The sequence below is a fragment of the Arthrobacter sp. P4_H3 genome, assembly GCF_056400885.1.
This window is the reverse complement of sequence record NZ_JBFUKK010000029.1, coordinates 1-43457: the sequence shown is the minus strand read 5'-3', so window position 1 is coordinate 43457 and position 43457 is coordinate 1. Positions and strand designations below refer to the sequence as shown.

At 64.7% G+C, this 43457-nt stretch carries 35 protein-coding genes and 5 pseudogenes; 21 read left to right on the top strand and 19 right to left on the bottom strand.

Annotation, left to right across the window (positions count from 1 at the left end; all coding sequences use genetic code 11):
- A partial coding sequence (locus AC1DRE_RS23470) for a tautomerase family protein (protein WP_476986883.1) occupies nucleotides 1–205 on the bottom strand: 205 nt, incomplete at its 3' end.
- A 356-nt stretch (nucleotides 206–561) separates the two neighbouring features.
- Nucleotides 562–1164, bottom strand: coding sequence for a TetR family transcriptional regulator (locus AC1DRE_RS23465; RefSeq protein ID WP_476986882.1), 603 nt, complete (start codon nucleotides 1162–1164; stop codon nucleotides 562–564).
- 83 nt (nucleotides 1165–1247) lie between these two features.
- Between AC1DRE_RS23465 and AC1DRE_RS23460 the strand changes: the two genes are divergently transcribed.
- Nucleotides 1248–2027, top strand: a complete 780-nt coding sequence (locus AC1DRE_RS23460; protein WP_476986886.1) for an SDR family NAD(P)-dependent oxidoreductase — start codon at nucleotides 1248–1250, stop codon at nucleotides 2025–2027.
- A gap of 90 nt (nucleotides 2028–2117) precedes the next feature.
- Nucleotides 2118–2231, top strand: a pseudogene (locus AC1DRE_RS23455) (ATP-binding cassette domain-containing protein); the annotation flags it as partial.
- Between the two features lie 70 nt (nucleotides 2232–2301).
- Here the strand turns inward: AC1DRE_RS23455 and AC1DRE_RS23450 are convergent.
- Both AC1DRE_RS23450 and AC1DRE_RS23445 read right to left on the bottom strand, forming a co-directional pair.
- Entirely contained in the window at nucleotides 2302–3060 is a 759-nt protein-coding gene (locus AC1DRE_RS23450) for an SDR family NAD(P)-dependent oxidoreductase (protein ID WP_476986881.1), read from the bottom strand.
- Entirely contained in the window at nucleotides 3057–4460 is a 1404-nt protein-coding gene (locus tag AC1DRE_RS23445; protein ID WP_476986880.1) for a DUF6421 family protein, read from the bottom strand. Before AC1DRE_RS23445 ends, AC1DRE_RS23450 begins: the two co-directional genes overlap by 4 nt.
- 647 nt (nucleotides 4461–5107) lie before the next feature.
- Here AC1DRE_RS23445 and AC1DRE_RS23440 point away from each other — a divergent pair.
- Complete coding sequence (locus tag AC1DRE_RS23440) at nucleotides 5108–6664, top strand: amino acid permease (RefSeq protein WP_476986879.1); 1557 nt, start codon at nucleotides 5108–5110, stop codon at nucleotides 6662–6664.
- 171 nt (nucleotides 6665–6835) lie between these two features.
- Nucleotides 6836–7797 (top strand): annotated as a pseudogene (locus tag AC1DRE_RS23435) (ABC transporter ATP-binding protein); the annotation flags it as partial.
- On the opposite strand, the gene AC1DRE_RS23430 reads toward AC1DRE_RS23435, so the two are convergent.
- The 3 genes and pseudogenes from AC1DRE_RS23430 to AC1DRE_RS23420 all read right to left on the bottom strand — a co-directional run.
- Complete coding sequence (locus AC1DRE_RS23430) at nucleotides 7794–8432, bottom strand: hypothetical protein (RefSeq protein ID WP_476986878.1); 639 nt, start codon at nucleotides 8430–8432, stop codon at nucleotides 7794–7796. The pseudogene AC1DRE_RS23435 and the gene AC1DRE_RS23430 sit on opposite strands and share 4 nt — an antisense overlap.
- Nucleotides 8429–9613 carry an AAA family ATPase gene (locus tag AC1DRE_RS23425; protein WP_476986885.1) on the bottom strand — a complete coding sequence of 395 codons (1185 nt, stop codon included), beginning with the start codon at nucleotides 9611–9613 and terminating at the stop codon, nucleotides 8429–8431. The genes AC1DRE_RS23430 and AC1DRE_RS23425 overlap by 4 nt, the downstream gene beginning before the upstream one ends.
- Nucleotides 9614–9622: 9 nt before the next feature.
- Nucleotides 9623–9862 (bottom strand): annotated as a pseudogene (locus tag AC1DRE_RS23420) (AAA family ATPase); the annotation flags it as partial.
- Between the two features lie 327 nt (nucleotides 9863–10189).
- Between AC1DRE_RS23420 and AC1DRE_RS23415 the strand changes: the two are divergent.
- Nucleotides 10190–10294: pseudogene (locus AC1DRE_RS23415) on the top strand (ABC transporter ATP-binding protein); the annotation flags it as partial.
- Nucleotides 10295–10800: 506 nt separating this feature from the next.
- Here the strand turns inward: AC1DRE_RS23415 and AC1DRE_RS23410 are convergent.
- The gene (locus AC1DRE_RS23410) at nucleotides 10801–11169 is read right to left on the bottom strand and encodes a hypothetical protein (RefSeq protein ID WP_476986877.1); all 369 of its coding nucleotides are present in this window, start codon (nucleotides 11167–11169) and stop codon (nucleotides 10801–10803) included.
- The gene (locus AC1DRE_RS23405; RefSeq protein ID WP_476986876.1) at nucleotides 11153–11665 is read right to left on the bottom strand and encodes a hypothetical protein; all 513 of its coding nucleotides are present in this window, start codon (nucleotides 11663–11665) and stop codon (nucleotides 11153–11155) included. The genes AC1DRE_RS23410 and AC1DRE_RS23405 overlap by 17 nt, the downstream gene beginning before the upstream one ends.
- A 787-nt stretch (nucleotides 11666–12452) precedes the next feature.
- On the opposite strand from AC1DRE_RS23405, the gene metH reads away from it, so the two are divergent.
- Both metH and AC1DRE_RS23395 read left to right on the top strand, forming a co-directional pair.
- A complete protein-coding gene (gene metH, locus AC1DRE_RS23400; RefSeq protein WP_476986875.1) occupies nucleotides 12453–16103 on the top strand; it encodes a methionine synthase in 3651 nt (1216 codons plus the stop codon).
- A 44-nt stretch (nucleotides 16104–16147) separates the two neighbouring features.
- Nucleotides 16148–16300: an LPXTG cell wall anchor domain-containing protein gene (locus AC1DRE_RS23395; protein ID WP_476986874.1), complete on the top strand. Its 153-nt coding sequence runs from the start codon at nucleotides 16148–16150 to the stop codon at nucleotides 16298–16300.
- Here the strand turns inward: AC1DRE_RS23395 and AC1DRE_RS23390 are convergent.
- The 6 genes from AC1DRE_RS23390 to AC1DRE_RS23365 form a co-directional block, all read right to left on the bottom strand.
- Nucleotides 16290–19169, bottom strand: coding sequence for an ATP-binding cassette domain-containing protein (locus tag AC1DRE_RS23390; protein WP_476986873.1), 2880 nt, complete (start codon nucleotides 19167–19169; stop codon nucleotides 16290–16292). The genes AC1DRE_RS23395 and AC1DRE_RS23390 overlap by 11 nt on opposite strands.
- Complete coding sequence (locus AC1DRE_RS23385; protein ID WP_476986872.1) at nucleotides 19166–19723, bottom strand: hypothetical protein; 558 nt, start codon at nucleotides 19721–19723, stop codon at nucleotides 19166–19168. The genes AC1DRE_RS23390 and AC1DRE_RS23385 overlap by 4 nt, the downstream gene beginning before the upstream one ends.
- Before the next feature lie 144 nt (nucleotides 19724–19867).
- Complete coding sequence (locus AC1DRE_RS23380; protein ID WP_476986884.1) at nucleotides 19868–21433, bottom strand: APC family permease; 1566 nt, start codon at nucleotides 21431–21433, stop codon at nucleotides 19868–19870.
- Between the two features lie 148 nt (nucleotides 21434–21581).
- Nucleotides 21582–23222, bottom strand: a complete 1641-nt coding sequence (locus AC1DRE_RS23375) for a GMC family oxidoreductase (RefSeq protein WP_476986871.1) — start codon at nucleotides 23220–23222, stop codon at nucleotides 21582–21584.
- Nucleotides 23223–24761: an aldehyde dehydrogenase family protein gene (locus tag AC1DRE_RS23370; RefSeq protein ID WP_476986870.1), complete on the bottom strand. Its 1539-nt coding sequence runs from the start codon at nucleotides 24759–24761 to the stop codon at nucleotides 23223–23225.
- Between the two features lie 99 nt (nucleotides 24762–24860).
- Nucleotides 24861–25487, bottom strand: coding sequence for a TetR/AcrR family transcriptional regulator (locus AC1DRE_RS23365; RefSeq protein ID WP_476986869.1), 627 nt, complete (start codon nucleotides 25485–25487; stop codon nucleotides 24861–24863).
- A gap of 147 nt (nucleotides 25488–25634) precedes the next feature.
- On the opposite strand from AC1DRE_RS23365, the gene AC1DRE_RS23360 reads away from it, so the two are divergent.
- A complete protein-coding gene (locus AC1DRE_RS23360; protein ID WP_476986868.1) occupies nucleotides 25635–26300 on the top strand; it encodes a GntR family transcriptional regulator in 666 nt (221 codons plus the stop codon).
- Nucleotides 26297–27481, top strand: coding sequence for an MFS transporter (locus tag AC1DRE_RS23355; RefSeq protein WP_476986867.1), 1185 nt, complete (start codon nucleotides 26297–26299; stop codon nucleotides 27479–27481). The genes AC1DRE_RS23360 and AC1DRE_RS23355 overlap by 4 nt, the downstream gene beginning before the upstream one ends.
- A 36-nt stretch (nucleotides 27482–27517) precedes the next feature.
- On the opposite strand, the gene AC1DRE_RS23350 is transcribed toward AC1DRE_RS23355, so the two are convergent.
- Nucleotides 27518–28441 carry a LysR family transcriptional regulator gene (locus AC1DRE_RS23350; protein ID WP_476986866.1) on the bottom strand — a complete coding sequence of 308 codons (924 nt, stop codon included), beginning with the start codon at nucleotides 28439–28441 and terminating at the stop codon, nucleotides 27518–27520.
- Nucleotides 28442–28622: 181 nt separating this feature from the next.
- On the opposite strand from AC1DRE_RS23350, the gene AC1DRE_RS23345 reads away from it, so the two are divergent.
- A complete protein-coding gene (locus AC1DRE_RS23345; protein ID WP_476986865.1) occupies nucleotides 28623–29063 on the top strand; it encodes a CBU_0592 family membrane protein in 441 nt (146 codons plus the stop codon).
- A 43-nt stretch (nucleotides 29064–29106) separates the two neighbouring features.
- Here the strand turns inward: AC1DRE_RS23345 and AC1DRE_RS23340 are convergent, their stop codons facing one another.
- Together AC1DRE_RS23340 and AC1DRE_RS23335 are read right to left on the bottom strand one after the other, a co-directional pair.
- Nucleotides 29107–29808 (bottom strand): SCO1664 family protein, encoded by a 702-nt coding sequence (locus tag AC1DRE_RS23340; RefSeq protein WP_476986864.1) that lies wholly within the window; start codon nucleotides 29806–29808, stop codon nucleotides 29107–29109.
- A gap of 13 nt (nucleotides 29809–29821) precedes the next feature.
- The gene (locus tag AC1DRE_RS23335) at nucleotides 29822–30505 is read right to left on the bottom strand and encodes an MSMEG_4193 family putative phosphomutase (RefSeq protein ID WP_476986863.1); all 684 of its coding nucleotides are present in this window, start codon (nucleotides 30503–30505) and stop codon (nucleotides 29822–29824) included.
- 109 nt (nucleotides 30506–30614) lie between these two features.
- Between AC1DRE_RS23335 and AC1DRE_RS23330 the strand changes: the two genes are divergently transcribed.
- The 9 genes from AC1DRE_RS23330 (at nucleotide 30615) to AC1DRE_RS23290 (ending at nucleotide 41216) form a co-directional block, all read left to right on the top strand.
- Nucleotides 30615–32003 carry a sigma 54-interacting transcriptional regulator gene (locus AC1DRE_RS23330; protein ID WP_476986862.1) on the top strand — a complete coding sequence of 463 codons (1389 nt, stop codon included), beginning with the start codon at nucleotides 30615–30617 and terminating at the stop codon, nucleotides 32001–32003.
- Between the two features lie 31 nt (nucleotides 32004–32034).
- Nucleotides 32035–34038, top strand: coding sequence for a vWA domain-containing protein (locus AC1DRE_RS23325; RefSeq protein ID WP_476986861.1), 2004 nt, complete (start codon nucleotides 32035–32037; stop codon nucleotides 34036–34038).
- A gap of 66 nt (nucleotides 34039–34104) precedes the next feature.
- Nucleotides 34105–34413 carry a hypothetical protein gene (locus AC1DRE_RS23320; RefSeq protein WP_476986860.1) on the top strand — a complete coding sequence of 103 codons (309 nt, stop codon included), beginning with the start codon at nucleotides 34105–34107 and terminating at the stop codon, nucleotides 34411–34413.
- 167 nt (nucleotides 34414–34580) lie between these two features.
- Nucleotides 34581–36017, top strand: a complete 1437-nt coding sequence (locus tag AC1DRE_RS23315; RefSeq protein WP_476986859.1) for a glycoside hydrolase — start codon at nucleotides 34581–34583, stop codon at nucleotides 36015–36017.
- Nucleotides 36018–36060: 43 nt separating this feature from the next.
- Entirely contained in the window at nucleotides 36061–37395 is a 1335-nt protein-coding gene (locus tag AC1DRE_RS23310) for an ABC transporter substrate-binding protein (RefSeq protein WP_476986858.1), read from the top strand.
- 43 nt (nucleotides 37396–37438) lie between these two features.
- The gene (locus AC1DRE_RS23305) at nucleotides 37439–38320 is read left to right on the top strand and encodes a carbohydrate ABC transporter permease (protein WP_307050836.1); all 882 of its coding nucleotides are present in this window, start codon (nucleotides 37439–37441) and stop codon (nucleotides 38318–38320) included.
- On the top strand, nucleotides 38317–39222 hold the full coding sequence (locus tag AC1DRE_RS23300; protein ID WP_476986857.1) for a carbohydrate ABC transporter permease: 906 nt from the start codon (nucleotides 38317–38319) through the stop codon (nucleotides 39220–39222). Before AC1DRE_RS23305 ends, AC1DRE_RS23300 begins: the two co-directional genes overlap by 4 nt.
- 38 nt (nucleotides 39223–39260) lie before the next feature.
- Nucleotides 39261–40340: a LacI family DNA-binding transcriptional regulator gene (locus AC1DRE_RS23295; RefSeq protein WP_476986856.1), complete on the top strand. Its 1080-nt coding sequence runs from the start codon at nucleotides 39261–39263 to the stop codon at nucleotides 40338–40340.
- 132 nt (nucleotides 40341–40472) lie between these two features.
- Nucleotides 40473–41216, top strand: coding sequence for a GOLPH3/VPS74 family protein (locus AC1DRE_RS23290; protein WP_476986855.1), 744 nt, complete (start codon nucleotides 40473–40475; stop codon nucleotides 41214–41216).
- 56 nt (nucleotides 41217–41272) lie between these two features.
- Here AC1DRE_RS23290 and AC1DRE_RS23285 read toward each other — a convergent pair whose 3' ends face one another.
- Complete coding sequence (locus tag AC1DRE_RS23285) at nucleotides 41273–42121, bottom strand: HAD-IIB family hydrolase (protein WP_476986854.1); 849 nt, start codon at nucleotides 42119–42121, stop codon at nucleotides 41273–41275.
- A gap of 163 nt (nucleotides 42122–42284) precedes the next feature.
- Between AC1DRE_RS23285 and AC1DRE_RS23280 the strand changes: the two genes are divergently transcribed.
- The gene (locus tag AC1DRE_RS23280) at nucleotides 42285–43169 is read left to right on the top strand and encodes an aminoglycoside phosphotransferase family protein (RefSeq protein WP_476986853.1); all 885 of its coding nucleotides are present in this window, start codon (nucleotides 42285–42287) and stop codon (nucleotides 43167–43169) included.
- Nucleotides 43170–43224: 55 nt separating this feature from the next.
- Nucleotides 43225–43457: pseudogene (locus tag AC1DRE_RS23275) on the top strand (HNH endonuclease signature motif containing protein); the annotation flags it as partial.

Below are 43457 nucleotides of genomic sequence, written 5' to 3'. Positions count from 1 at the left end.
GGATGAAGACGGCGTCTTCGGACCGGTAGATACCGAGGTAGTCGGGGTCGGCGATGACTTCGCCGCGGGGGTGCTGGGTGACGACCTGGAAGCGGTCCTCCGGAACACCCAGGTGAATGATCATCTGGTCGTAGACGACGTCTGCGATCGTGCGGCGGTACTCCGGTGACTTGCCTTCGGTGAGGTCGATGCGAGCGAGTGGCATGGTCTTTCTCCCTGTGTTTGTTTTGACGAAACAGAACTGGATGGATGGCTGTGCTTGTCCTGCTGAAAATAACTCTACCAGCGATTAGACCGGTCGTCTAGTGATTTCTTTGCAAATATCTATTCCGGGTGATTAATCGCCGGAAACGAAGACGCCTTCTCGGCCGCCTCGTGGCGTTCCGGGGAGCGCGCCTTGTCGGGCTAGGCAACCAACTTGTGCAGGGCCTGCGAGGATGTTGCTGGAAGCCTCGGGGAGCCCCCTCCGGGCGCCAGCTTGTCATAACGTCCAATATCGCCCGTCGTAGAGTTTCTGACTGCGGCCCCAGTCGAAGCGATTGCGCCGATTAGCAATCCCTGTCACTCCGGTACCCGCAGCACCCCAACAGCAGCCACCAAATACGGCACCGGATCAGGATCCGTCTCGGCGGCCCACCGCATCCAGGCCTCGAATGTCGCGCCCATAAACGCGGCGCAGAGATACCCCGCAACATCCTCAGCAACCCCTGCTGAAACCAAATACGCCCGCGCCCGCTCGCGCTGCGGCGCCAAGGACTCGTAGCTTCGGCTCGCCAACTCGGGGTGTTCGGCGATCAGCCGCAGCCGGCCCCGCGTCACCGCCAGGTCAGGAATCGCGGAAACCCCGGCGACAGCCGCCTCGCGCAGCCCCGCCAGCACGTCGCCGTCGGCCCCGCCCTCGACGCGAGCTGATTCCAGAACCAGGCCCGACGCCTCGACCACCGGCTCCATCCCGCCCCAGACAAGCTCGGCCTTGTTCGAGAAGTAGCGGTACAGGCTCTTGCGCCCGATCCCCGCCTCGCGCGCGATGTCCTCCATGGAGGTTTGCTCGTAGCCGCGCTCGGCGAAAAGGCGCAGCGCAATGGCGGCCACGGCGTCGGGATCAATCGTCACCGGGCGCCCGGTGGAGCGCGGAACGGCGGTCGTCAAAGCATCCGAAGGCATCCCACCAGTATTCACCCTTACATAATGACACAGAGTGTCATAAGGTGGATCGCATCACCCTCAGCAACGTCTGGAAGGACATCATGGGCAACGAAGCTTCATGGCAGGAAACCACGACCAACGGCCGCTTCGCCGGCAAGACAGTCATCGTCACCGGCGCCGCCTCGGGCATCGGCCAGGCCACCGCGCTGCGCATCGCCAAGGAAGGTGGCCGCGTCATCGCCGCCGACATCAGCAAGGAACGCCTGGACGACCTGGTGGCCGAGAACGCCGGACTTGACCTGGTCCCCGTGGCCGGCGACATCTCCACCGAAGAGACCGTGGTCGCGGTAGTCGCGGCCGCCGGCGGGCGCATCGACGCCCTGGCGAACGTCGCCGGCATCATGGACAACTTCGCGCCCATCCACGAAGTGGAAGATGAGCTCTGGGACCGCGTCTTCCGGATCAACGTCACCGCCCTGATGCGACTTACCCGCGCAGTGGTGCCGCTGATGCTCGAAGCCGGAACCGGTTCCGTGGTCAACGTTGCCTCCGAGGCCGGCCTGCGCGGTTCCGCCGCCGGCGCCGCCTACACCGCGTCCAAGCACGCCGTCGTCGGCCTGACCAAGAACTCGGCCGTGATGTACGGGCCCAGGGGCCTGCGCTTCAACGCAGTGGCCCCCGGCCCCACCATCACCAACATCGTGGCCAACTGGGGATCGCAGCTCGCGGCCGAACGCCTCGGCCCGCTGATGCAGGCCACCGTTCCCACGCCCGCCACCGCGGCGCAGCTCGCCGCGTCCATCACCTTCCTGCTCAGCGACGACGGCACCAACATCAACGGCGCCATCCTCGCGTCCGACGGCGGCTGGTCGGCACTGTAGGGGACCGGCATCAAACGTAAACGGACGACGGCGGGAGGTCCCGCCGTCGTCCGCTCACTGTCGCTGCGTACAGCGGATGCTCGCGTCGAAGTGGCTCCCACCGGGGCCGGCAAGACCACGCTGGTGAACCTGATGATGCGGTTTTACGAGATTGATGCCGGGCGGATATCGCTCGACGGCGTGGATCTCACCTCGGTAGCCCGGTATGCCGGGTCGTGCAGGCGTCCCGCCAGTCCCTGCGCGGGACGCCTGCTTTGGTATCAAGGCAGACGCTTTATGCCGGTGCGCTGACGGGGTGGCCGGCCGTGAGGGGCAAGCGCCGCCCGTTGATCTGTTCTGCCTCCAGGTGGAAGATCCGCTGTGCAGCGTCGGCAAGGACACTCACATCGGTGAAGCCCGGAAATTTCCGTTCCGGCTGGGCTGCGCGCATCCGGTCATCGACCAGGGCCTTCACGACGAAGACCAGGGCGGCTGAATGTTGGGCGGAGAGGGGGCTTTCATTTCCTCCCTGCACCTGCCGGAATCCGTCCGCCACGGCCAGGGTCCATGCCTCGGCGGCGGACTTGACGGCGGCATAGGCGGCGCCGTCCGCTGTCGGCGAGGAAGCGGACTGCGCGGAAACAACGGCCAGACGACCCACGGGGGAGGCAGCCAAGTCATCGTAAAACGCGCGGCTGGTGTTCCTCAGGGTGGTGAGGACACTGGTGTGCAGGAAGTCCCAGTCTTCATCCGTCTGGCCCTTAAGGCCTGTGCCGCCTCGCCACCCTCCTACAAGATGGATAAGGCCGTCCACGGGACCCAGATCGGTCCGGACAGACGCCGCCAAGTCCTCAACGGCTTGCAGGTCCGCGAGGTTGCAGACATAGCCCGTAACGTTGTCGTACGCTACCGAGAGCTCCTGCACTCGGTCCTCAAGAATGTCCACGGCGGCTACGCGTGCCCCTGCTTGCGAGAGGGTGCGGACTACTGCGACGCCGGCTGCGCTTGTCGAACCGGCGACGACGACCGTACGCCCGGAGAGGTCCTGGCTCATGCGCCCGCCTCGCACTCAGCCTTGACAGGGCTCTTACCAGTGATTCCTGCAGTTGAGTCAATAACAGGGCGCATCTTCTTCTCCAGTGCTTCGTAGAACATCGACAGGGGGAATTCGTCATCAAGGATCTGGTCCGTCAGATCCCGGGGCGGGCCGTCGAGCCGAAGGGCCTCCGGTCCCTTGGCCCACGCGGAGGCGGGGTGGGGGGTGAGGGTTTCCGAGACGAGCTCGTAGGCAGCCAGCCAGTGTGCGGTCTTCGGCCGGTCGATTGAACGCCAGTAGAGTTCCTCGATGCGGAGACCCAGCTCGACGACCACGCCGGCGACGTCCTTCCAGTCGATGCTCAACTTTCCATCGGTCCAGTGCAGGACCCGGTGCTGGTGCATCCATGCGAACAGCAATTGGCCGCCCACGGCGTCGTAGTTACGGACCCGGTTCCCGGTAATCGCAAAGCGGAAGATGCGGTCGAAGATCACGGCGTACTGGACCAGCTTGGCGTGCTTGCGGGCGTCCTCGGCGGCCGTTTCGTCCCGCTCGATGAGGACTGATTCGCGGAAGGCGGTCAGGTCGCAGCGGAGCTCTTCCAGGGAGTACAGGAAATACGGCATCCGCTGCTTGATCATGAAGGGGTCAAAGGGCAGGTCACCGCGCATATGGGTCCGGTCATGGATCAGATCCCACATCACGAAGGTCTTCTCCGTGAGGTGCTGGTCGTCGATGAATTCCGCGGCGTCAGCCGGCAGGTCCAGGGAAGTGATGTCGGCAGCAGCTTTTAGGACGCGACGGAACCGGGCAGCTTCGCGGTCCGCGAAAATGCCTCCCCAAGTGAAGGAGGGGGTGCTCCGGACCGCTACGCTCTCGGGGAAGAGAACTGCGGAGTTCGTGTCATAGCCGGGCGTGAAATCGACGAAGCTGATGGGGACGAACAGCTTGTTGGAGTAGTTTGCGGCCTCCAGTTCAGCCACGAATGAAGGCCAAATGACCTCGATGAGGACGGCCTCGAAGTAGCGGTTGGTGCTGCCGTTCTGCGTGTACATGGGGAACACAACCAGGTGCGGTAGCCCGTCGATGCGCCACTGCTCGGGGTGGAAGGCTACCAATGAGTCGAGGAAATCCGGTACGACGAAGCCCTCGGACGCCCACCGCTGGAAGTCCTGCACGAGCAGTTCAAGGTAGTCCCTGTCGTGGTGGAAGTGGGGGCACAGATCGTTGATTGAGTCAGTAATGATGCCGACATTTTGGCGGGCCTGGTCATGGTCAGCGGGTTCCGGAACGGAACCGTCCTGCACTTGAACCTGCTGCAGCCCGATGACGGCTGCCTTCAGAGCCTGCCATGCGGGGAGCGCCTTGACGTCGTCCGCCCGGGTGGTTATCACTTCCGGGTTTGCGATTGCAGACATGCTCGTTCCTTCCGTTGAGGGGATTCCTGAAGAAGCTAGCAGTGCATAAGCATCCGTGAAGGATTCTTGGCTCATGAATAAGAAATTCTTTTGCTCGGTGCCGCTCTTCATCGCGATGCCTGCGTTTGACCTTAGGGTCGGGCGTCTTTAGGGCATCCCAGAAGCGGCGCATCATCATGGATAACCAGCGGTATCGGACGATCCGAGGTTCAGTTCCTGCCACTCGTGCCATCACTGGCATCGCCTACTCGCCCGCCTGTTGACGCGCCATAGCAGATCATCAGAGCTGCTTAGTCACCGGGCAGCATCAGACCATAAACTCTTATGCTCAGATCGGATAACCCATGCCTATGCGTAAGGACTTCACCGTCGGACGTGCAACATTCGCCACGCCAAATGTGGCTTCCCTTGCGTGTGTTAGCTTGATCACCATCCTTCCCGGCCCGAGGGCTTCGGAAGGCCCAAATTCACCGCAGCTACCTTTTCGGAGGCACCATGGGACTTGGCTCCCACACACAAATTAGTGATCGGGCTATTGCGATGGCCTATCTGTTCGACACGGCAGTCGCTGAAGCCTGCACCGGTCGAGCCGCTATTGGCACCGGGAACCCGACCCGGCCAGCAACGATGTCCCAGGGTGGTGCTGCATGACACCACCGAGCGGAACTCTCACAGAAATCAAGCCCAACGGAACAGAGGGGTCTTCCGTTGCGATAGCGGCAGATCACGCTTCCGGCGAATCAACCAACGAACTCAAGCGCGGGCTAAACCACCGCCACCTGCAGATGATCGCCATCGGCGGTGCGATCGGTACCGGGCTGTTTGTGGCCTCGGGCAGCACCATTTCCCAGGCGGGTCCCGGCGGTGCGTTGGCCGGCTACGCGCTGGTCGGGCTGATGGTATTCCTGTTGATGCAGTCACTGGGCGAGATGTCGGCCAAGATTCCAGTTGCCGGTTCGTTCCAGTCCTTTGCCACCCGTTTCGTATCCCCGTCCTTTGGGTTCGCGATCGGTTGGAACTATTGGTTCAACTGGGCCATCACGGTGGCCGCAGAGCTGGTCGCGGCCGGAATCATCATGGACTTCTGGTTCCCGGGGGTCCCGGGATGGGTGTGGGCCGGGATCTTCCTGCTGGTGCTGACCGGGCTCAATGCCCTCTCGGCCAGGGCCTTTGGTGAGTCGGAGTTCTGGCTCTCACTGATCAAGGTCAGCGCAGTGGTGCTCTTCCTGATCGCCGGCGTGCTGATGATTTTCGGCATCCTCGGGGATAACTCTCCGGGACTGAGCAACTGGGAGAACCGCGATGACGTGTTTCACGGGGGGTGGGTCTCGATCATCTCGGTCTTTATGGTTGCCGGGTTCTCCTTCCAGGGCACCGAGCTCATAGGAGTCGCCGCCGGCGAAGCGAAGAACCCGCGCCGCGAGGTGCCCAAGGCTATCCGCACTGTCTTCTGGCGCATCATGCTTTTCTACATTGGCGCCATCTTTATCATCGGCTGCCTCGTCCCGTTCACCGATCCGAGCCTGCTGGCCTCCGGTGAGTCCGATATTGCATCATCGCCCTTTACCCTGGTCTTCTCTCGCGCCGGAATCGCCTTCGCAGCGGCCTTGATGAACGCTGTGATCCTGACCGCAATCCTGTCCGCGGGCAACTCCGGACTATATGCCTCCACTCGGATGCTTTACGCCATGGCCCATGACGGCATGGCCCCGAAGATCTTCGGCCGAACCAATGCGCGTGGTGTGCCGATCGCGGCGTTGCTCGCGACGGCGGCCGTGGGACTCTTCGGGTTCCTCTCCGCGATCGTCGGGCAGGGTGCAGCCTACTCCTGGCTGCTGAACATGTCGGGCCTATGCGGCTTCATCGTCTGGGCGGGAATCGCGGTCTCCCACTACCGTTTCAGGCGCGGCTTCCTGGCCCAGGGAAACAAAGTCAGCGACCTGCCGTACAAAGCATCCCTGTTCCCCATTGGCCCACTGCTGGCCTTCGCCCTGCTCATACTGGTCATCGCGGGACAGAACTACGAGGCTGTGCTTGCCGGACGGTCCGTGGAGGTGCTTTCCTCCTACATCGGGTTGCCGCTCTTCATCGTTCTATGGCTGGGTCACCGCTACATCACCAAGTCCAAAGTAGTGCCCCTGCTCGAGATGGATCTCACGGCACCCAAGGACGTTGAGGACGAGCTCAGGGGCGCCACCCAGTAGCTAGGCCAGAAAGAGGGAAGCCGGGTGAGAGCGGCACCCGGCTTCGCTCTTACCCCAGGTCAGTAAGATCCCCGCAGTCACCGCCCTCGAACCGCGCGGGGTCGACGCCATCGTACTGAACTCGCAACCGGGCCGAACGAGATGCGCAGGAGGAGCCCCGCCGGGAAGGCGGCGAGCTTCGGGGCGCAGTTCATTTGGGGGCTGATCATGCCGGCCATGACGTTGGTCGGGAACTTGGTGTACGTGGGGATCGCGGTGGTGGCGGCCTGCAGGTGGCGACTGGGGCCATGCAGCTGGGCGACGTGCAGGTCATACAGTACTCGCGGCAGGTCACCGTGCCGCTGGTGCAGCTTGGCCAACTTGCTGCAGTCCGGGGTGGCTTCGGCGGAGCGGGGCGGCTGGTCTTCGAGAACGTCTCGTTCTCCTACTCGCCGGACAAGCCGCTGATCACTTCTCTCAGTCTCGTGGCCGAGCCGGGGCAGACAGTGGCGATCGTCGGCCCGACCGGGGCCGGCAAGACAACACTGGTGAACCTGATGATGCGGTTCTACGAGATCGATGCGGGACGGATAACGCTCGACGGCGTGGACGTCCACGCGATGACGCGGTACGAGCTGCGCTCGCGGCTGGGCATGGTGCTGCAGGATACGTGGCTGTTTGGAGGATCGATCCGGGACAACATTGCGTACGGGCGGCCGTCGGCTTCGGAAGACGAGATCTTGGAGGCCGCGCGGGCGACGTACGTGGACCGGTTTGTCCACTCGCTGCCGGAGGGCTGCGACACGGTGCTGGAGGACGAGGGGTCCAACGTGTCCGCCGGCGAGAAGCAGCTGCTGACGATTGCGCGGGCGTTCCTGGCACGGCCTTCGGTGCTGATCCTGGACGAGGCGACTTCTTCAGTGGATACGCGGGCTGAGGTGCGGGTGCAGAAGGCGATGAGTGCTTTGCGGAGTGACCGTACTTCTTTTGTGATTGCGCACCGGCTGTCCACGATCCGCGACGCCGACCTCATCCTGGTGATGGAGGCCGGCCAGATCGTGGAGCAGGGGACACAGGCGGAGTTGTTGGCGGCGGGTGGGGCGTATGCGCGGTTGTACGAGGCGCAGTTCGCGGCTCCGGTGGCGGAGGTTTAGGAGTTGCTCAGCTGGTTCACGTAGCGATCGATGCTCTGCAATGTATGTTGCCAACTGGGTAGGCCTTCTAATGCTTCTGGATCTAGTTGATCCAGCAGGTTGCGACGGTGCGAACTGAACTTACCTGCAATTTTCTGCCGCCTTCGACCACTCTCATTGCTGGCGATCAGTATGACATCCTGTAGCAACTTCTTCGGATCTCGGACGCCTTCGACATTTTTTAGTTTAGGTAGGCATAAATTAATCTTGGAATTCGGTTTGCCAGCTGCCTTGCGAATTGCTGATTCATTCAGCAGCAACCATGCCTCGGTCATAGTGCGCGGCACGACCTCGATCGTTGGGAAACCTGATCCGAGAGTCTCTCCGACGGCGGAGGATATTTCTGCAAGTCGTACACTGGGTTCTTGGTTGTCACAGTCTCGGTGGATGACAACAAACTCAAAGCCGGAAAACAACTTTTGTGCGGTGCGGATTTTTGTGGATATGTCCTTACCGTCGGCTCCGAGCCGGTCAGCACCCAAACTGCGGATGTCAGCGTCAACGCCGCGCATGGTGAACGCATCTGACACTAATCGGGCAAGCGGATCATCGGATGATCCTTCACCAATGAATAAACCCAGAGACTTCATCATCATTTGAGACCCTCGAACAAATCCGCGGGTAGTGATAGCTGGGCGCCGCTCGGTGCAGTGAGGTACGGGATCAGATCGCCTTTTTCGAAAGAGGGTTCCTGCCCGATCACGCGCCAGGAACCCTTGTAGGGCATGCATCTCAGAGCCCGAACGGGCGTCCCCTCAACGGAACGAGTCCGCCGCACGTCGGCCATAATCAGGTCTTCCGGGGCGCAGAGTTGAATAACACCAGGGGAGTGCGTATTGATGATGACCTGACGGAAGGGGTTGTCATCGCCGGGTGCTTCGTCAACATCAACGGCGATGTCACGCACAAGCTCGACTATTGACGGGAGATTAGCGGGATGAATGCCGTTCTCCGGTTCCTCAAGACAAATGACACCGGTGAATGAAGGATCTTCGAGCAATACGCATAGTGCTAGGAATCTGAGCGTTCCCTCGGAAAGTGCTCTTGCTGGGAGGCGAAGTCCACCCCGTTCAGTTAGGAAAAGCGTGAATACCTCGCGCACCGGATCCAACTCGACCTCAATTGTGTCGACGTCGATACCAATTAACTCTGAGAGTCGTGTAGCAACCCGCGAATAAAGATCGGCGCCGCTGCGCTCGTCCTCGGCGGATTCGGAGTCGGCGGCAATTCGATAAAGGGTGGCTGCGAGGTAGTTTCCATCAGAAGCCAGGTGTTTGGGGTCATTATAACCGTTTGGTTTCCTTAGAGAGGAAGGCTCAAGCGCAAGTTGTTGCCAGCTTTCCATTTCACGGCGAGCCGCCAAGATGGTGGGATAATCCTTCACATTCACTGTACTAAGGATCGTTCGGCCAGTTTTGTGCGCAGCCCTAGGTGAAGGTTTGCCGGAACTTCCGCCGTCACCATGCATGTTGATGACCGTCATTCCGTCTTTTTCGCCAGTTGAAAGGAACAGGCCTGCTCGTCTTTCGTTGGTCACAACGGTATCCCTAAATTCCTTGGCGGAATGCGGGAATCTTAGGTGTTTCCTGGCCTCTCCTTTATTGATGTGTGACAACTGTTCGTGTGTGAGGATAAGCCGGCCAACGCCAGCGGGGCCATGAGGTTCTTCATATCCAAGACCAAGCTCATAGCGAAGGAATGTTGTCTTGACTTCAGTTATTGCACCCAGATCGTCCTCAACTACTCTAGGAACAATCATCTCCACTGCAAAGCTCATCACACGTTCCGTAGCTGAGAACCCATTCCAGAAGAGCTCTCGAGGGTCTGTAGATCTGGACTCAGCAGAACCTCTAATTAGCTGGCATGCTTCATGCAACGGTCGACGAGCTGCATGTGCAAGAAACATTATGGCGTCAAAGATATTTGACTTTCCTATGCCGTTTGGACCGGCGATGCATGTGAAAGCACCGAATTCTAGTGTGACATCTTGGAGGTTCTTGAAGCCGTGGACTTCAATCCTGGTCAACAAAATTTGCCTTTCCTGCGGGCTAAGGGGCGGGTGGCCAGTAGTCGCATGGGGTTGCCGGGCGCAGTACCAGTCTAATTGACTCAGCAGTAAGGATAGTGTCGTTTAGGCGAGCCCGAGCGGAATTTTCTTTCCCGCCGTCTAACGAAACGCCTTGAGCATTGTTCGACGACCGTGTGGGTCAGCATTGCGGAACGAGCCCGGATCGCAGACCTGCCGTCCCACGGTGCCCTGTGCTGTTTGAATGTGCCGTGACTTTTCTGAGCGGGCTGCATAAGCAGGCACGCCTGACAAACCTGATGCCACAGCCAAACGTGAGTCCGCGCGTCGGTGACGGTCGAAGAGAAGCAGGTGCTGACGAATGCCCGCGCGTTCCTGGCGAAGCCTTCGGTGCTGATCCAGGACGAGGCGACGAATTCGGTGGATACTCGCCAGATCGGTGCTGCCCGTTGGCTCACGTCTCTAGGTCCGGGAGTGGTGAGTCGTTGCCTCGGCTGGAAAGGTCCGTTTCGGGCCGGGTTTGAACGACTTGTTGATCCGGCGGTTCCCGGGTGCGGATTTGGCCTGGACGAGGACTTCCAGCTCCCGGTCAGGGCTAGGATGTGCCGGGACAGGGCCGCAGGCTTGAGGCGTTTGAACTGGGCATTCATGGCGATCACGGGGCCTTTGCGGATCCCTGAGTGGCTGGCGACGCGCTGGTGGGGGTCAGGGTCCCCGTTGCTACCCAGGGCGCACTCGAACTAACCTTGCGCTGCTGCAGCCCCTTACGGCCCGTTCTACGGCGTAGCGACTTCCTGAGTATCGCGAACGTGGTTCGGGCTTACAGCACGCAAAGGCAGCGCGGCGTGAACACTCACGAATAGTATTGCCGCGGTCACCAACGTGGACAGGGATATGCCTGGTGGTCCCCAAGTTATGTTGCTATTATCTGGCGCTGCTCAGAACGGGGGCTCGGCTTTCGCCCTCAGATCGGCCAAGAGCTTCCCAAATATCTGGGGAGCGCCCTTTGCCGACCGATATGCAAGATTACGAAGTTCGTGAAGCTTCTCGCCTGCAGTCCACTCGCGCTCGTCATCTAGAGGCTCGGACTCAAGCCGTGCCAGTTCGGTAGCCGCCCGGCCCTCGCCAAGCCTGACACTTAGGAAGTAGGGGATTCGCCCATCATCGTCGATTGAGCCGATCTCGTAAGAATTGTCGCCGACGATGGCCACAACACGCGCATCCTGTTCCGTCCACTTCAAAGTGTTAGCACGAGTGGCTGTCGCTAGCTCGGCGACGAGCAGCATCCATTCATCTTCTTCGAACATCCGGGTCCTCCTGCAATTTATAACGGATTTGGGCAACTATGCCGGCCAGTTCACTTGAGAGTTTTCCTATTTCCGCCGAGACGCCCTTTGCAATTCGGGCAACGTCCGGATTCTGCTTACCGGCCAGGGCCTCTTTTACGTCGAGCGCTCGATTTCCCGCCGCTCTCACCCTATCTATGAGTTCAGCGGCGCCTTCTTCGACGTTTCCAAGAAGAGATGCAATCTCATGCGCAGCGTGAGCAAACCTAACCAGCGCACGCTGCGCTGCTCCGGATCCATTGGCACCTATCGCGATGTCCAAGTCTGCCTGGAGGTCCCGAAGTATAGGCATGGTGGCCGATAAAGCATCACCGCTGAGCTTCACTTGGGCAGCGCCCAAGGCAGCAGTGGCGGCAAATGCTGCTTTTCGCGTCCTATGAAGCTGAATAAAAGCGATCATGAAACCAACCGCGGTTCCCCCCAGCCCCAGCCAGTCCCACCACCCCGGCTCGTCCATGCTGCCCCCAAATGTATCGAATTGGACCATCGATAACCGCAGCCATCTCAGTGAATCTCTAAGGACTCTACTTTATAGTTCGGTACGTACCGAATGGGTCGTCAATGGCGTCGAGCGCTTCTGGCGCACCTATGTTGTGGCGACAGTCGACCAACCACGAAGAGCGGCCAAACGGTGCCACCTTGCGGCAGTTCTCATGCCATCGCTCCGGTGCATGTAGGTTCAAATTTTGATGCCCATTTCACGTATGCGCCAAGTCAAATAGCGAACTGCCGAAACCCGACGAGCGGGTTTCGCCGCACAACGGCCCTAGACTTCATGCTCTTGACATGGCTTCTCGCGAGGACAGACATGTCTTCAGAACTTCGCACCTTGTAGGCCACCCCTGTCAATACCAAGGAATGTCCGAACAATCCCGGCTTCGAACCAGTCTGCAGCTCCAGCAGCGAAGTTAAAGGCGGCTCTGCATTAATATCTTTACCGAGTTCACGAGGGGCAGGCTCGGCGCAGTCGGCGCATACCTGCGCCAGCAAGAGACAGAGCTCAAGCCATTTGCCGTAGAGGTTTGCAGTTGCCAAAGCCGTCGGTGCCGCCATCGTACATTCCGCCTGCAAAGCGCTGATCCGCCTAGTTCATGCCCGAGCAACTGCACCCGTCTGACTTCGCCGAGATGCTTAGAAGTAGTCTCGTGTTAGTGAGAAGAACCCTCATCGCGGCCCACCACCCCGCCGCCGTAGTACACGGACACACAGCGCAACGTTCCAGCCCTCAGACGTAATCTGTTTAGATGCCTCGTTTCGCGCTTGATATTGAGTCCGTCCCCCGTCCCGTCCGCGCCCAGGCGCTCCTGGACGCAGTGAACCATCGGGTCGTCATTGCCGACGGGGCCATGGGCACCATGCTGCAGGGCCGGGAGCTCTCCCTCGAGGACGACTTCCTGGGGCTGGAAGGCTGCAACGAGATCCTCAATGCCACGCGCCCGGATGTCCTCGCGGACATCCACGACGCTTACTTCGCAACCGGCATCGACGCCGTCGAAACCAACACCTTCGGTGCGAACTGGTCCAACCTCTCCGACTACGGCATCGACGACCGGATCGAAGAGCTCGCCCGGAAGGGCGCGGAGATCGCCCGCGACCGCGCCGAAGCGGCAGAAAAGACAGACGGCCGCATGCGGTGGGTCCTGGGCTCGATGGGTCCGGGCACCAAGCTCCCCAGCCTGGGCCACACCACTTATGACTACCTCAAGCAGACCTTCGCCCTGCAGGCCGAGGGCCTCATCGACGGGGGAGCGGACGCTTTCCTCATCGAAACCAGCCAGGACCTCCTGCAGACCAAAGCCGCGGTCAACGGCTGCAAGCAGGCGATCGTAACCCGCGGCATCAGGCTCCCGATCTTCGTTGAGGTGACCGTCGAAACCACCGGAACCATGCTGATGGGCTCCGAGATCGGCGCCGCGCTCACCGCCCTCGAGCCGCTCGGCGTCGACGCCATCGGCCTGAACTGCGCCACCGGGCCGGATGAGATGAGCGAGCACCTGCGCCACCTGGCCAAGCAGTCCTCCGTGGCCATCGCCTGCATGCCCAACGCCGGCCTTCCGGTCCTTGGCCCCAATGGCGCGCACTACCCGCTCTCACCCACCGAACTCGCCACCGCGCACGAACAGTTCGTGCGCGAATTCGGCCTCGGCCTCGTGGGCGGATGTTGCGGTACGACGCCGGAGCACATGGCCGCCGTCGTCGAGCGTCTTGCGCCCTTCCGCACCGTCGCCGCGGTCACCAGCGGCGGGCGGGGCGCCGACGGCAGCCGCGTTCCCACCGAGCGCGAAGCAGGCATCGCATCCCTCTACCACCACGTGAATTTCGACCAGGAGTCTGCCTACCTCGCCATTGGCGAGCGCACCAACGCGAACGGTTCGAAGGCTTTCCGCCAGGCGATGCTCGACGAGCGCTGGGACGACTGCGTCGATATTGCCCGCGAGCAGGTTCGCGTCGGCGCACACCTGCTGGACGTCTGCATCGACTATGTGGGGCGCGACGGCGTGGCCGACATGAAGGAGATCGTCTCGCGTTTCGCCTCGGCCTCCACGCTCCCTCTGGTCATGGACTCCACGGAACCGGCCGTTCTTCAGGCCGGGCTCGAACACATCGGCGGACGCCCGGTGGTCAACTCCGTCAACTACGAGGACGGCGACGGTCCGGACAGCCGCTTCGCGCGAATCATGCCGCTCGTGAAGGAACACGGCACCGCCGTGATCGCGCTGACCATCGACGAACACGGCCAGGCACGCACCACCGAGGGCAAGGTGGCCATCGCCACCCGCCTCGTCGACGCCCTGGTGGGCGAATGGGGGATGCGCGTCGAGGACATCATCGTCGACGCCCTGACCTTCCCCATCGCCACCGGCCAGGAGGAAACCCGCCGGGACGCCATCGAAACGATCGAAGCCATCCGCCAGATCACCGCGAAATACCCCGGCATCAACACCACCCTCGGCGTCTCCAACGTGTCCTTCGGCCTGAACCCGGCGGCGCGCATGGCCCTGAACTCGGTGTTCCTGCACGAGGCCGTGCAGGCCGGCCTGACCAGCGGCATCATCGACGCGGCCAAGATCGTGCCGCTCGCTTCACTGCCGGAGGAACAGCGCAAGGTGGCCTTGGACATGGTCTGGGACCGCCGCGAATACGACGCCGACGGCAACCTCACATACGACCCGCTGGCCAGCATGCTGGACCTCTTCGCAGGCGTCGACACCGCTGCGCTGAAGGACCAGCGCGCCGCGGAACTCGCGGCGCTGCCCACCGGCGAACGCCTCGCGCGCCGCATCATCGACGGCGAAGGCAAGGGCCTGGAAGAGGACCTGGACCTCGCACGCAGCGAAGGCATGACCCCGCTGGCCATCATCAACGACCAGCTGCTCGAGGGCATGAAGGTGGTGGGCGAGCGCTTCGGCGCCGGCGAGATGCAGCTGCCCTTCGTGCTGCAGTCCGCCGAGGTGATGAAGACCGCCGTGGCGCTGCTCGAGCCGCACATGGAGAAGTCGGACTCGTCGGGCAAGGGCACCATGGTGATCGCCACCGTGCGCGGCGATGTGCATGACATCGGCAAGAACCTGGTGGACATCATCCTCACCAACAACGGCTACAAGGTGATCAACCTCGGCATCAAGCAGCCGATCGCCGACATCATCGCCGCGGCCGAGGAGCACAACGCCGACGTGATCGGCATGTCCGGGCTGCTCGTGAAGTCCACCGTGGTGATGAAGGAGAACCTGGCGGAACTGCAGTCCCGCGGGCTCGCGAAGCGGTGGCCGATCATCCTCGGCGGCGCGGCGCTCACCCGCGCCTACGTCGAGCAGGACCTGGCGGGACAGTTCGAGGGCGAGGTCCGCTACGCGAAAGACGCCTTCGAGGGCCTGTCGCTCATGGAGCCGCTGGTGCAGGTGGCCCGCGGCGCCGACCCCACCGCCGTCGGCCTTCCGCCGCTGAAGAAGCGGATCCATAAGGGCGGCCCGAAGTTCAAGGTGACCGAGCCGGAGGCAATGCCCGGCCGTTCCGACGTCGCTGCCGACAACCCCGTGCCTGCGCCGCCGTTCTGGGGCACGCGCATCGTGCGCGGCGTGGCACTCCACGACTACGCGGCGTTGCTCGACGAGCGCGCCACATTCATGGGGCAGTGGGGGCTCAAGCCCGGCCGCGGCGAGGACGGCGCCTCCTACGAGCAACTGGTGGAACTCGAGGGCCGGCCGCGCCTGCGGTACTGGCTGGACCGCATCCTCGCCGAGGGAATGCTCGACGCGTCCGTCGCCTACGGCTATTTCCCGGTGGTCTCCGAGGGGGAACAGGTGGTGGTGCTGCACCACGGGGAGGATCACGACGGCGTGCTCGGCACTGCGGGACTGCTCGCCCCCGACGGCGGCTCAGGCGGTCAGATCGGTACCGAGCGGCTGCGTTTCGACTTCCCGCGCCAGCGCCGGGACCGGCACCTGTGCCTCGCCGACTTCGTACGTTCGCGCGAATCGGGCCAGATCGACGTGCTGCCGGTGCAGCTGGTCACCGCCGGCTCGAAGATCGACGAGGTCACGTCCGAACTGTTCAAGGGCAACCACTACCGCGACTACTACGAGCTCAACGGCCTGGTCATGCAGCTCACCGAGGCACTCGCGGAATTCTGGCATGCGCGCATCCGCTCCGAGCTGGGCTTCGCGGCCGAGGAGCCCAAGGAGAAGGCCGGGTACTTCAAGCTCGACTACCGCGGTGCGAGGTTCTCGCTCGGCTACCCCGCGTGCCCTGACATGGAGGACCGCCGCAAGGTGACGGAGCTGCTGAAACCCGAGCGGATGGGTGTGGTCCTGAGCGATGAGCTGATGCTGCACCCCGAACAGTCCACCGACGCGTTCGTGTTCCACCACCCGGAGGCGAAGTACTTCAAGGTGTGAGTCGGTGCCGGTAGTTCGGCAGGGACAAGGCCTAAGCTTCCCCTATGGGAATTATCATCACACTGCTCATTATCTGGCTTGTCCTTTCGATCCTCGGCTTCGTGGTGAAGGGCCTGCTGTGGCTGGCATTCATCGGCCTGGTCCTGTTCGTGGCCACGGCCGTGTGGGGCTGGTTCAAGCGGAAAACTAACGCCTGATCTCCTCCAGGCCAGAAACGACGGCGGGTACGGCCTTGGCCTGCCCGCCGTTGTTGTAGACCGGCTTCACCCGCCGGAACGCGGCGAGAATGGCCCGCCCCACCACGGCGATTCCGACGATCGTGGTGATGGCACGCAGGGTGTCCCAGCCCGCCGTCGACGTCACCAGCGAGTAGAGCAGGAAGCTGCTGAGGTTGGTGCCCAGCGGCGCGCCGGCCACATAGGAGATGCCCGTGCCGGCACCGACGGCGAAGGGCCAGAACCACAGATTGGTCAGCAGGCCGAACAGGTAGGACGCCACGGCGCCGTAGCCGCCCAGCATCCACAGCTCGGCTTTGCCCCGCACCTGCCGGGGGAGCAGGCCGGCCCCGGCACCCACCCACGCGCAGGCGAAGATCTGGAACGGCGTCCAGGGCCCGATGCCACCCCACAGGGCGCTGGAGACGGCGATGGTGGCGGCTCCCAGGAGCATGCCAAAACGGGCACCGAAGGCCCGGCCGGCCAGGATCAGCAGGATAAAGACGGCCTCCACGCCCCCGACGCCGGTGCTCGCTACCCGCACCGCCGAACCTACGGCGGCCAGGACGCCGAGCAACGCCACCGTGTGCGCGGAGCGGACCGAACCGTCCATGGACACGACGACGGCGACGGCGGCGAGCGGCGCAATGGCCAGCGCCGCGTAGGGGAGCGCCGCGGCGGCATCCTCCGGGAGGGCTGCGGCGAGTAGCGGCCAGCAGAACGCGCCGAGGGCCAGAAGGTTTGCAGCGGCGAGAATTGCGAGCTCGACGCCCCGCGGCATCCGGACAGGACGCTTTCGTGCCGCACCTTGGGTGTCTGTTTCGTCGATGACCCGGGGCATGGGTCCGGCATTTCCGCGCCGGTAAAGCGCGAGGGCCGGTTCCGGTACGTTGGCCGGCATGGAAGAGGGCGCGACGCCGTCACGTATCGGGAGGATCCGGGCGCCGAGGCCGTGGGCAAAGTCGAGGTCGTGCGTGGCGATCAGGACCGCCGCACCGGAGTCCGCTGCCGCGCGCAACGCCGCCGCGACTGCTGTGCGCGCCGCCGGATCAAGCCCGCGGGTGGGCTCATCGATCAGGAGCACCTGGGGCTCGTCCATGGTCTGCAGCGCGATGGCAAGGATCCTGCGTTCGCCGGCAGAGAGGTCCCGGGGATGCTCCTGTCCAATGGGAATCCGGACGTCCCCCCGCAGACGGGACAGGCGTGACGCCGCAGGCACTGCAGGAAGCTGGTCACCGCCCGGGCGGCGGCGGTCCGGGTGACGCCGGCCTGAGCGACGAGCGCGCGCCTGGCGCCGATCGGCGGCGCGGAGCTCTGCTGCGACGGTATCCCTGGTGAAGAGGTCGTCCGAGGCGTCCGGGACGAGGGCGACGCGGCCGCCGTCGGCCGTTCCTTCGCCGCGCGTGCCTTCGCTTACTGTCCCTTCACCGAGGGCGAGCGCCACCAGGAGGGACGACTTTCCGGCACCGTTCGGCCCCACCAAAGCCACCACTTCTCCGCGGTGCAGGGTCAGCGATGCGTCGCGCACCAGCGGCGCGCCCTTGCGGTGCACCGAGAGGTTTGCCGCCGCCAGGACGGGCACGAGGTCCGCCGGCAGTGTCGGCGTCGGAACGGCAAGGGCACGGGGCAAAGGCGCGGATGGCGCAGCACCCGCCACCAGGGCGCCGCCGTCGATGGTCCACCACGAGTCGGCAACCGGAACGAGCGCTGCCGCACGGTGCTCCGCCACGATGACACAGACACCGTCATCGCGGGCGAGGGCGTTGAGGACGGCGATGACGTGCCCGCGGGCTGCGGTGTCCAGGTCGGCCAGGGGCTCATCAACCAGGAGCAGGGCCGGCTGCTCCACCACCGCGGCGGCGATGGCCACGAGCGTCGCCTCACCTGCCGAGAGGGTGCTGATATTCCGGTCCAGCAGCGCCGACACTCCGATATGCTCCGCGACCTCCAGCACCCGGGCCTTGGCGGTACCGGATGCCATGCCGCGCAGCTCCAGGGCGAGCGAGATTTCGTCCCGGACCCGGGTGGAGGCGAAGGCGGCACGGGGATTCTGCAGTACGACGCCGATGAGGCGCGCGGTATCGCGCGGCGGCGTGGCGGCACGGTCCGCCCCAGCGACTTGCACGGTGCCGGAAAGTTCTCCGCCGTCAACGTGTGAGAGGAGGCCCGCGATGCCCCGGAGGACGGTGGACTTGCCGGAGCCCGTGGGCCCGGTGATGACCGTGATGGACCCGCTCGACGGCGTGAACGCTGCGGCGCGCACCCGCGCGTCACCAATACGGAATTCTGCGTCCCGGACGAGGACCGGCGCCTCGGTACCCTGGCCGGGCAGGTGTGCTGCCCGGCTCCCGAAGCCGCGCAGCTCCAGGGCCGCGGCAACCCGGCCCGCGTGCTCAAGTGTCCGTTCGAGCACGGGCACCAGGGCGCGGGGTCCGAAGCGTTCGCCCCGCAACCGGAACGCCAGGCGTACGGAGGTCACGGCGTCGGCGAGCGCTGGAAGTGCCGCCCAGGCCACCACTAGGGTCCGGGCCAGGCCCTGCATGGGGCCGCCACGGGCAAGGTGAACGAAGCCGCGGGCCACGTCCACAAACGCATTGAGCAGGCCGAAACCGAGGATCATCCCGGCAATCGGCAGGGCGGACAGGACAGCCGCCCACAGCCCGGGCGCCGTGACCGGGCCGAGGAGGACCACATGGGCGTACGGGGCAGCCAGCGGCACCGCCGGCACGTTGAGCAGCACCGGTCCGCCAAGGTCCGCCCCGTTGAAAAGGATGCGGTAGATGACCCGCGCCGCGATAAAGATGGCGGCGAGAGCCGCCCCTGCACGTAGCGGCGCGGGTCGAAAGGTCATGCTGCGGGTGCGGCCGGTGCGCCGTCGACCGTGAAGAGCAGTTCCACGCTCTCTCCGGGGTTCAGCTTCAGGGTGGCGAGGCCCTCCTGGGCGTAGGCCCAGTCACCGGTGGCCGGCTTGACCCAGAGTGCCCAGTAGGCGAAGGCGGCGGGCATCTTGCTGCATTCTTCCCGGTACGTTCCGTCCTTGTGGGCGATGTCGAAGTCTGCGGCGGGCACGCCGTTCACACGGCACGCCAGTTCCTTGGGATAGTCGGGAGTGCCCTCGGTTTTCACCTTTGCTTCGTCGAGCACCTTGGATGCGAGCGTGGGCCCGTCCACGGGGACGCAAACGGAGGTATCAGAGGCAGCCTGCTTCAGGGAGCCCGAATCGACGATGACCTTCACCCCGGTGCAGGGCCCGGAGGCGGTGCTGGCTGAGGCTGTTGCCGGGGAAACCGGTGCAGAGCTGGTGGGCTGGGTGGCGGCCGGCGTGGAGCAGGCGGCGAGGGTAAACAGGAGACCGGCGGCGGCGAGGGAGCTCGCGGCGGCGGTGCGGATCTTAGTCAAAGTCACGTGTCAAGGGTAAATCGTTGCTGGTCCGGACCCGGATGCCGTCCCGTTGTGTGACGTTAGTTCACTCCTCTGCAAGGGGCCACTGACGCAAAAGGGTCGACGACGGCGTTCAGGCGCGTGCCGTCGTCGACCCTTTCTGGGGCGTTACCTAGCTTCCGATGCGGCCACCAGCGCATCCTCCGGGGCTTCGTGCTGCGCGGCGCGCGACGACGGATGTGCTGCGACTGCCGCGGCGTGCTCGGCCAGCACCCCGGTCTGGTGGCGGATCTTCAGGCGGTAGAGCAGGGTCCCGCCAATGATCACGGCGGCCACGAACATCACGCCGCCCCACTGCAGATACCACTCGAACGGCGGCACGGAGTTGTAGATCTCCGGGCGCGGCCAGACCAGATTCACCGTCATGGCCCCGCCCCAGAGGACCGCCAGGATGTTCACCGGCATCCCCCACTTGCCCAGGCAGAAGCCCGGCTCGGTGTCGTCATCCGCCAGCGGCCACTTCTTCAGCAGCCGCTTGCGCAGCAGGGGAACCGTGACCAGGAGGTAGGACAGGTAGATCAGGACAATGCTGATGCTGGACAGGATGGTGAAGATGGCCGGCTGCATGACGTTGACCAGCAGCGGGATGACGGCCATGACACCGATGACGATTGCGGCGATCTTGGGGGTCCTTCGGACCGGGTCCACCTTGCTGAGCTGCCGGCTGAACGGCAGGTTGTTGTCCCGGGCCATGGCGAACATCATGCGGATGGCGGCGGCGTGGACGGCCAGGGTGCAGACCACCACGGCCACCACGATGCATGCCAGGAAGGCTTTGCCGAAAGGCCCGCCGAGGACGGAGAGCACGATGTACTGGAGGCCGCCGTCGGCAGCCCCCACTTTCGGGTCGGTCAGGTCCGGTGCGGCCAGGATGCCGAAGAGCAGGATCAGCCCGCCCAGCAGGAATGAGGCCGTGACGGCGCGCAGGATGGCCTTGGGCGCGGTGCGCTTGGGGTCCTTCGTTTCCTCCCCGAGGGAGCTGGCGGTGTCGAAGCCGTACATGACGTAGCCGGACGCCATGGCGCCGATCAGGAAGACGCCGAAGAAGCCGAGGTCGTGCCCTTCGCCGAAGCCGGCGGTGTCGAAGAAGACCTCCGGGCCCCGCACCACATGCCAGCCCAGCGCGAGAATCAGCAGGACGGCCGCGACCAGCTCCACGAAGACGCCGATGCTGTTGATCCTGGTCATCAGCTTCACGCCGAATGCATTGATGAGTGTGGAGATGGTGATCATGATGGTGGCGAGCACCACGCCATTCATGGCGAAGTCGTAGGGGCCCGTGCCGTCACCGACGAACTGGAAGCCGGACCAGAGCTGCGGCAGGGTGAGCTGCAGGGCCAGTGCCACGGATCCGAGCGCCATGATGGAGGAGAGCAGGAGCAGCCAGCCCGCCAGCCAGGATGTGGTGCCCGAGGCGAGCCGCTTGGCCCAGTTATAGACCGATCCCGCCACGGGGTAGCGGCCGGCCAGCTCGGCAAAGCACAGCGCCACCATCAGCTGGCCGACGAACACGATGGGCCAGGACCAGGCGTACGCCGGGCCGGCCATGGAAAAACCAAAATAGAACAGTTGGAAAACACCGGTGAGGATGGAGATATAGCTGACACCTGCGGCGAAGCTGGCAAACTTGCCGATGCTCCGGTCCAGGGTCTGGGTGTAGCCGAATTCGTCCATGCCGCTTGAATCAATACTCTTGCTGGGTTCCAAAATGGACTCCTAAATCAGAAAAGCACGATGGGACCGGCCGCCCTGGGGTGCGGCGGAAATAACGCTTGTGGGGGCCGTCGCTGTTGGGGAAATGCGGCCCCTTAAGACCCGCCGCTCAGGCGAGGGACGTGGTGAGCTCCTTCTCTTCCAAGGCGTCTGCGACCGTGTGGCTGGCGCGGATGAGGTCCGCACAGCGCTCGCCGATCATCATGACGGTGATGTTGGGGTTGACGGTGACGTGCTCAGGCATGACGGACGCGTCGGCGACGCGGAGGCCGGTGACGCCCTTGACCCGCAGCTCGGGATCCAGCGGTGACATCCTGTCGGCGGCCGGCCCGAGGCGGACTGTGCCCACCGGGTGGTACACGGTGTTGTGGGTCTTGCGGATGTAGTCCCGGAGTTCCTCGTCCGTCTGCGCTTCGACGCCGGGCGAGAGCTCGCGGCCGGTCCAGTCGGCCATGGCGGTCTGGGCGGCGATTTCGCGGGCTTTGCGGATGCCGGCCACCATGACCCGCATGTCGTGGCCTTCGGGATCCGTGAAATAGCGCGGATCCACCATGGGCTTGTCGCGGAAGTCGCGGCTGCGCAGCCGGACGGTGCCCCGGGAGCGGGCGTGCGTGACGTTCGGGGTGAGGGAAAAGCCGTTCTCGGTGGTGGGGTAGCCGTGCCGCAGGGTGTTCATGTCGAATGGGACGGAACCGTAGTGCATCATCAGGTCCGGGCGGTCCAGGCCGTCCTCGGTGGGCGTGAAGATGCCGATCTCCCACCACTGGGTAGAGGTCTGCACCATGGGCTGCCTGGCCTCGAACTGGACCACGCCTTCGGGATGGTCCTGCAGGTTTTCGCCCACGCCGGGGGAGTCCACCAGCACCTCGATGCCGTGCGCAGCGAGGTGGGCTGCCGGGCCGATGCCGGAGAGCATCAGCAGCTTGGGGGAGTCGATGGCACCGGTGGACAGGATGACCTCGTGGTGGGCGTTGAGCCGGTGGGTCCGGCCGAATGCGGAGTCCACCACGTCCACGCCAGTGCAGCGCTTGTCCGCGTCGAACACCAGCTGGCGGGCGCGGAGGCCGGTCAACAGGGTGAAGTTGGGGCGGTCGATGATGGGGTGGATGTAGGAGACCGAGCTGGAGGCCCGGGTGCCGTCCGCGCGGCGGTTGATCTGGAAGAAGTTGGCGCCGTTGACCACGGTGGTGCCGGTGTTGAACTTCGCACGGGGAATGCCCGTCTGTTCGCAGGCGTCCAGGAGCGCGACGCCGGCAGGATCCACCGCGGGCACGTTCATCAGGTGCACCGGGCCTGAGGCCCCGTGGTGGGGCGCGTCCGGCCCCGCGTCCTCGTTGGTCTCCAGCCGCTTGTAGAGGGGCCAGGCGGCGTCGGCGTTCCAGCCGGTGGCACCGTACTTGGATTCCCACTCGTCCAGGTCCTCGCGGGGTGCCCAGAAGGCGATGCAGGAGTTGTGGCTCGAGCAGCCGCCCATCACCTTGGCGCGGGCGTGGCGCATGAAGGAGTTGCCGTTTTCCTGCGGTTCCACCGGGTAGTCCCAGTCGTAGCCGGATTCGAGCAGCTCCATCCAGCGGTCCAGCTGCAGGATTTCGGGCAGGTTGCGGTCGTCCGGACCGGCCTCCACGAGGGCCACGGTCACGTCCGGATCTTCGCTCAGGCGGGCGGCCACTGCGGCGCCGGCGGAACCGCCGCCGATCACGATGTAATCGAACGAGCGCTCGGTGGCGTCGTCGATGGTGTCGAAGTGCATCTAGTTCTCCTTGCCGTGGTCAGCAAACCAGCCGGTTACCTGCGGGCTGGTGTTCTGGTAGATGTGCTTGGCTTCCTGGTATTCGGCCAGGCCCGTGGGGCCCAGCTCGCGGCCGACGCCGGACTGGCCGAAGCCGCCCCACTCGGCCTGGGGAAGGTAGGGGTGGTAGTCGTTGATCCAGATGGTGCCGTGCCGCAGCCGGGATGCCACGCGCTGCGCCTTCCCGGCGTCCTGGGTCCAGACCGCGCCGGCCAGACCGTAGACGGTGTCGTTGGCGGTGGCCACGGCCTCGTCCTCGGTGCGGAAGGTTTCCACGGTCACCACCGGGCCGAACGCCTCGTCGATGACCACGGACATGCCTCTTTCCACGCGGTCCAGGATGGTCGGCTGGTAGTAGAACCCGCCGTCGTACTTTTCTCCCTCTGGCGCAGCGCCGCCGGTCCGCAGCCGCGCACCCTCCGCGATGCCGCGCTGGACGTAGGCGTTGACCTTCTCCCGATGGGCCGCGGAAATCAGTGGCCCGGTTTCGGCGTCGTCGTCAAAGGGCCCGCCCAGCCGGATGTCCCGGGCGCGGCGGACCAGCTCGTCCACGAAGCGTTCGGCGATCGATTCCTCCACCACCAGCCGGGCTCCTGCGGAGCAGACCTGCCCGGAGTGGACGAACGCGCCGTTCAGGGCATTGTCGACGGCGGCGTCGAAGTCCGCGTCCGCGAACACCACGTTGGGGTTCTTGCCGCCAAGCTCCAGGGCCACCTTCTTGACGGTGCCGGCTGCGGCCGCCGCGATGCGCTTGCCGGTCTCCAGCCCGCCCGTGAAGGAGACGAGGTCGACGGCGGGGTGTTCCGAAAGCGGGGCGCCCGCCCCCGCGCCGGGGCCGGTCACGAGGTTGGCGACGCCGTCCGGCAGGCCGAGGTCCTGCATCAGCTGCATGGCCAGGATGGCCGTGGACGGGGTCAGCTCGGAAGGCTTGAGGACGAAGGTGCAGCCGGCGGCCAGTGCGGGCGCGATTTTCCACGCCGCCTGGAGCAGAGGGTAGTTCCATGGCGTGATCAGGCCGCAGACGCCCACCGGTTCGTAGACGACTTTGCTGACGACGGCGTGGTTCCCCGCGTCGACCATGCGGCCGGCCTGCTGCCCGGCGAGCCTGCCGAAGTATTCGAAGCAGGCGGCAATGTCGTCCATGTCGATCCGGCTTTCGACCATGCGCTTGCCGGTGTCCAGGGATTCCGCCCGGGCGAACTTTTCGCGGCGTTCCCGCAGTCCGGCGGCGACTTTCAGGAGGAAGGTCCCGCGCTCAGGTGCCGGGACGGAGGACCAGACGCCGGAGTCGAAGGCTGCTCGGGCTGCGGCAATGGCGCGTTCGGCGTCCTCCCGGCCGGCCTCGGACACGGTGGCAACCAACTCGCCGTCGGCGGGGTTGCGGATTGCGCGCACAGCGCCGGAGGAGGCTGGCTCCCAGGCACCGTTGATGAACAGGGTGGATGCTGTCTCGGTTTTTGTGGTTTGGGCGACGTCCCGAAGGGGTGTGGCGTAAGTCATACGAAGGACAATAGTGCAGATTGAACGAGTGTTCAATGCTTTTTTGAACACTCGTTCAATGCTACGTATGGACTTTCATGGGGCGACTGCCCCGTTTGTTCAGGAGTTGTGGAGCCTATGGTCCTTGAGTGTCTGGTCCTGCACCGGCGCGAAGGCGATCTGCTCCGTGCGGGCGATGCTTCGCTGGATGGAGGCCTCATCAACGCCGAGAAGCGCCGTCAGCCACATGCCGTTCTGGATGACGACAATGTCAGCCGCCCGCTCCCTGCATGCCTCCCAGGAAAGGGCGGGTTGGGCGTTGGAAACCAATGCAGCGAGGCCGTCGAGGTAGCGGTCGAAGGCCTCGGCGTTGATCTGCGCATAGCCCTCGTCCGCCTGGGCGAGGGCCCAAAGGTGCAGGCGCAGGGACAGGTAGCGGGTGGTGAGCAGATCGGCGGCCGCCACGCGCCGCAGGGCCTGGCGCAGCTGTTCCTCCGGGTCTGACGACGGGTCGGGCGCCACCAGCCGAAGGTCGTGCTCGTCGACCCGGCGCAGGGCTGCTCGTATCAGGCTCGTCTTGTCGTCGTAGTAATAGTTAACCAGGCCGAGGGCGACGCCGGCTTCGCGGGCCACCGCCCGCATGCTCACGCCTGAAATCCCATGGCGGGACAGCAGATCCATCGCCGCCTCGAGAATGCGCGACTGCCTGTCCATCTGTTCGCCGGAGTTCACGGCCTTGGTCCCCATCTGGCCAGACTATTGCCTAACCCGCAACGAGTGCACTTCGGCGGCGCCGCATGACCAAAGCGGACGACGGCGGGACGTCCCGCCGTCGTCCGTCATTCGTGTACTTGTATAGATGTATACAAGTATGATGGGGTCGGAGGTCACCACATGGCAGATTCACCGTCCCGGAACACCGGGGCCCACGTCGTCTACACGGAACTGAAGCGGCAGATCCTGAGCCTTGAGCTCAAGCCCGGGGCACGCATTTATGAACCGGCAATGGCTGAGGCCCTGCAGGTGAGCCGTACGCCGCTGCGGGAGGCCATCCGGAGGCTCATTTCGGAGAACCTGCTGGAACAGCAACCCACCGGGGGCGTGCTGGTCCCGGCCCTGGACGAGGCAGCAATTTCCGAGCTGTACGAGGTTCGCGCGGCGATGGAATCGCTGATGGCGCGGCAGGCGTGCGTGAAGGCGACGGCGGCGGACATCGAAGCCCTCAACGGAATCCTTGAGCGCAACGCCGCCCTGGTGCAGTTTGCCGATGAAGCCATGAAACAGGGTATGGCCCTGCACGCGAAAATCGCCGGGATTGCCGGGAATTCGTGGGCACTGCGGTTCCATGACCAGATCTCCAGCCAGATGGAGCGTTACCGGCACTTCACCAACAGCACGCAGGCACGTCGGGACCAGGCCCTGGCACAGCACCGGATCCTGGTGGACGCGGTGGCGGCCGGCAAGCCCGAAAAGGCCGCCAAGCTCGCCTTCGACCACGTCATGGGTGCCCGGGACGCGGCGGTGCGTGCCATCACGGGCGGCAAACCCGTCACCTCATGATTGGTGAACTCGGACGCCGCTCGGCCGCAACCCTCCTCACGCATTCCGCCCTGATCCAGGCGGTAACCTTCCTGGTCCGGCCGGCCGCGACTTACCGGGCGCTCGAGCTGGATGTTCCCGGCTTCGCGCTGGGTCTGCTCGCCGCCAGCTACGCAGTGTTTCCCCTGTTGCTCGCCGTCCCCACGGGTGGACTGGTGGACCGCCTGGGTGAGCGCCGGCTGATGGCGATCGGGTCCGGGGTGGTTCTTGCCTGCTCTGTTTTCCTGCTGCTGTGGGGGTCGTCGATCGTGACCCTGGTCATCGGCACCGCTTTCCTCGGTGCCGGCCAACTTGCCTGTGTGGTCGGGCAGCAGGCGGTGGTGGCCAACAACGCTGCTTCGTCCAGGATGGACTCTGCCTTCGGCTACCTGACCTTCGCGGCATCGCTGGGGCAGGCCCTGGGGCCGTTGGCGATTTCCCTGGTGGGAGGCGCCTCAGTCCGCCCCGACACCCAGGCCATCTTCTTCCTGTCCGCCTGCATGAGCCTGGTGCTTTTCGTGGCCACTTTCGGCGTATCGGCCAAGGTCAGCGGCGGCAAAAGGAAAGCAGTTGCTGGCGATGGTGACGTCGGCAAAGGCGGCGTTTTTTCGCTGCTGAAGACACCCGGTGTCGCACGGGCTTTGGCCACCAGCGCCACCGTCCTGGCCGTGGTGGACCTGACCATGGTCTACCTCCCGGCGCTCGGTTCCGAGCGCGGGCTCAGTGCGGCAACGGTGGGCCTGATGCTCACCACTCGCGCCGTGTTCTCCATGGTCTCCCGGCTCTTGCTGGGCCAGATGGCCCGGAAGCTGGGGCGCATGCGGTTGTTGGTGTTCAGCCTGGCGTTGTCCACGGCAGCACTTTCCGCGGCGGCGATTCCCATGCCGGTGTGGCTGCTGTTTGTGGTCATGGCTGTCCTGGGTTTGGGGCTCGGCATCGGCCAGCCCCTCACCATGTCCTGGCTTTCGGCACAGGCCCCGGCGGGGCAGCGCGGCCGTGCGCTGGCCCTGCGGCTGGCCGGCAACAGGGTAGGGCAGGTGGTGCTGCCCAGCGCGATCGGCGTCGTTGCGGCCGGGCTCGGTGCAGGAGGAGTCTTCCTGGCGTCGGCAGCGGTCGTGGGCGGGACGCTCGTGCTGCTGCGCGGTGTGCGCCTGGACGGTTAGGGCTGGCTGCTGCGGCGGGATCCCGGCGAGGGCGGTTCAGGACGCCGAGCGGGTGTCGAACGCCGCGGCTGATTCCCGTAGCAGGCGTGCGACGGTGTCCACCGGGGTGCTGGTTGACCGCCGCCGGTCGAACCGTCGCAGGACGATGCGACGGGTTCCGAGTCCGGGGACATCCAGGACGTCCACCCCGTCATGGCTGACGCCGCTCAACGCCAAGGTGGGCACGATCGCAATACCCTCGCCCGCGGCTACGAGCGCGAGAGCGGTCAGCGTTTCCTGGTACTGGTGCGCAGTATCCATCTGGGCGCCCGTTGACTGACGGAGCCGGCCGAGCACCGCAGCGTTGGCGGCTGTCGGCTCGACGCCGAGCCACGGAAGTGGCAGCCGGGCAAGGTCGATGTTCTCGGTGGTGAGCAGGGCACCCGAGGGAACCACCAGCTTCCAAGGCTCATCAAGCAGTGGTTCCTCGGTCATTCCGGCGGAGAGCGAACGCTGCTCGGCCGTCGTCGAATCGAGCTCGACCACGACCGCGTCGAGCTGGCGCTGGCGGAGCAGCCGCATGAGGGCCGGAAAATCGTCCTCGACGATCCGGATCTGCAATTGCGGGTACTGGGTGCGCCACTCGGGCAGGCGCGGGATCACCACCGTCCGGACAAAGCTGGTGAATCCGCCCACGCGCACGATTCCTGCAATTTTGGCCCCGCCTTCGATGCGGGCGCGAGCAACGCTGAGTGCACGTTCAATCTCCTCCCCGGCTTCCGCTACAGCCAGGCCAGCGGGTGTCAAAACTGAGCCTTTGGGTGTGCGCACCACCAAGGCGTGGCCCGTCTCGTCTTCCAATTTGTTGAGCTGCTGTGAGACGGCCGATGGGCTGATTCCCAGCTCGTCGGCCGCGGCCAGCACCCCGCCCGTGCGCGCAATCGCAAGAAGCACGCGCAGCCTGCGCGGATCGATGTCCATGTTAAGTAGTTCTAAACCATGTCTTCAGTGGAATGCAATTGCTCTAAAGGTGCGCCGTACTCATAATTGCTGTTGAAACGACAGGCTTATAGGGACATCCGGGCCTTCCAAAACACACCTAGCCCATGATCTACACTCCGCCCGGCGGATGGCAGCAGGGCGCCACTTCTGAAAGGACATCATGGAACTGCTGTGGGAAATTGCAGGTTGGTCGGGGGCAGTTCTGATCCTGTCGGCATACCTGTCTGTCTCCATGGGCTGGTTGAAGGCCGGCAAGCGCTTCCAGGTGGCCAACCTCATCGGCGCATGTGCCTTCATCGTCAATGGTGCGGTCCACGAAGCGTGGCCCTCGGTGGTCACGAACGTTGCCTGGTGCCTTATTTCGGCCATCGCGATTCTTCGCATGAGGGCCACGCAGGAGTCGCCGGTGGCCGCAGTTGAGGCGCCGCAGGTGCAATTTCCCGGCGTCCCTGACACAACCGGCCAAATCGCTGTTGTCGAGGCAATTACTTATGCCGTCCATGGCGACGTCGCCGGACGCGCGGCTGAGTGCCAGGCAAGCCTGCGTGACGGGCGGCCAGCGGATTCGGCACTCCTCAGTAGCGCCGCGGGGAAGTGCTAGCGACGGAGAGTCACAAAACGCCGAAGCGGGGCCTGGAAGCGGTCTAAACGAGCGGCCAGGGGTAGCGCATACCGGTGCGGTCAACCGGCAGCACCCCTGCGCGGAGCAGGCGCCGCACGCGGCGCTGCAAAGCGGTGACCTCGTCGACGTCGAGGAGCTCGGCCACGTCGGGAGGCGCGGCCCCTGCCAGCGGAGCGATGTCCTCGAGCAGGGCATCCGGGACGGGCTCACCGGCGAAATCCCAGATCACGGTACGCAGTTTGAAGCCGGACGAGAAGCACAGCCCGTGGTCGATGCCCCACACGCGGCCGTCGTCGCCGCGCAGCACGTGGCCGCTTTTGCGGTCGGTGTTGTTGGTGATGTAGTCGAACAGCGCGATGCGGGCCAGCTCGCGGTGGGTTTCGGGGGCGTCAGCGAACAGGGTGAAGTAATGCTCCTGGAAGTCGCACTCGATGAACCACTGCAGCGAGCCGACCCCCAAAGGAGCCTCCTCCCGGATCACCGTCGGCGGCACCAGGCCCCACCCCAGCGACTCGCTGAGCAGGTAGGCTGCGCGCTCCCGCCGGTAGAGGCCGGGCTCGAAATCGAACAGCGGCTTTTCCCCGGCCTCGGGCTTGTAGACCGCGTACGCGGCGTCGTCCGCCCGCGAGACCTGGACGAGGAACGTCTCGTTGCTGCTGCGCGGGATGCGTCCGATCAGCTCGATGCTGCCCTGCGTGAGCAGGCCCAGTTCCCTACCGGACATAGGCTGGCCCAACTCACTGCCCCCTCAGCCCGCTCAGCGGTTCCGCGGTCGAATTCACCATCAGCACGGCGGGCGCCTGACCCTCCACAAACGAGATGGCCGACACCGAACCCGGGCTGATGACGATCCGCTGGAAAAGGTCCAGGGGTTGGCCCAAAGAGTGGGCGACGGCGGCCTTGATGGGATCGGCGTGCGAGAAACACACCACGACGCCCCCAACGTGGGCAGTTCGCAGTGCCTCCAGCGTTCCGACCATCCGCGCCTGCAATTCCGTGAAGCTCTCGCCATTCGGGAAACGGAAGGTCGACGGGCTGTGCTGGACGGTCTTCCACTCCGGCAGCGCGGCGACGTCCGCCAGAGCAGCCCCCGTCCAGTCGCCGAAATCGCATTCGAGCAGGCCGTCGTCGTGCTTCACATCCCGTCCTGTCCGGGCCGCCGTCGGCTCCGCCGTCTCGCAGGCGCGCTCCAGCGGCGAGGAATAGACGGCGTCGACCGGAAGGTCCGCGAGGCGCTCCGCGACCCGGTCAGCCTGGGCACGGCCGCGGTCTGAAAGATGCAGCCCCGGTGCCCGCCCCGGCAGCACCCTGCCGGTCGTCGGCGTCTCCCCATGGCGCACCAAAAGGAGGAGCGTTCCCGGCGGACCCGGCGGCGGCCCCGATGGAGGTGCCGGCGACGCCGGCGGCATGACTGCAGTCATCAGATTCCAAGCGTAGCGGCAGGGGTCCCCCGCCCGAGCTTGCGAGGGATGGGGAAGTCGCGGAGCGGTAGGGGGTGCCATGGCCCGGCGCGAGGTCTACCGTAGAGGAGTGAGCGATCGCCCCGATATCTTCACTGTTGGTGAACTGCGTGCCTCCGGCCACGTGCACAAGGACCTGCGCCGCGAAATCCGCGACAACCTGCTCGCCGCGCTCGCGGCCGGCCGTGATCCCTGGCCCGGAATGTTCGGCTTCAGCCGGACCGTCCTGCCCCAGCTCGAGCGGGCCCTTCTGGCCGGGCACGACGTCGTCCTGCTCGGCGAACGGGGGCAGGGCAAAACACGGCTGCTGCGCACCCTGGCCGGGCTGCTGGACGAGTGGTCGCCGGTGATTGAGGAATCGGAACTCAACGAACACCCGTACGAACCCATCACGGAGCACTCCCGCGCCCGCGCCCTCACCGAGGGGGACCGGCTGCGGGTAGCATGGCGCCATCGCTCCGAACGGTACGTCGAAAAGCTCGCGACGCCGGACACCTCCGTCGCCGACCTGATCGGCGACATCGACCCGATGCGGGTGGCCGAGGGCCGCCGGCTCGGCGACCCGGAAACCATCCACTACGGCCTGGTTCCGCGCTCCAACCGCGGAATCATCGCCATCAACGAGCTGCCCGACCTCGCCGAGCGCATCCAGGTCTCGATGCTGAACGTGATGGAGGAACGCGACATCCAGATCCGCGGCTACGTGCTGCGGCTGCCGCTGGACGTTCTCGTCGTCGCGTCCGCCAACCCGGAGGACTACACGAACCGCGGCCGGATCATCACGCCGCTGCGGGACCGCTTCGGCGCCGAGATCCGCACCCACTACCCGATCGAGCTCGACGACGAGGTGGCCGTCATCCGGCAGGAAGGCCAGCTGGTGGCCGGCGTCCCGCCCGTCATCCTGGAAATCCTGGCCCGCTACACCCGGGCGCTGCGCCAGTCCCCGGCGATCAACCAGACCTCCGGGGTTTCCGCTCGGTTCGCCATTGCGGGTGCCGAAACCGTCGCCGCGGCTGCCCTTCGCCGGGCCAGTGTGCGCGGCGAGGACGAGGCCGTGGCCCGGATCATCGACCTGGACGCGGCGGTGGAAGTCCTCGCGGGCAAGATTGAGTTCGAGTCCGGCGAGGAAGGGCGTGAACAGGACATCCTGGACCATCTCCTGCGCATGGCCACCGCAGAGGCCGTGCGGGCGCACTTCCACGGCATCGACATGGGCGAACTCGTGGCCGCGCTCGACGGCCACACCACAGTGACCACCGGGGAACTGGTCACCGCGCGGGAGTTCCTGCAGAACCTCCCCTCCCTCAACGGCTCCGGCCTTTACGACGAAATCAGTGAGCGCCTGGGTGCGACGAACGACGGGCAGCGGGCCGCCGCCGTCGAACTGGCATTGGAAGGCCTTTACCTCGCCCGCCGGATCGCCAAGGAGTCCGACGACGAGGAGACAATTTACGGCTAACAAGCCGCTCAGCCACGCTAGAGGAGGGCCCATGAGCGTGCACAACCGGTCCAGGTACAGCCGGTACAGGGGCGGACCTGACCCGCTCGCCCCGCCGGTGGACCTGGCGGAAGCCCTCGACGCCGTCGCCGAGGACGTGATGGCCGGCTACTCGCCCCGGCACGCCCTGCAGGAGTTCCTGCGGCGCGGCGGCAGAAGCAGGGAGGGCCTCGACGACCTCGCCGGCCGCGTCCAGCAGCGGCGCAAGGACCTTCTGGGCCGGCACAAGCTGGACGGCACCCTCAACGAAGTCCGGAAACTGCTGGACACCGCGGTGCTGGAGGAGCGCAAACAGCTGGCCCGCGACGCCATGATGGACAACACCGACCGCGCCTTCCGGGAGATGCAGCTGCAGAACCTGCCCCGGTCCACGGCGGCGGCGGTCAACGAACTGGCCTCCTATGACTGGCAGTCGAGCACCGCCCGGGAAGCCTACGAACGGATCAAGGACCTGCTGGGCCGCGAGGTCCTGGACCAGCGGTTCGCCGGCATGAAGCAGGCACTCGAGAACGCCACCGATGAGGACCGCGCGGCCGTCAGCGAGATGCTGCAGGACCTCAACGGGCTGCTCGACAAACACCGGCGCGGCGAGGACACCGATGCGGACTTCCAGAACTTCATGGCCAAGCACGGCCAGTTCTTTCCGGAGAATCCGCAATCGGTCGAGGAACTGATCGACGCCCTGGCCCAGCGCGCGGCAGCAGCCCAGCGGATGCTGCAGTCCATGTCCCGGGAGCAGCGGGAGGAGCTGATGAACCTTTCCGCCCAGGCGTTCGGCTCGCCCGAGCTTATGGCACAGCTGGGCCAACTCGATGCCAACCTGCAAGCCTTGCGCCCCGGCGAGGACTGGAGCGGCTCCGAACGCTTTGAGGGGGAGGAGGGGCTCGGACTCGGCGACGGCACCGGCGTGCTGCAGGACCTCGCCGAGCTGGACGAGCTGTCCGAGCAGCTCTCCCAGTCCTACAACGGCTCTCGCCTGGACGACCTGGATCTGGACGCGCTGGCCCGCCAGCTCGGGCAGGATGCCGCCGTGACGGCACGCACCCTCGCTGAAATCGAGAAGGCAATGCACGACGGCGGGTACCTCCAGCGCGGGGCCGATGGCGACCTCCGGTTGTCACCGCAGGCCATGCGGCGGCTGGGGCGGGCGCTGCTGCGGGACACCGCCAAGCAGCTTGCCAGCAGGCAGGGGCGCCGGGACACGCGTGTTGCCGGGGCGGCCGGGGACCAGACCGGCTCCAGCCGCCAGTGGGAGTTCGGCGACGCCGAGCCCTGGGACGTCACCCGGACCATCACCAACGCGATCCGCCGGACGATTGCCGACGGCGGCGATCCGGCCCGCGGACTGCGCCTCGCCGCGGATGACATCGAGGTGGCGGAGACCGAGGCGCGCACCCAGGCAGCCGTGGTCCTGCTCGTGGACGTGTCCTTCTCGATGGCCGCCCAAGGACGCTGGGTGCCCATGAAACGCACCGCGCTCGCCCTGCACCACCTAATTTCAACGCGTTTCCGCGGCGACCGGCTGCAGCTGATCACGTTCGGCCGCTACGCGCAGACCATGGACATCGGCGAGCTCACGGCCTTGCCGGCCTTCCGGGACAAGGGAACCAATCTGCACCACGGCTTGCTGCTGGCCGGCCGGTTCTTCCGCAAGCACCCCTCGATGCAGCCGGTCCTCCTGGTGGTGACCGACGGCGAACCAACCGCGCACCTGCTGGCCGACGGTGAGACCTGGTTCGACTACCCGCCGGACCCGGAGACCATCCGGGTTACCGTGGCCGAACTGGACCGCCTGGGGCGTGCCGGCACGCAGGCCACGTTCTTCCGGCTCGGCAGCGACCCCGGCCTGGAACGGTTCGTCCAGCGGATGGCCCGCCGGATTGGTGGCCGGGTGGTGGCACCCGAGACCGGGGACCTGGGCGCTGCCGTGGTGGGGGAGTACCTTCGCGCCCACTTCCGCGGCCGCCCCTACGGCGACGCCGACTGGGTCAAGTAGAAGGCTGTTCGGCGCTAACCCACAGCGCACGACGGCGCGGTTAGTTGCCCCGCTAGACTCGCCTGCATGGGGGAAGACAACACATCCGGGGAACGTAAGCCAAACAAGCCCGCCCGCGTATCTGCCGCCGTGCTGCCCGCGGTGGGCCTCGTCGCGGTGCTGGTGGGTTGCCTCGTCGCCTGGAGCAACGCGAGTGCCAGCGTTGGCTGGTTCGCCTACGCGCCGCTGAGCAACCAGGTCTTCTTGGGCAGCGGCGTGGCCTTCGTAAGTCAGGGGACGCAGATCGGCCTGGCAGTAGCAGTCACCGGCCTGCTCGTCCTGGCATTCTGGGCCGGTCTCAGAATCGGCAGAAGAGCCAACACGACGAATCAGTAACCCGCTTGAACTGAGGAGCGGATAGACCGTCGGGCCCACGCTCAGTCACCGTTGTCGGGGACAACGAAAGATTAAAAATCCAATTTTGCTAAAACGCTTGATCAAACTCTGGCCGGGGGTTAGATTACTCATGATCAAACGCTTAAGCAGAATGGACGTCAGCGCCGATGAAACGCTCAGCCTTCTTCCAACCCACCGATGGATGGGTCGGAGACCTTATCCCCTTCGAGAAGGACGGGGAGTTCTGGCTCTTCTACCTTCACGAGGTCCGGGCAGACCCGAAGCCGGGAACCTCGTGGAACCTTGTCACCACCAAAGACCTCACGCAGTTTGAGGACCAAGGCGTTTCCCTAAGGCACGGAAGTGAAACGGACCTGGATTTCAACGCCTACACGGGCAGCGTCGTCGTCGATGAAACCGGCATCCACCATCTGTTCTACACAGGCCAAAACCCGCGCAACGTCGGACCGGACGGTGCGCCCCTTCAGCTCGTCATGCACGCCACGAGCACAGATGGCATGCAGACCTGGGCGAAGCACCCGGAACTCACCTTCGGCGCCCCGGACGGCTACGAGTCCGGCGACTGGCGGGATCCCTTCGTCTTCCGGGACGAGGCCGCGGGCCAATGGCGGATGCTGCTGGCGGCCCGGCACTCCACCGGGCCGGAACGTCGGCGCGGTGTCATTGCCCAGTGCGTCTCCAGCGACTTGATGACCTGGCAGCACACCGAACCGTTCTGGGACCCGCGCCGCTACATCACCCAAGAATGCCCGGACGTCTTCTCCTGGGGCGACTGGTGGTACCTGGTCTACTCGGAGTTCTCCGAATCCTTCACCACCCGGTACCGCATGGCCAAGAGCCCCGACGGCCCCTGGAGCGTACCGACCCTGGACACCATCGACGGCCGCGCCTTCTACGCATCCAAGACCGCCGAACGCGACGGACGCCGCTTCTTTTTCGGCTGGATCGCCAGCAAGGAAGGCAACACCGATGACGGGCCCTGGCAGTGGGCCGGCACGATGTCGGTCCTGGAGGCCCGGCAAAACCCCGACGGAACCCTGGGATTCGCCTTGGCCGACGAACTCGTGGACAGCTTCTGGGAGGACGTCCCGGTATCCCTGACAAGCGGGCTGCCGATACGACTGGAAGTACCAGACGGGTACACCGCCATCGTCTCCGACGAAGAACTGCCCGGCCAGTTCTACGCCTCGGCAGTACTCGACATCGGCCCCAACACCACCGAATGCGGTCTGCTGCTGCGCTCAAGCCAGGACGGGGACCAGTCCTACGTTCTGCGCCTCGAACCGAAGCGCGGCCGCATGGTGTTCGACCGGTGGCCGCGGAAAGTCACCGGCGACGCGCAATGGCATGTCTCCGGGGACATTCCGTACGACGTCGAACTGGAGCGCCCCTGCGACCTGACTCCCGGGGAGCACACCCTCGAACTCGTCGTGGACGGGGACCTGTGCGTCGCCGTTTTGGATCGGCAGGTCGCCCTCAGCACCAGGATCTACGACCTGCCGGCGGGGCGGATCGGCGTCTTCGCCGGGGAGGGGTCCGCAACTCTTACCGAACTTCAGATACGCAAGCGCACAGACACCTAAACACTCACAGCACTTTCGGCTCGAATCAAAGGAGATTTATCCCATGAAGAAGCTATTCCGAACAGCCGCCGTGGCAGCGGCCGCAGCCCTCGCTCTGGCCGGATGCGGCAGCGGAGCAGCCAGTGACCCTTCCAACGTCAGTCCCACCGGGGAAGTCAAGCCCCGTGAGATTTCGTGGCTGCTGTCCCGGCCGGCCGACGGGGCCGTCATCAACATCATGAAGAAGATCGCGGACGACTACGCCAAGGACCACCCGGGCTTCTCGCTCAACCTGATCACGACGCCGGACAGGCCCTCCTACATCCAGAAGCTTGAGACCCTGGCCGCCGCGAACAAGCTTCCCGAGCTCTTCGACACCGACGCCACACCCTTCGCCCAGCAGCTGGCCAAACAGGGCAAGATGGTCGACGCCGAAAAGCTGCTCAAATCCCTTGGCGTCTACGACAGCTACCGGCCCAGCGCGCTGGACTACCAGCGCTTCGACGACGGGTCCCTGAACATGATTCCGTTCCAGTTCGAGCTGGAGTTTATTTGGTACAACAAGGCCCTGCTGCAGAAGGCGGGAGTGTCCGCCCCGAAGTCCCTCGATGACCTCCCCGCCATGTGCACTGCCCTGCGCAACGCCGGCATCACCCCTATCGCCATCGATGGCCAGGACCAATGGCCTCTGGAGCGGTATGTCGCCTACCAGCCGTTCCGTGAAGGCGGACCGGATTTCATCCAGAAGCTCAAAAAGGGCGAAGCAAAGTTCTCTGACCCCGCGGGCCAGAAGACCGTCGAGTGGCTGGCTTCGCTCGGGAAGGCCAAGTGCTTCCAGGACGGATTTTCCTCACAGGGGTACTCCGACGCCCAGAACCAGTTCACCTCCGGTCAGGCAGCGATGTACAACATCGGCACTTGGGAACTGCCCAGCCTGGCAACAGACAAGCTGAACCCCTCAGTGCGGGATGACATCGACTTCTTCACCCTCCCGACCACTGAAGGATCAGTCACTGCAGCCAACGAATTCGTCTCCCCGTCCGGTATCGGCATGGCAGTCAATTCCAAGACATACGACCCGCTCGTGAGCGACTTCCTGAAGTTTGCGCTGGAGAAGTACCCGTCCGAATACGCGGCCACCGGTGCACTTTCGCCGACTACAAACGTAGAGACAGCCGTGCCGGCCAACGCCACCCCCCTGTACAAGAAGGCCCTGGACATGGCCAACGACCTCGGGGACAAGCAGGCCATGCCGTGGGACACCCAGCTCGACCCCACAACCAACGGCAGGCTGCAGCAGGAGCTCGTGCTCCTGGTCCAGGGCAACATCACGCCCGAACAGTTCACCAGCACGATGGACAGCACCATCGCGCAAAACGCCCCGAAGTTCTTCAAGTAATCACAGCGGTGGGGGCTACGGCCCCCACCCGAAAGGCCTAGCCATGCTTCCCAATAGGTCACGACTCTCTGTCCTGGTCTTCCTGCTCCCACCCTTGCTGCTTTACGGCGTCGCGGTGCTGTTCCCCATCATGCAGTCGCTGTTCCTGAGTTTCTTCTCCTGGAACGGCATCAGCGACATGGAGTTCGTGGGGCTCGCCAACTATGTGCGGATGCTCACCGGAGACGACATCTTCTGGCGCTCCTTCTTCAACGCCCTCGGATATCTCGCCATCTGCCTGGTCCTGCAGCTCGGCGGCGCCCTGCTCGTGGCCAGCCTCCTCACCTCCATGCGCCGCGGCCGCGAGCTCATCAAAACTCTCTACCTCCTGCCGGCAGTGATCTCAACCGTGGCAATCGCGTTCCTGTTCGTGCGCATCTACTCGATCGAACCGGTCGGCCTGCTCAACCAGCTCCTGCACTGGATCGGCCTCGGTGCCCTGGAACGTCCCTGGCTCTCGGACATCCACACCGTTCTCGCCGCAGTATCGGCGCCCGAGGGCTGGCGCTTCACCGGCCTTTACATGCTCATCATCTACGCGGCGTTGCTGTCTGTCCCGCAGGAACTTGAGGAGGCAGCCCGCCTCGACGGCGCGTCGCGGTGGCAACTGTTCACCAAGATCCGCTTCCCGCACATCATGCCCGTCTGGATCACCACCACGATCATGGCCACGACCTACGGCCTGCGCGGATTCGACATCCCGTACCTCATGACCAACGGCGGCCCCGGCCAGTCCTCGGAGTTGCTGACCACGTACATGTACAAGACGGCATTCACGAGCACCGACTTCGGTTACGCCAGTACCATCGCCGTATTCATCGTCGTCGAGTGCCTGGTTGCCGTAGGACTCATCCTCTTCATGCTCAAACGAAAGGCGGACGCATGACCGCGCCAGCAGCTCCGATCACACGGCCCACCACCGTCATGCCAGACAGCCAGCCGCCGCTCCGCAGGCGACGCAAGCCCAGCCTCCACGGCACGCTGTCAAAGGTGATCATCGCCCTTATCGTCATCGTGCAGGTCTACCCGCTGGCCTGGCTGTTCATCACCAGCCTGCGCACAGAACACGACTTCGCCACCGGCGACCCCTTCGCACTCCCGAAGGCGATCACCTTCGAAAACTACGCCCGTGCTTTCGAGACCGGCAATCTCGGAATGAACATCCTCAACAGTTTCATCGTCACGATGGGCGCCAACCTCCTGATTGTGCTCCTGGGAATGATGGCCGCTTACGCCCTCCAGGTCCTGGGCTTCCGCTTCAGCAAGATTGTCCGCAGCCTGTTCCTGATCGGCATCATCGTGCCCGTGCAGATCGCCCTGGTACCGCTCTTCATCGACTACTCAACCATCAACCTGCTCGACACCTACCCATCGATGATCATCCCCCTGGCCGGCTTCGCCCTGCCGATGTCGATCTACCTCTTCTCCTCGTTCTTCGAATACATCCCCAGGGAAACGTACGAGGCGGCGTCACTCGACGGAGCCGGGCCCTACCGGATCTTCGGACTCATCACCTTGCCCCTCTCGGTGAACACTGTCGTGACGGTCGTGCTGGTCAACAGCATCTTCATCTGGAACGACTTCATCTTCGCCAACACCTTCGTCCTCTCCGAGGAACTTAAGACCATCCCGCTGGGCCTGCAGAACTACATCGGAGCCATGGGCAAGACCGACTGGACAGCCACGTTCGCCGCCGTCTGCGTCACCATCACCCCGCTGCTGCTGGTCTTCCTCGTGCTCAACAAGGCCATGATCCAAGGCCTTGAGAGCGGGGCGAGCAAAGGATGACGGCAAGAACAGACGGATATACTCCTGACGGAGGACACATGATTTCGCAGGAGAATAGTTCGGTCACGCCATCGGGGGCGGCTGCCCCGCTGGAACGTCCCCCACGCCCTCAACCCGTCACCCTCCGGCAAGTTGCCGAGGCCGCCGGTGTCTCCACTGCCACCGTTTCCCTGGTCGTGAACAAGAAGAAGGCCGCACGGATTTCCGACGAGACCCGCAAGCGGGTGCGGGACGCGATCCGGGACCTGGGTTACCGGCCAAATGCCATGGCGCAAACCCTGGTCAGCGGCAGTTCCCGCTTCATCGGCCTGGTCGCCGACGCCATCGCCACCACCCCTTTCGCCGGCCAGATCATCCACGGCGCCCAGGATGAGGCCTGGAAGCACGGCTACGCCCTTCTCATCGCCAATACCGAAGGCAACCGCGAACTTGAGACGGACGCGATTGCGATGATGCTCGAGTACAAGGTCCGCGGCATTCTTTACTCGACCTGGTTCCACCGGGCCACGGACGTGCCGGCATCTCTTCGGGAATCGGACTTCGTCCTCGTCAACTGCTTTTCTGCCGAATCCGGCGCCCGGGCTGTCGTCCCGGATGAAATACAAGGCGGACGTTCAGCTACGGAAATCCTGCTGAAGCACGGCCACCGCCGAATCGCGTTCATCAATGCCACCATTCCCGCCCCGGCAAAGGACGGACGACTCCAGGGCTACAAGGAAGCGCTGGAAGCCGAAGGCATTCCGTTCGATGCGGGCCTGGTCCTGGAAGCCTATCCAGATCAGGAAGGCGGGTACGGAGCGACCGAGGAACTCCTCAAACGCGATGTCACGGCCGTGTACTGCTACAACGACCGAATGGCGATGGGGCTATACGACGGACTACGCGAGCGCGGGCTCGCCATACCGGACGACATTGCAGTGGTGGGATTCGACAACCAGGAAGTCATCGCCGCCCACCTCCGGCCTCCACTTTCCACCGTATCTCTACCCCACTACGAACTGGGCGCGGCCGGAGTGAGAATGCTTCTGGGCCTTGAAGAAGCACAGGCCGCTGCCCCCACAAAGATCCACTGTCCCACGGTGGAACGGAACTCGGTACGGGCACTGGCCCCCGCTTAGCCACCACCCCGGGCCTCGCATCCGAGGGTGGCTGGTCGGCGCTGTAGGTTTTTGCTGCGTTCTCCAGCGGAAACCCGGCGAGGCTTGTAAATCCTCATTGTGGTGACCGCCCAACTGGGCCACCATGATGCTATGAACGCTGAAACGCCAAAGGCGGCGGAGTTGAGCCTTCCCCAGGCTTTCCTCCTTCTGGCTACGAACGATAAGAACGGCAAACCTGAAGTGCCCTTGTTCGCACTCAGGACCACGGTGGCAGGGGCGATACTGGCCGAGCTGGACCTGCTCGGCGCGGTCGGGTTGCAGGGGAAATATGTCAGGGCTACCGGCACCGACCCGACGACGGAGTTCCAGCACGAACTGGAGCTCATCCGCGGTAAATCGCGGCCCCGCACTCCCAAATGGTGGGTCTCCGTACTGGACAGCCGCGCCGAAGTGCAGAGCGTCTACGAGGGAATGGCATCACTGGGCATCGTGGAACATGTCGGTGAAAAGCACCTGGGCCGGTTCCGGCCCGTGCGGTACCCGCACAAGGACCACGCTCCGGAGGCAGCCCTCCTGGAAAAGATCGAGGCCGCGCTCAGCGGTGCGCCGGCCGATCTCGAAGCGCCTGATTCCGAGGCCTCTGATGCTGAGTCGACTGATTCCACGAAGCCTGGTGCCGGGACCCCTGATGCCAAGCCTGCTTCCAAAGGGCCCGATGTCAGGACCACAGTGCTGATCGCCCTGCTTCAGGCAGCCGGACTGCTCGGCAAGCTCTTCCCGGCAGCAGACCTCACCCGGGCAAGTGAGCTGGCGAGGGACTACTGGCCCACCCGCGCCGCGGAGGACGAACTTCGCCTGACCCGACTGGCCGAAGAAGAAGCCGCAACCTTGTGATGCTGACTTAAGGTCACCCTTAGGACCCAGGAGCGAATGACTCTAATCGGGCCGGATCAGATGAGGCCGAGCTCGGCGAAGGCGGCAACGAGCCCTTCCTGACGGGGAGGAGCGGCCGTGCGGTCGGCAAGCGCCACCAGCTCCGGGAGTGATCCTTCGATGGCGATACCGACGCCTGCGTAGGCGATCATTTCCAGGTCGTTGGCGCCGTCGCCCACCGCAATCGTGTCCGCCTGGGCGATGCCCAGATGGGCGGCGACGGCCGCGACGCCGTCGGCCTTGCTGATTCCGCGCTGGTACAGTTCCCCCGCATGCCGGCCCTCGTCGGCCACCGAATTGGCCACCACTGCAATGGCCCCGCCGATTTCCCAGACCAAGCTCTCCATTGCAACGGGGGAGTCAAACACGGAGACCTTGGCGAACGGCACGTCGGCACGGTTGGAGCTGGTTCGCACTGCCCGGAGGATGTCGGACGAACCTACCGGGCCTTCGGGTGCCTGTTCGAAATGGGCGTCAAGGATGGCCCGCAAGCGTTCCAGCGCTGCGGGTGGTACGTGCAGCGCCTCCTGCGCTTCCAGGACATATACGGCGTCGTGAGCGTCGAGCGCCCGGACCGTCCTGGCCGCAAGGTCCGCCGGAAAGCGCCGGTCCACGAGGACCATCCCGGCCACCTCGGCGTAGGCGCCGGCGCTGGCCACGAGGCCGTCGAAACCAGCGGCGAGGATGCTCGGGGGCAACATTGAAACCGGGCGCCCCGTGCAAAGGAAGACCCGGTGTCCGGCCTTCCGCGCCGCCTGTACAGCCCGCACATGGCCTTCGGGTACGACGCCGTAGTCCGCGTACGTGCCGTCCACGTCAAGGAAGACAGCCCGGACAGTTCCAGTGGTGCTCGGCGTTGCGCTCATGCTCCCGGATCATACCCATCCGCAACATCCCGACCTAACGGGTACCTGATCACGACGCCTGCGCCCAGGGACGACCGAGGGCGCCCCCACCTGCTCCCGGGGATCTGAACTATATTCGGACAACGGAAATGACGGATTGCATCGCAGGAAGGCGGACCTCTAAATGGCGGGAATGCCACCAGCCACGGTGGAAGTAAATGAGGCGGTAGTCCAGTGCCTCGTCCGGGACCAGCGGCCCGACCTCGGCGATCGTCCCTTGGCGCGGGTTGCGAACGGCTGGGACAACGCGACCTTCCGGCTCGGCGACGACCTCGCCGTCCGGCTGCCGCGCAGGGCGGAGGCTGTTTCGCTGATACTGCACGAGCTGCGCTACCTTCCCGACATAGCCCGCCGCTCCCCGGTTGCGGTTCCTGTCCCCGTCCATGCAGGCCAGCCGACGTCGGACTTTCCGTGGCCGTGGAGCATCGTGCGGTGGGTCCCCGGAGCCGCCGCGGCCGACGTTGGCCCGGCAGGCCGCGGGCCGGCCGCTCAAGGCGTGGCCGATTTCCTCCTGTCCCTCCACGTGCCCGCCGAATCCGGCGTCCCGGTGAATCCTTTCCGCGGCGTGCCGCTGACGGACCGTGATTCCGCGCTGGTGGAACGGCTCGGGGACCGCGAACGCTACCCGCAGGCAGCGGCGTTGAGAGCGTTGTGGGCGCAGGCCTGTGCCGCCAAAGCCTGGGATGGTCCGGCCATGATGCTCCACGGGGACCTTCACCCGGGAAATATCCTGCTGGCCGACAACGGCTCGTTGGCCGGCGTCATCGATTTCGGCGACGTCGGGGCAGGGGACCCGGCGGTCGATCTTGCGGTGGGGTGGCTGATGTTCGACGCCGGCGCCCGCCACCGCTTCATGGACGCCTTTGGTGCCGCAGTGGACAGCGACACCTGGACGCGGGCCCGGGGCTGGGCCCTCATCCTGTCCACCGCCATGCTGAGCAACTCCGACGACAATCCGCGGATGTTCTCCGTGGGAGAGTTCGGGATCAGGCAGATCCTGGAAGGCTGACTGTGCCACTCTGATGCCGGCGAAAATTGTCAGTGCCTCCTGTCATGCTGTGGGTATGGACGGCAAAGCAGTTGCGGAGACGTTGGAGGCCATGGCGGCCTCCCTTGTTGCTCTGGCTGCATGTGCCCGTCGCGGGGCCGGGAATGTGGCTTCGAGTCCCAACCCTCTTCAGGACGAAGCGGACGCATGCCTGGACGGTATGACTGCGGCGGGCAGTATGGAAGCCATGATGGCTGCGCTGAAAGTGCACTTCGCCGACGGATACGCCCACGCTGCCGCGGCCATGGC

Coding starts and splice junctions, on each gene's coding strand:
- AC1DRE_RS23465 (WP_476986882.1), bottom strand. CDS start 1,164: ATGCCTTCGGATGCTTTGACGACCGCCGTTCCGCGCTCCACCGGGCGC.
- AC1DRE_RS23460 (WP_476986886.1), top strand. CDS start 1,248: ATGGGCAACGAAGCTTCATGGCAGGAAACCACGACCAACGGCCGCTTC.
- AC1DRE_RS23450 (WP_476986881.1), bottom strand. CDS start 3,060: ATGAGCCAGGACCTCTCCGGGCGTACGGTCGTCGTCGCCGGTTCGACA.
- AC1DRE_RS23445 (WP_476986880.1), bottom strand. CDS start 4,460: ATGTCTGCAATCGCAAACCCGGAAGTGATAACCACCCGGGCGGACGAC.
- AC1DRE_RS23440 (WP_476986879.1), top strand. CDS start 5,108: ATGACACCACCGAGCGGAACTCTCACAGAAATCAAGCCCAACGGAACA.
- AC1DRE_RS23430 (WP_476986878.1), bottom strand. CDS start 8,432: ATGATGATGAAGTCTCTGGGTTTATTCATTGGTGAAGGATCATCCGAT.
- AC1DRE_RS23425 (WP_476986885.1), bottom strand. CDS start 9,613: ATGAGCTTTGCAGTGGAGATGATTGTTCCTAGAGTAGTTGAGGACGAT.
- AC1DRE_RS23410 (WP_476986877.1), bottom strand. CDS start 11,169: ATGTTCGAAGAAGATGAATGGATGCTGCTCGTCGCCGAGCTAGCGACA.
- AC1DRE_RS23405 (WP_476986876.1), bottom strand. CDS start 11,665: ATGGACGAGCCGGGGTGGTGGGACTGGCTGGGGCTGGGGGGAACCGCG.
- metH (WP_476986875.1), top strand. CDS start 12,453: ATGCCTCGTTTCGCGCTTGATATTGAGTCCGTCCCCCGTCCCGTCCGC.
- AC1DRE_RS23395 (WP_476986874.1), top strand. CDS start 16,148: ATGGGAATTATCATCACACTGCTCATTATCTGGCTTGTCCTTTCGATC.
- AC1DRE_RS23390 (WP_476986873.1), bottom strand. CDS start 19,169: ATGACCTTTCGACCCGCGCCGCTACGTGCAGGGGCGGCTCTCGCCGCC.
- AC1DRE_RS23380 (WP_476986884.1), bottom strand. CDS start 21,433: ATGGACGAATTCGGCTACACCCAGACCCTGGACCGGAGCATCGGCAAG.
- AC1DRE_RS23375 (WP_476986871.1), bottom strand. CDS start 23,222: ATGCACTTCGACACCATCGACGACGCCACCGAGCGCTCGTTCGATTAC.
- AC1DRE_RS23370 (WP_476986870.1), bottom strand. CDS start 24,761: ATGACTTACGCCACACCCCTTCGGGACGTCGCCCAAACCACAAAAACC.
- AC1DRE_RS23365 (WP_476986869.1), bottom strand. CDS start 25,487: ATGGGGACCAAGGCCGTGAACTCCGGCGAACAGATGGACAGGCAGTCG.
- AC1DRE_RS23360 (WP_476986868.1), top strand. CDS start 25,635: ATGGCAGATTCACCGTCCCGGAACACCGGGGCCCACGTCGTCTACACG.
- AC1DRE_RS23355 (WP_476986867.1), top strand. CDS start 26,297: ATGATTGGTGAACTCGGACGCCGCTCGGCCGCAACCCTCCTCACGCAT.
- AC1DRE_RS23350 (WP_476986866.1), bottom strand. CDS start 28,441: ATGGACATCGATCCGCGCAGGCTGCGCGTGCTTCTTGCGATTGCGCGC.
- AC1DRE_RS23345 (WP_476986865.1), top strand. CDS start 28,623: ATGGAACTGCTGTGGGAAATTGCAGGTTGGTCGGGGGCAGTTCTGATC.
- AC1DRE_RS23340 (WP_476986864.1), bottom strand. CDS start 29,808: ATGTCCGGTAGGGAACTGGGCCTGCTCACGCAGGGCAGCATCGAGCTG.
- AC1DRE_RS23335 (WP_476986863.1), bottom strand. CDS start 30,505: ATGACTGCAGTCATGCCGCCGGCGTCGCCGGCACCTCCATCGGGGCCG.
- AC1DRE_RS23325 (WP_476986861.1), top strand. CDS start 32,035: ATGAGCGTGCACAACCGGTCCAGGTACAGCCGGTACAGGGGCGGACCT.
- AC1DRE_RS23320 (WP_476986860.1), top strand. CDS start 34,105: ATGGGGGAAGACAACACATCCGGGGAACGTAAGCCAAACAAGCCCGCC.
- AC1DRE_RS23315 (WP_476986859.1), top strand. CDS start 34,581: ATGAAACGCTCAGCCTTCTTCCAACCCACCGATGGATGGGTCGGAGAC.
- AC1DRE_RS23310 (WP_476986858.1), top strand. CDS start 36,061: ATGAAGAAGCTATTCCGAACAGCCGCCGTGGCAGCGGCCGCAGCCCTC.
- AC1DRE_RS23305 (WP_307050836.1), top strand. CDS start 37,439: ATGCTTCCCAATAGGTCACGACTCTCTGTCCTGGTCTTCCTGCTCCCA.
- AC1DRE_RS23300 (WP_476986857.1), top strand. CDS start 38,317: ATGACCGCGCCAGCAGCTCCGATCACACGGCCCACCACCGTCATGCCA.
- AC1DRE_RS23295 (WP_476986856.1), top strand. CDS start 39,261: ATGATTTCGCAGGAGAATAGTTCGGTCACGCCATCGGGGGCGGCTGCC.
- AC1DRE_RS23290 (WP_476986855.1), top strand. CDS start 40,473: ATGAACGCTGAAACGCCAAAGGCGGCGGAGTTGAGCCTTCCCCAGGCT.
- AC1DRE_RS23285 (WP_476986854.1), bottom strand. CDS start 42,121: ATGAGCGCAACGCCGAGCACCACTGGAACTGTCCGGGCTGTCTTCCTT.
- AC1DRE_RS23280 (WP_476986853.1), top strand. CDS start 42,285: ATGGCGGGAATGCCACCAGCCACGGTGGAAGTAAATGAGGCGGTAGTC.